Annotated in this window: 48 protein-coding genes; 6 read left to right on the top strand and 42 right to left on the bottom strand. The window is 43.4% G+C overall.

Annotation, left to right across the window (positions count from 1 at the left end; translation table 11 throughout):
- Positions 1 to 144 precede the first annotated feature (144 nt).
- The 7 genes from FYJ75_RS05200 to FYJ75_RS05170 form a co-directional block, all read right to left on the bottom strand.
- Positions 145 to 2,262: a YhgE/Pip domain-containing protein gene (locus tag FYJ75_RS05200; RefSeq protein ID WP_328596863.1), complete on the bottom strand. Its 2,118-nt coding sequence runs from the start codon at positions 2,260 to 2,262 to the stop codon at positions 145 to 147.
- On the bottom strand, positions 2,259 to 2,693 hold the full coding sequence (locus FYJ75_RS05195; RefSeq protein WP_154429404.1) for a hypothetical protein: 435 nt from the start codon (positions 2,691 to 2,693) through the stop codon (positions 2,259 to 2,261). Before FYJ75_RS05195 ends, FYJ75_RS05200 begins: the two co-directional genes overlap by 4 nt.
- Positions 2,694 to 2,703: 10 nt before the next feature.
- Positions 2,704 to 5,013: a YhgE/Pip domain-containing protein gene (locus FYJ75_RS05190; RefSeq protein ID WP_154429403.1), complete on the bottom strand. Its 2,310-nt coding sequence runs from the start codon at positions 5,011 to 5,013 to the stop codon at positions 2,704 to 2,706.
- 105 nt (positions 5,014 to 5,118) lie between these two features.
- Positions 5,119 to 6,363 carry a bifunctional folylpolyglutamate synthase/dihydrofolate synthase gene (locus FYJ75_RS05185; RefSeq protein ID WP_154429402.1) on the bottom strand — a complete coding sequence of 415 codons (1,245 nt, stop codon included), beginning with the start codon at positions 6,361 to 6,363 and terminating at the stop codon, positions 5,119 to 5,121.
- Positions 6,364 to 6,482: 119 nt separating this feature from the next.
- A complete protein-coding gene (locus tag FYJ75_RS05180) occupies positions 6,483 to 7,322 on the bottom strand; it encodes a DegV family protein (protein WP_154429401.1) in 840 nt (279 codons plus the stop codon).
- Positions 7,323 to 7,525: 203 nt separating this feature from the next.
- Positions 7,526 to 9,793, bottom strand: coding sequence for an alpha-amylase family glycosyl hydrolase (locus FYJ75_RS05175; RefSeq protein ID WP_154429400.1), 2,268 nt, complete (start codon positions 9,791 to 9,793; stop codon positions 7,526 to 7,528).
- Between the two features lie 205 nt (positions 9,794 to 9,998).
- The gene (locus tag FYJ75_RS05170) at positions 9,999 to 11,285 is read right to left on the bottom strand and encodes a M18 family aminopeptidase (RefSeq protein ID WP_154429399.1); all 1,287 of its coding nucleotides are present in this window, start codon (positions 11,283 to 11,285) and stop codon (positions 9,999 to 10,001) included.
- 107 nt (positions 11,286 to 11,392) lie between these two features.
- On the opposite strand from FYJ75_RS05170, the gene FYJ75_RS05165 reads away from it, so the two are divergent.
- Positions 11,393 to 11,899, top strand: a complete 507-nt coding sequence (locus FYJ75_RS05165; RefSeq protein WP_154429398.1) for a DUF5721 family protein — start codon at positions 11,393 to 11,395, stop codon at positions 11,897 to 11,899.
- Positions 11,899 to 12,354, top strand: a complete 456-nt coding sequence (gene lspA, locus FYJ75_RS05160; protein WP_154429397.1) for a signal peptidase II — start codon at positions 11,899 to 11,901, stop codon at positions 12,352 to 12,354. The genes FYJ75_RS05165 and lspA overlap by 1 nt, the downstream gene beginning before the upstream one ends.
- Before the next feature lie 165 nt (positions 12,355 to 12,519).
- Here lspA and FYJ75_RS05155 read toward each other — a convergent pair whose 3' ends face one another.
- The 13 genes from FYJ75_RS05155 to FYJ75_RS05095 all read right to left on the bottom strand — a co-directional run bounded on the left by FYJ75_RS05155 (position 12,520) and on the right by FYJ75_RS05095 (position 27,020).
- On the bottom strand, positions 12,520 to 12,723 hold the full coding sequence (locus FYJ75_RS05155) for a cold-shock protein (protein ID WP_154429396.1): 204 nt from the start codon (positions 12,721 to 12,723) through the stop codon (positions 12,520 to 12,522).
- A gap of 126 nt (positions 12,724 to 12,849) precedes the next feature.
- The gene (locus FYJ75_RS05150; protein WP_154429395.1) at positions 12,850 to 13,614 is read right to left on the bottom strand and encodes a TIGR03915 family putative DNA repair protein; all 765 of its coding nucleotides are present in this window, start codon (positions 13,612 to 13,614) and stop codon (positions 12,850 to 12,852) included.
- Between the two features lie 39 nt (positions 13,615 to 13,653).
- A complete protein-coding gene (locus tag FYJ75_RS05145) occupies positions 13,654 to 15,210 on the bottom strand; it encodes a putative DNA modification/repair radical SAM protein (protein ID WP_154429394.1) in 1,557 nt (518 codons plus the stop codon).
- A 74-nt stretch (positions 15,211 to 15,284) separates the two neighbouring features.
- The gene (locus FYJ75_RS05140; protein WP_154429393.1) at positions 15,285 to 15,629 is read right to left on the bottom strand and encodes a hydrogenase maturation nickel metallochaperone HypA; all 345 of its coding nucleotides are present in this window, start codon (positions 15,627 to 15,629) and stop codon (positions 15,285 to 15,287) included.
- Positions 15,630 to 15,646: 17 nt separating this feature from the next.
- Positions 15,647 to 18,409 (bottom strand): FAD-dependent oxidoreductase, encoded by a 2,763-nt coding sequence (locus FYJ75_RS05135; RefSeq protein ID WP_154429392.1) that lies wholly within the window; start codon positions 18,407 to 18,409, stop codon positions 15,647 to 15,649.
- Positions 18,410 to 18,437: 28 nt separating this feature from the next.
- Entirely contained in the window at positions 18,438 to 19,112 is a 675-nt protein-coding gene (gene hypB, locus FYJ75_RS05130) for a hydrogenase nickel incorporation protein HypB (protein WP_154429391.1), read from the bottom strand.
- A gap of 277 nt (positions 19,113 to 19,389) precedes the next feature.
- Complete coding sequence (locus tag FYJ75_RS05125) at positions 19,390 to 20,844, bottom strand: 4Fe-4S dicluster domain-containing protein (protein WP_154429390.1); 1,455 nt, start codon at positions 20,842 to 20,844, stop codon at positions 19,390 to 19,392.
- Positions 20,845 to 21,060: 216 nt separating this feature from the next.
- Positions 21,061 to 22,314 (bottom strand): ABC transporter permease, encoded by a 1,254-nt coding sequence (locus FYJ75_RS05120; protein WP_154429389.1) that lies wholly within the window; start codon positions 22,312 to 22,314, stop codon positions 21,061 to 21,063.
- A 17-nt stretch (positions 22,315 to 22,331) separates the two neighbouring features.
- On the bottom strand, positions 22,332 to 23,939 hold the full coding sequence (locus FYJ75_RS05115) for a biotin/lipoyl-binding protein (RefSeq protein WP_154429388.1): 1,608 nt from the start codon (positions 23,937 to 23,939) through the stop codon (positions 22,332 to 22,334).
- Entirely contained in the window at positions 23,936 to 24,634 is a 699-nt protein-coding gene (locus tag FYJ75_RS05110; protein WP_154429387.1) for an ABC transporter ATP-binding protein, read from the bottom strand. The genes FYJ75_RS05115 and FYJ75_RS05110 overlap by 4 nt, the downstream gene beginning before the upstream one ends.
- Positions 24,631 to 25,995, bottom strand: coding sequence for an efflux RND transporter periplasmic adaptor subunit (locus FYJ75_RS05105; RefSeq protein ID WP_154429386.1), 1,365 nt, complete (start codon positions 25,993 to 25,995; stop codon positions 24,631 to 24,633). The genes FYJ75_RS05110 and FYJ75_RS05105 overlap by 4 nt, the downstream gene beginning before the upstream one ends.
- A gap of 133 nt (positions 25,996 to 26,128) precedes the next feature.
- Positions 26,129 to 26,596, bottom strand: a complete 468-nt coding sequence (locus FYJ75_RS05100; RefSeq protein WP_235907012.1) for an HD domain-containing protein — start codon at positions 26,594 to 26,596, stop codon at positions 26,129 to 26,131.
- A 13-nt stretch (positions 26,597 to 26,609) separates the two neighbouring features.
- Positions 26,610 to 27,020 (bottom strand): peptide deformylase, encoded by a 411-nt coding sequence (locus tag FYJ75_RS05095; protein ID WP_154429384.1) that lies wholly within the window; start codon positions 27,018 to 27,020, stop codon positions 26,610 to 26,612.
- Between the two features lie 239 nt (positions 27,021 to 27,259).
- Between FYJ75_RS05095 and FYJ75_RS05090 the strand changes: the two genes are divergently transcribed.
- Positions 27,260 to 29,116, top strand: coding sequence for a S8 family peptidase (locus FYJ75_RS05090; RefSeq protein ID WP_154429383.1), 1,857 nt, complete (start codon positions 27,260 to 27,262; stop codon positions 29,114 to 29,116).
- Here the strand turns inward: FYJ75_RS05090 and FYJ75_RS05085 are convergent.
- Genes FYJ75_RS05085 through FYJ75_RS05060 form a run of 6 tightly spaced genes read right to left on the bottom strand, consistent with a single transcriptional unit; the run spans position 29,108 to position 34,456 of the window.
- Positions 29,108 to 30,271, bottom strand: coding sequence for a MalY/PatB family protein (locus tag FYJ75_RS05085; protein WP_154429382.1), 1,164 nt, complete (start codon positions 30,269 to 30,271; stop codon positions 29,108 to 29,110). The two genes, FYJ75_RS05090 and FYJ75_RS05085, sit on opposite strands and share 9 nt — an antisense overlap.
- A gap of 11 nt (positions 30,272 to 30,282) precedes the next feature.
- Positions 30,283 to 31,122 carry a DUF3737 family protein gene (locus FYJ75_RS05080; protein WP_154429381.1) on the bottom strand — a complete coding sequence of 280 codons (840 nt, stop codon included), beginning with the start codon at positions 31,120 to 31,122 and terminating at the stop codon, positions 30,283 to 30,285.
- Positions 31,123 to 31,127: 5 nt separating this feature from the next.
- The gene (locus FYJ75_RS05075; protein ID WP_154429380.1) at positions 31,128 to 31,481 is read right to left on the bottom strand and encodes a hypothetical protein; all 354 of its coding nucleotides are present in this window, start codon (positions 31,479 to 31,481) and stop codon (positions 31,128 to 31,130) included.
- 16 nt (positions 31,482 to 31,497) lie between these two features.
- Entirely contained in the window at positions 31,498 to 32,424 is a 927-nt protein-coding gene (locus FYJ75_RS05070) for an alpha/beta hydrolase (RefSeq protein WP_154429379.1), read from the bottom strand.
- Positions 32,421 to 33,086 (bottom strand): DUF6320 domain-containing protein, encoded by a 666-nt coding sequence (locus FYJ75_RS05065; protein ID WP_154429378.1) that lies wholly within the window; start codon positions 33,084 to 33,086, stop codon positions 32,421 to 32,423. Before FYJ75_RS05065 ends, FYJ75_RS05070 begins: the two co-directional genes overlap by 4 nt.
- Before the next feature lie 2 nt (positions 33,087 to 33,088).
- Positions 33,089 to 34,456: a hypothetical protein gene (locus FYJ75_RS05060; protein ID WP_154429377.1), complete on the bottom strand. Its 1,368-nt coding sequence runs from the start codon at positions 34,454 to 34,456 to the stop codon at positions 33,089 to 33,091.
- A 436-nt stretch (positions 34,457 to 34,892) separates the two neighbouring features.
- Here FYJ75_RS05060 and FYJ75_RS05055 point away from each other — a divergent pair, with 436 nt between their 5' ends.
- Positions 34,893 to 35,594, top strand: a complete 702-nt coding sequence (locus FYJ75_RS05055; protein WP_154429376.1) for a FadR/GntR family transcriptional regulator — start codon at positions 34,893 to 34,895, stop codon at positions 35,592 to 35,594.
- On the opposite strand, the gene hflX is transcribed toward FYJ75_RS05055, so the two are convergent.
- From hflX to FYJ75_RS04985, 14 genes are all read right to left on the bottom strand, one after another.
- Positions 35,591 to 36,838, bottom strand: coding sequence for a GTPase HflX (hflX, locus tag FYJ75_RS05050; protein WP_154429375.1), 1,248 nt, complete (start codon positions 36,836 to 36,838; stop codon positions 35,591 to 35,593). The genes FYJ75_RS05055 and hflX overlap by 4 nt on opposite strands.
- Before the next feature lie 8 nt (positions 36,839 to 36,846).
- On the bottom strand, positions 36,847 to 37,809 hold the full coding sequence (locus FYJ75_RS05045) for a tetratricopeptide repeat protein (RefSeq protein WP_154429374.1): 963 nt from the start codon (positions 37,807 to 37,809) through the stop codon (positions 36,847 to 36,849).
- Positions 37,810 to 37,904: 95 nt separating this feature from the next.
- A complete protein-coding gene (gene panD, locus FYJ75_RS05040; RefSeq protein ID WP_154429373.1) occupies positions 37,905 to 38,300 on the bottom strand; it encodes an aspartate 1-decarboxylase in 396 nt (131 codons plus the stop codon).
- Between the two features lie 14 nt (positions 38,301 to 38,314).
- Entirely contained in the window at positions 38,315 to 39,160 is an 846-nt protein-coding gene (panC, locus tag FYJ75_RS05035) for a pantoate--beta-alanine ligase (RefSeq protein ID WP_154429372.1), read from the bottom strand.
- Between the two features lie 238 nt (positions 39,161 to 39,398).
- Positions 39,399 to 40,226 (bottom strand): 3-methyl-2-oxobutanoate hydroxymethyltransferase, encoded by an 828-nt coding sequence (gene panB / locus FYJ75_RS05030; protein ID WP_154429371.1) that lies wholly within the window; start codon positions 40,224 to 40,226, stop codon positions 39,399 to 39,401.
- A gap of 2 nt (positions 40,227 to 40,228) precedes the next feature.
- Positions 40,229 to 41,131: a Rossmann-like and DUF2520 domain-containing protein gene (locus FYJ75_RS05025; protein WP_235907011.1), complete on the bottom strand. Its 903-nt coding sequence runs from the start codon at positions 41,129 to 41,131 to the stop codon at positions 40,229 to 40,231.
- Positions 41,132 to 41,251: 120 nt separating this feature from the next.
- The gene (locus FYJ75_RS05020) at positions 41,252 to 41,872 is read right to left on the bottom strand and encodes an ATP-binding cassette domain-containing protein (protein WP_154429369.1); all 621 of its coding nucleotides are present in this window, start codon (positions 41,870 to 41,872) and stop codon (positions 41,252 to 41,254) included.
- Positions 41,869 to 42,645: an ABC transporter permease gene (locus tag FYJ75_RS05015; RefSeq protein ID WP_154429368.1), complete on the bottom strand. Its 777-nt coding sequence runs from the start codon at positions 42,643 to 42,645 to the stop codon at positions 41,869 to 41,871. Before FYJ75_RS05015 ends, FYJ75_RS05020 begins: the two co-directional genes overlap by 4 nt.
- The gene (locus tag FYJ75_RS05010; protein WP_154429367.1) at positions 42,635 to 43,681 is read right to left on the bottom strand and encodes an ABC transporter substrate-binding protein; all 1,047 of its coding nucleotides are present in this window, start codon (positions 43,679 to 43,681) and stop codon (positions 42,635 to 42,637) included. The genes FYJ75_RS05015 and FYJ75_RS05010 overlap by 11 nt, the downstream gene beginning before the upstream one ends.
- A gap of 5 nt (positions 43,682 to 43,686) precedes the next feature.
- On the bottom strand, positions 43,687 to 44,355 hold the full coding sequence (locus FYJ75_RS05005) for a Crp/Fnr family transcriptional regulator (protein ID WP_154429366.1): 669 nt from the start codon (positions 44,353 to 44,355) through the stop codon (positions 43,687 to 43,689).
- Positions 44,356 to 44,433: 78 nt separating this feature from the next.
- A complete protein-coding gene (locus FYJ75_RS05000) occupies positions 44,434 to 46,548 on the bottom strand; it encodes an ATP-binding protein (RefSeq protein ID WP_154429365.1) in 2,115 nt (704 codons plus the stop codon).
- The gene (locus tag FYJ75_RS04995; RefSeq protein ID WP_235907010.1) at positions 46,545 to 47,711 is read right to left on the bottom strand and encodes a metallophosphoesterase family protein; all 1,167 of its coding nucleotides are present in this window, start codon (positions 47,709 to 47,711) and stop codon (positions 46,545 to 46,547) included. Before FYJ75_RS04995 ends, FYJ75_RS05000 begins: the two co-directional genes overlap by 4 nt.
- Before the next feature lie 12 nt (positions 47,712 to 47,723).
- Complete coding sequence (clpX, locus tag FYJ75_RS04990; protein WP_154429364.1) at positions 47,724 to 49,145, bottom strand: ATP-dependent Clp protease ATP-binding subunit ClpX; 1,422 nt, start codon at positions 49,143 to 49,145, stop codon at positions 47,724 to 47,726.
- Between the two features lie 154 nt (positions 49,146 to 49,299).
- Positions 49,300 to 51,753 carry a homocysteine S-methyltransferase family protein gene (locus FYJ75_RS04985; protein ID WP_154429363.1) on the bottom strand — a complete coding sequence of 818 codons (2,454 nt, stop codon included), beginning with the start codon at positions 51,751 to 51,753 and terminating at the stop codon, positions 49,300 to 49,302.
- Between the two features lie 110 nt (positions 51,754 to 51,863).
- Here FYJ75_RS04985 and FYJ75_RS04980 point away from each other — a divergent pair, with 110 nt between their 5' ends.
- Positions 51,864 to 52,706, top strand: a complete 843-nt coding sequence (locus tag FYJ75_RS04980; RefSeq protein ID WP_154429362.1) for a Cof-type HAD-IIB family hydrolase — start codon at positions 51,864 to 51,866, stop codon at positions 52,704 to 52,706.
- Positions 52,707 to 52,722: 16 nt separating this feature from the next.
- Here FYJ75_RS04980 and FYJ75_RS04975 read toward each other — a convergent pair whose 3' ends face one another.
- Positions 52,723 to 53,877 carry a cysteine desulfurase family protein gene (locus tag FYJ75_RS04975; protein WP_154429361.1) on the bottom strand — a complete coding sequence of 385 codons (1,155 nt, stop codon included), beginning with the start codon at positions 53,875 to 53,877 and terminating at the stop codon, positions 52,723 to 52,725.
- Positions 53,878 to 53,932: 55 nt separating this feature from the next.
- Here FYJ75_RS04975 and FYJ75_RS04970 point away from each other — a divergent pair, with 55 nt between their 5' ends.
- Positions 53,933 to 55,234: a polysaccharide biosynthesis protein gene (locus FYJ75_RS04970; RefSeq protein ID WP_154429360.1), complete on the top strand. Its 1,302-nt coding sequence runs from the start codon at positions 53,933 to 53,935 to the stop codon at positions 55,232 to 55,234.
- Here the strand turns inward: FYJ75_RS04970 and FYJ75_RS04965 are convergent.
- A complete protein-coding gene (locus tag FYJ75_RS04965; protein ID WP_154429359.1) occupies positions 55,214 to 57,307 on the bottom strand; it encodes a PTS transporter subunit IIABC in 2,094 nt (697 codons plus the stop codon). The two genes, FYJ75_RS04970 and FYJ75_RS04965, sit on opposite strands and share 21 nt — an antisense overlap.
- Positions 57,308 to 57,671: the final 364 nt, after the last annotated feature.

The following is a 57,671-nucleotide window of genomic DNA, read 5'->3' as shown; positions in this document are numbered from 1 at the left end:
CTTTCCAAATCCAGTTTCTTTCCATAACTTATTATTATCATTCGCTGGGTTTATTATTAATTGAGATAATTCTAGTACAATAAGTTTCATTTGTCTAGATTGAATATCTATTTTTTCTATTGAAATAAATTATATATTCCATAACTACAGCATTACTTTTGAACGTTCCTTACTCTCTTCAATCTTTTTATTCATTCCACGGAACGGAATTGCCACTACGAGACCGATAAATAATGAGATCAGAACATACACACACAGTATCGCGATATCTTTGAGATATTCCATCTGATACATGCCACCAATGCAGGCTCTCATCGCATTCAGGCAGTACGTAAACGGAAGGAATTTATAAATTGCCTGATATACTTCCGGAAGCACCTCAATCGGGAATGTTCCTCCAGCCCCGGCAACCTGGATAACCATTACAACAACCGCAAGTGCTTCACCCACATTACCAAATGCAACTGTAAGAGAATACATAAACAGAGAAAATACAAAACTGCTGCATGCTGCTGCCAGCCAGAATAAAAACGGATGCACACACTGGATCTGTACAAAAAACAGATTACCAAGTACCGTAATTGCCGCCTGAATCTGTGAGATCAGGAAAAATACAATATATCTTCCAAAATAAGCCTGATATGGTTTGACATCTGCCAGATCATCTTCTCTTTCCACTTTCACATGAACGAGTGCGACCAGGATAAGTCCACCTACCCAGAGTGCTAAAACGGTATAAAACGGTGCCATTGCCGAACCATAATTCTTAATCTTATACACGGCTTCTGTATCCAGGGAAACCGGCGATGATACAAATGATGCGATCATTTCCGGATCATTCTGGAACATCTGGAGAATATCCTGATACTGCTCATCTCCATTCAAAGCAGAGAGTGCATCTGTAACCGTTTCCAGTTTCTGACGGATATCCGCAATATAGTTCTTTGTTGCTGTTATACTGTCTGTTCCTGAATTTAAAGTATCCTGATAGGACTGTAATGCAGAATCTACATCGGAAAAGCTTCCGTCAATTCCGGTCAGCAGTGCATTGGTCTTGATCAATGCACTCTGCACATCATCGACACTCTGATCCAGATTTGGCACAATATTATTATCAAACGTAATCTTAAGCTGTGACATTGCATCCAGACATGTCTGGATCTGGGATGTGATCGTATCTTTCAATCCCTGAAGCTGCTCCTGTGATGCATTCTGATCCTGCTGTAATTTATCAATGCTGTCTTTTAATGCCTGATAACTGTTCAGACCGCCGAGATACTCATCACTCTGTTCTCCGATCTGCGCTTTCAAAATTCCTAATACATAATCGGTAAGCTGTTCTGTACTTGCAAGCTGCTCTGCAATTTTCGCAATATCATCTGCGTTCTGAAGTGTTTCCACCTGTTTATTCAGGTTTTCCAGACCATTTGTAATGGTATCCATACTGATATCCACCATGTTTGCAACAGTCCGGGCAGTTTCTCCACCGGATAATGCAGAATACTGCAAATTATTCACTGTATCCTGTCCACTTTCCACCATATTGTTCAGATTCGGCAGAATCGATTGTGTCGATCCAACCAGATCCGAAGTGGAACCTGTTACGAGCGCAAATGTTCCAAGTATATTTTCATATGTTTCCAGAGTCGAATCCATATCTTTCATCTTGGTGATTGTCGTATCCAGAACCGATCCATGTTCTGTCTCAATACCGGTCAGCGCATCACTCGCAGATACGGTTACTTCCGCCAGTGTACTGACAAAGGTCGTATTGACCTGCTGCTGCACTGTCTTTTTTACTTTTGAAGTAATCTTGGTCGCAATTGCGTTTTTCTTACTGTTCTCATAATAACCGATTTTCGGATGCTCAAGATCACCTCCGATAAAGCTGATCATGTCATTCGTAAAATTCTCTGGTATGATCAATGCAGCATAATAGTCTCCACTATACACACCTTCCAGAGCTTCTTCTTTGCTGTCTGTAAATACCCATCCGATTGCGCTGTTCTCTTTTAAACCACTGATTACGGAATCACCGATATTCACTGATAATCCTTCATATTCAAATCCCGCATCCTCCGAATAAACGGAAATATGCATACGCGAAGTTGCATCCTCTCCATACGGGTCCCAGTTGGACAGAATGTTAAACCATGCATAGAGGGCAGGAATAATGGAAAGACCCATGACAATTACAATTGCCACCACATTAGAGCTCAGTCTTTTTACGTCTGAAAGAAATACAAGTCCGATTTTTTTCACTCCTGCTCACCTCCAATACTGTCCAGCTTTTCTACAACTTCTGTCACTTTATTTTCCACCGGTTCCGGAAGATCGATCAGCGTATCAATCTTCGTCTCACTCTCGTCACCCTTTATCTCATGCATCTTTTCCTGTAAATTATAATCAATATATTCTACATAGATCAGATATACCGCGATCACAAACAGGCTGACGATCCAGAGCACCAGAAAGATTACCTTGGAGCTGCCTGTTGCAAACATAAGAAACAGGAACACTGCAGGAATGATATAGATACATCGCAATCCATTTTTGATTCGTTTCTGATTCTGCTGATGGATCATTTCTTCATAATCCATGACCATATCATACATTTTCTGAAGCTGTTTCTGGTCGATCTTCTTTTCTTTTTTCTGCTCTTTTTTCTGCGTTTCTTTTTTCTTTTCTTTCATTTAAAATCTCCTACAGCATCTTAGTGTCTTCCATACGTTTTTCAATGTAATGGTTGATCTTGATAAACGGAATACGAATTACAAGTCCGATCAAAAGTCCCGCCACTGCAAATACCAGAAGTTCCACAAGACAAAGTGAATAGGTATTCTGGTACATGCCTCCGATACACTCTCTCATCGCATTGATTGCATATGGGAACGGGAAGAAGATATATACCGCTTTGAAGAAAGTCGGCAACGCCTCAATCGGATAAGTTCCGCCTGAGCCGGCGATCTGTATTACCATAACAACAACTGCAAGCGCTTTACCAATATCCCCAAAAGCAATTGTAAGTGCATAAATCAACATGGAAAACGTAAAGGATGCCACTGCCGAAGCAATCCAGAATTCCAACGGATGCAGGCACTGGATCTTAAGCAGATAAAGATCTCCCAGTACAATTATGAGCGTCTGCACCTGTGATAGCAGGAAGAATAACAGGTATCTTCCGAAAAACAGTTCATGCGGTTTTACCTGGACAAGTCCCTCTTTATCCGCGTGTACTTTAACAAGTGACACAAGAAGTGTCATTCCGACCCATATTGCAAGTGTGCTGTAGAACGGTGCCACCCCGGAACCATAGTTTGCGACCTCATAAATATAATTGTCTTCCACCTCTACCGGTTGTGAGAAGAACTCACTGTAGGTATCCGGATCACCGGCAAGCAGCTGCATGATAATTTCCATCTGCTCACTCTCCGATGCTCCCTCCAGGCGGTCCAGAACATCAGTCAATTTATCACTTGTTTTGTTGATCATGCCCTGAAGCTGTGACATACTCGTATTCAAAGTTCCAAGTGTTGTATCCACACCATTAAAGATGTCCTTCATACCATCCATGGTGCTGCTTAAATTCGTCAACAGACTTTCCACATTCTGAAGTGTATCGGAAAGATTGCTGATCATGGTATTAACCTGAGGAACCACACGGTTATTGTACAGCTCATTCATCTGTTTCACGGTATCTGCATAAGTGGAAAGAGAATTCTGCACTGCCTGCACGCCTTTTCCAACACCATCTGATACTGCCTTTGCGGTATCTCCGTCAACCGCATCCTGAGCCTTCTGTCCGATTTCGTCCACCTTGTCTTTGACACCATCCAGTTCTTTGTTCACAGCATCCTGATTCTGATCATTCAGATCGTTCACCTTATCCTCCAGATCTTTTTTCTGCTGTTCAATACTCTCCTGGATGCTGTCAATATCAAGCGACCCACTCTGCTGTAATCCATCCGCTTTATTCTTAAGATCTTCCAGCTGGTTCAGCACATCCTGTACATTTTGCTCTGTCTGCTCCTTCTGTGTATCCTGAAGTTCCTTTTGCAGCGACTGAATCTCATCAGATAAAGCTTTTGCATTATCCATAATGTCTTTCATATCGTTTGTCAGTGTCTCGGCATTCTGTTCCAGTTGTGCCTGACTGATCTGATTGGATATGGTATTGATTGAATTCTGAATCTGATTCATGGAATTCGTAACATTCGTGCTGAAATTCTGGAAAGATGCCTGTGTGGAATCCAGTCCCTTCTGTCCTTCTTCCAGCTTTCCTATTCCATCTCCGATCAGGCTCTGTCCCTGACTCAGGCTGTTGTTCGCATCATTTGTCACATCTCCAATCGAAACATTTCCTGCCACAAAGGAATCAATCATGGAACTGTAACCTTTTAAGTTCTCATTCACTGCGTCGATCTTCTGGATAAATGTATTTACAGCATCCGTATCGGACAGTTCATCCGAGATTCCGTTTGTCGTCTGGAATACTGTCTCTGTTACTGCTTTGATAAACTGCTCATTAATACTGGTCTGTAACGTAGAAACTGCAGTATCCGTAATCTTACTTGCTACTGCATTCTTTTTCTGATTCTCATAATATGTGATCTTCGGATTGGTGAAATTATCTGCAATTGCATTATACATGCTGTAGGTAAAATCCTCATCAATCACAACTGCCGCATAATAATCACCAGAATAGACTCCATCGAGTGCCTCTTTTTCCGTATCCAGGAAAACCCATCCAATGCTATCCGATTCTTTCAGGTTGTCAATCACATTCTGCCCCATATTGAGTTCTTCGCCATCTTTGTTGGTCCAGCCTTTATCAAGACTTGCAACTGCAATCCTGATATTCCCGGTATTCGCATATGGATCCCAGTTCGCATAGATATTGAACCATGCGTAAAGTGCCGGCAATGCACACAGTCCAAGTGCAATGACCAGTGCAAAAAAGTTCTTGAGCAGACCTTTCACATCTGCCTTAAAAATGCGGAAAATATTCTTCATTTTATACTCCTAAATATGTGTTCATCCATTAACTCATACATTTTCTGGAAAAAATGCATTCCATATTATAGCATCCCAATCTTTAAAAAGAAACCCTTCCACCGTCTACAATTTCCCGATTTTGTCGTTCATCGCTTCAATCTCACCAATGAAATACAAGGAACCAAACGCGACTGTCTTCTTTATTTTATCCACGTTAGTTTCCTTCTTTGCGCGTTCCTTCCACAATTTCAATGCATCTTCTACACATGTAGCGCACTCCGTGTGGATACCTTTTCCCCTGATAAAAGACGCCAGACGCTCTGCCTGCAGCGCACGTTCACTCTCCGGCGTCACCGTCACAAAATCCTCTGCCAGTGGAAGAAGTTCCGATACCATATTCTCATAGTCCTTGTCTGCCATAACACCCATGATAAAATGAAATTTCTCACCTGGATAAAGCACTAAGAGACTTTCCTTTAATGCTGCCACTCCATGTCCGTTATGCGCTCCGTCGACCATAAGAAATGGCTCTTTTGACAAAATCTCCATTCTTCCCGGCCATTTTGCCTGTGCAATTCCTTCCTGGATTACCTGCTTTCTGTCACTTCTGTCTTTTAAAAGAAATTCTGCCGCTTTGATCGCTGCTGCTGCATTTTCCCACTGATGTACTCCGAGAAGTTTCATCTCAAGTTCTGATGCGGATTTCACATCCATTTCATTCAGTTCATAATATTGGCAGTCCCGGGCCGCCTTCTTTATCACAGCCTCTGCTTCCGGCTCCTGTCTTTCTGATATAATATAAGAACCTTTTTTTATGATTCCAGCCTTTTCTGCCGCAATTTCAGACAGTGTATTGCCGAGAATTGCCATATGGTCATATCCGATCCTGGTGATAATTGCGACATCCGGTATTCCGAGTGCATTGGTTGAATCCAGCTTTCCTCCAAGTCCCGTCTCCATCACTGCAATATCGCATTGCTGTTCCTTAAAATACAATACTGCCATTGCCATACAATAATCAAACATCGTCGGGGAAACTCCAAAATCTTCCTCTAAAAGACGATTTCCGATTCTTGTGACTGTCTCCTTCGGAATCATCTCACCGTTTACAGTAATACGTTCTCTGAAATCAACAAGATGCGGTGATGTAAAAACGCCAACCTTATAACCTGCCTCTTTTAAAGTGCTGCTTAAAAATGCACAGACCGAACCTTTCCCATTCGTTCCTGCAATGTGGACATATGGCATTCCCTTCTGTGGTTCTCCAAGTCCATGCAGCATTGCGCGGCTGACCTCCACACCTGGCAGGTTGCCAAATCTTCTCGCATTCTCTATTTTGTCAAGTACTTCTTCATATAAATATGTCATTCCAAAACTTCCTTAAAATTTTTAATGTTCCTTTCTTACATACAAATAAAAGGGAAGAAACATAACTGTTTCTTCCCTTTTATTGTACTTTCCTGTAAGTGTTGTTTCAAGTGTATTTTCTATAAAGCAAGAATAATGCCGCCATCGTTTGCGTACATGCTGGAAACCCCTGCAGTATCTACTATGACAATCTTTTTAAATTTGGCAAGTTTTTCAACCTGTTCCTTCACGAACTGTGCACGTTCCGGACAATTGCAGTGTGCGATTGCAAGAACACGTTTTTCACAGTCTTTTGTGCACTTGATTGCATCCTGTACCATCTGAACCATCGCCTTTTTCATTCCACGTGCCTGACCAAGCTGCTGAATTGTGCCTTCCTTGGTTGATCCCATTACCGGCTTGATATTTAAAGTATTTGCGATCATCGCTTTCAGATTGCTTAAACGACCGGCTTTTCTCAATGTTTCCAATGTCTCCAGTACAAAGAATGTATTCATGGATGCGATATGATCTTCCACCTTTGCAACAACCTCTTCAAAAGGAAGTCCAGCCTCTTCAAATTCCTGAATCTTAAGACCAATGATCGTCTCGCCAATGGATGCAGATTTGGAATTAAATACATGGATATTTTTATGTTCTTCATGTTCGTCTTCGTAAAGACTTGCTGCTAAAACTGCACTGTTATAAGATCCGCTCAATTTGGAAGACAATGTGACAACATAAACATTCTCCTCCGGACCTTCATATGCGCTCATAAAGCTTTCCGGTGACGGGCATGCTGATTTTGGTCCTTTGATGCTTTCTTTGACTCTTCTTAAGAAATCCTTCTGATCAAAACTCTCATCATCGCGGATCATATATCCGTCAACTTCCAGTTCTAAAGGTACATTGCTGAAATGACCATCTGCTTTCAGTTCTTCTGATAATTCACCACAGCTATCAATAATGATCTTATACATAATTCTCATACCCTTTCTTTGCAGTGTCCTGCGGTACCAATTCCCGTCTGATACTATTATAAGCAGCAAACAGGTTTTTATTATTATTTCAAATGTTATTTTTTACTTTCTTATGTAGTTTTAATTACTACGTAATAGTACCATGAAAACTTCCATTTGAAAAGGGTATTTTGAATTATTTATATTTTTTTCACAAATGCTGGTTATTCATATGTATAAGTTCCAACACTATATTTGCTTCCATTGTTGCCAGAAATGTAGAATCCTGCATTTTCCTGAATATTACTTGTAATATCTACTGTCTGTGAACCACAGCCGTTACTGAAGATCAGTCCCATGCAGTCAGACGCAACCTTAATGGTGTATACCGCCTGGTTATATTCATTCTGGCCAACATAGGTCATTTTTTCTCCCGGCCACTGTGTGCTCTTTCCGGAATCATCCCAGCTGTATGCATATACATTGCTCCAGTTGTAGTTGTCTGTAAAGTATACATCAACTTCTGTATCATAGTCCCCACCCGATGTATTGTCATAAATATCGGTTGTGACATCAGACCAATTGCCATCGGATGTATAGCGGTTGTATGCGCTATTTAATGTAATCGTTTTTTCATTATAATATTTACCACTTGGAAGCATACGTACAATTGTTGCAGATGTTGCATCCTTTGGTACAGCTGCTGTATAAACGGTCTTGTTCGTATCTGTTGCAGTAATTGTAGTCATTTTTGTAAAATCACTGTCAAGATTCGTTTTGATTGCTGCAACTGCTGAATCACTTCCAAACCATGAACAATTATTCACATCCAAATAGATGTCACGTGTCAGTACCGGTGGCTGATCCGTCTTTATATAAGTATAATCTTTGGTAACATTCCCAAAATCATTCTCCGCATATAACGTTACCGTTGTTGTGTCTTCAAATGTCTTTTTGACAGATCCGGAAAAGCTTTCTGTTTCTCCGTTCACAGTAATCGTAGACTTTGATGCGTTGTTTGCGGTAAAGGTAACCTCAATACTGTCAGTAAAAGTGGTTCCACTCTCTTTGTCTGCTGAAACAGATGCCTTTTGGTCTGCATGATAAAATACTGCAATTCCCGTAGATCCGACTACGCCGGTGATTTCATCTTCGGTAACTTCAAACTTGTTTCCGGTAATCTCATCATAATAAGTTCCAGGCGTTGTAAGCTTTCCTCCATTTGCAATGGTAACCTTACGATTGCCATCGCTTCCTAATACAATGCAGGCTCCGCTTTTTCTTGTAATTGCAGCTGCCGACATATCGGATGCTGTTGTATAATAATCTTTCTCACCAATGCAGGCATTATGAAAATGATTTACTGCTGCTACTTCGGCACTTGTAAAATGTGTGCTTCCTTTTTGTCCAACCATGATGTTCTGCTTGTCTGTCTGATATGGTCTGGAAAAATACAGAGCGCTTGCACCGTCACGGCTGGCAGCAATTGCATATGCACGGTCGATTTTATTCTGATCTACATATTTTGACTCGCCACCATCATTGGCATAAGTGTCATGACTCTCTGCCCAATATACCAGATTATGCTCGTCCAGACCGGAAACAACCCATGATCCATACCCGCTTGGTACTCTTCCACTTTTAATCGCATTTAAAATATCACTGCCATAACAGCTGTCTGTTACAGACATAAAGGACGTGTATTCTTTCATCTTACTGATGTTGTCCTGTGTACGGCTGTCTACATCATGCTGATCAATTGCCCCGACAAGGATTTCTCCATAGTTATACATACTCTTGTCAATAACTGCATTCCAGAAATTGCATCCTTCCGAAGGAAGTCCGATATGTTTTGCAGCATCCCAGCGAATACCATCAACCCCATCATTTTTCAACTGCTGTACATAATTTTTTACCTTCTGCTGTACGAAAGAATGCTCGGAATTTAAATCCGGCATGCCGATATCACAATGTGTGATCTGCCAGCGATTGGTGTAATTGATATTGCTTCCCGCATTATGCCAGTACTGTGAATCCTTTAAATCCCCATCAATGTTGCTATGGTCACCTGCCAGATGGTTTGCAACTACATCGACAATAACTTTCACCCCATACTTGTCTGCTTCTTTACAGAGTCTCTTTAAATCCTCCTCAGAACCCAGACCGGAATCTGCAACATAAAATCCGTTTGGCTGATACAAATAATACCAGATGCTGTTTCCTTTTACCGCAACCTGTGCAGGTGATGTCTGAACCGAAGAAAATCCAGCAGCTGCAATGTTTGGAAGCTCATCGATGATCTGCTGATATGTCCAGTCAAAACAATGTAAAATAACGCCATCCTGAATATTTTCTGCAAGCTGATTTTCAGAATCAGCTACAGTAGTCTCCTGTGCATAAGTAACCTGTGGTGTGGAAACAAAAACTCCACCTGTAATTACCGATGCAGACAATACGAGACTTAAAAGAGCACTATACAATCTCTTTTTCATGGTTCCCTCCAAAGATAATTTTTCATTATATTTTTACTACCTTCAAAAGTATGGCCATAACCTTTTGCAATTTTATTGTATCGAATCTCTTTTGTCTTCTCAATATTGATTTTCGATAAATTTCGAAAACTATTTTTGGTTATTTTTACACAAAAAATGGTTGTTTTAGTGCTATTTTCCTACATTTTATATTAAACCGTACACATTACAGGGAAAAGAATGCGCATACTGCATCTTTTAATGCATCCATATCCTTTGTTCCCATCAGTTCTCTTGCCGAATGCATAGCAAGAAGTGGAATGCCGATATCTACTGTCTTGACCGGGAATAATGTAGAGGCTACAGAACCGAGTGTTCCGCCTCCGCGAAGGTCTGAACGGTTTACAAAACGCTGATATGGAATCTTCTTCTGATCACAGATCTGGCAGAGGATCGCAACTGCCTGTGCATCCGTTGCATAGGACTGGGAGCATGCTTCCTTAATACAGAAACCATTTCCAAGTACCGGATGATTTGTGATATCCATCTTATTTTGTTTATTCGGGTGCAGTCCATGCGCAACATCAACGGACAGAAGCATGGCATCATACATTGTGCGTGCCACTTCTTCCCCGTTTGCACCAAGTTTTTCCAAAATACGTTCTGCCATATCGTGAAGCAGAATTGAAGCAGCTCCCTGCTTACTTGTATTGCCGATCTCCTCATGATCAAATAACGCAATCAGATTGATTCCATTGTCACGTGTTCCATCAATAATTGCTGATACAAGTGCAGACACCGACGTCTGATTATCCAGGCGTGGACTTGAAATCAAAGTCTCTTTCGGTCCGATATAACAAGGTTCCTCCATACAGAAAAGGCTCAGTTCAAAATCCAGAATATCTTCTTTTGCCACATTCAGCTCTTCTGCCAGAAAACGTAAGAAATAATCCGTCTCCTTCTGCTCTTTCGGAATCATGTCAAGTACCGGCATCAGATCGATCTGGCGGTTTAATTCCACACCGCTGTTCACATCGCGGTTCATATGGATTGCAAGGTTTGGAATTGTAAGCACCGGTTTGTCTGACCGGTAAAAACGCATATCCGGCTCAAACGGATTATCGCTTCGCACTGCAACTCTTCCTGCAATTCCAAGCGGCCGGTCCAGCCATGTATTTAAAATTGGACCGCCATACACCTCGACATTGACCTGTGCATAAGCATCCGTCTGAAAATCTGCATTCGGTTTAATCCGGAAACACGGATAATCCGTATGTGCAGCTGCCATACGCAGCATGTCATTTGTCTGATAATTTTCTCCAATCGTAAAAGCAAAAAGTGCAGTATCATGATGATTCATCACATATTTTCCACCCTTTTTAAGCTTCCATTCCTCTGAATAGCTGATCTCTTCAAATCCTGCATCAATCAGTCTCCTGAGACTCTCCTTTACACATCCAAATGGGGTAACCCCCTGTTTTAACATTTCAAATAAATTCTTCTGTTCTTTCATGTTCTTTTCCTCCAACAATCTTTTCACATTATAGCAAGAATCCCTCTATATTCCAATAGAGGATTATGGTATACTAAAGGCAGTTTATACAGAAACGGAGACTATGCATGCTTGCACTGAAATTAACGGATATCAAGGATTTTATGAACAAACTGCTTCGCAGTGATATATTTGACCATTTTCTGCTTCAGGAAGCAGATATTCTGACCGGTGCTTCTTTCGTCATCGATGGTCATATCAACAAAGATTTTTATTCCTCTGAGGAACTGGAGGCTCTCGGTCTTGCGGATCATAAAGCACTTCCATTTTCCATGTTACGGACACAGTGTTTTGATCTGATCAAAGGAAAAAAGACACCTTCTTCCTTTAAGTTCATTTTCCTGTTGTCTCCGGATAACCTGAGCCGGACGCTTGCTTCTGTCCAGAGCGGTTATACTGTTTCTGATATCTCAGGAATGTTCTTAAATCTCAGATATCAGAACCAGCTGCTCCTGCTTACGACCGGCGTCTCCTACACAATCTTTTCCACAGATAAAAGTCTTGAGGCTGAATGGGATAAACTTGTACGTCGTTTTCTGACCCAGCATGAAATTGCTTTTGAGGAGGCTGTCTGATGATTTTTATTTTTCTTGCAATCGCTCTGTTTGGACTCGATTGTGGTGTCAAATATTATGTTGACAAAACCTATCCTTTGGATGAAGTCCATCCAATCTTAAACGGTCATATCATGATCCAGAAATTTTACAATAATGGTGCAGCCTATGGTTTTATGCAAAAGCATCCTCATGAAATGAGACAGCTTCATCGTCTTGCTGTTCTTCTTCTGCTGATCCTATTTGGCTGGTTTTTAGTCCGCAATCATCCGAAAGATCGTATGACAACTACAGGACTCGCACTTTTTGCTGCCGGCGGACTAAACAATCTTTTCGACCGTGAGCGTAAAGGACATGTCGTCGATTATTTCTGGTTTCCCCACAGGAAAAAGAAGAAACGCCGGATCATTTATAACCTGTCGGATCTGTTCATTTTCCTTGGTGCCATTCTCACTACGCTCGGTGCCAGAAAATAATTTTTTAATATAACTATTCAGACAAAAAAAGAGACAACCAGTTACCAGATACGGTAATGATTGTCTCTTTTTTAATCATTGTGAATCTTATATCTTATTCAATCGCTCTAATAAAGAAATGAAAAAGGTACATAGAAACTTGCTGATTAGTCAGGCGGTTATTTATTAGCCAATAACTTTAACGCCAGTTGCCTGAGGGCCTTTAGCACCATCAGTGATCTCGAATTCTACTTCAGCACCTTCTTCAAGGGATTTGAATCCTTCCATATCAAGTCCTGAGTAGTGTACGAATACATCATGTCCATCTTCTGCTGTGATGAATCCGTAGCCTTTCTGGTTGTTGAACCATTTAACTGTACCTTTGTTCATCGAAAGTACCTCCAATTAATAATATGCTGCAATTACAGCTAGGCTAAGCATAGCATAACAATTTCGAAAAGTAAAGTGTTAAAACGTCAATTTATCAGATATTTCTGATAAAATATGACGATAAGACTATTGAAATTCCAACATTTCCTTTCGATACCATTTTGGAAGAAGGTTTCCCTGGCAGGCCTCATTATGTCTGTCTTTGATCTCCATTGTAACAAAATAGCGTTTCCATAATTCTTCAAATTCATCCCGCTCGCCAGCATCTATGTCCGGCATTTCTTCCTCCTGCACGAAAAAGGATGCCTTGTATGCCGGATGTACCAATGCATATTTCCTTTTCTTATCATAGATCAGAAAGTTCTCATTGGGATAACGATCTTCAAAATGCTCCATGATAACCGGAATTGCATTGCATTTTGGTTCAAACTCCGCATAAAGCAGCTGATCAAGCTGACGGAATCTCAAAAATCCATAAAGTTTCTGACACTCGTTCGATACTTTCCTTGACAGTTCCATCACACGCATAACATATGAATCAGCCAGATGTTCATCTATTCTTATCCCAAACCGGAATGCACGTACCAGATATCCAAATACAACGCTTGCCCGTTCTTCCTCATAATGACAAAGTGCATAAAATACTCTCTGATATACGTACTGTCCCAGCCTGGTACGAATTGCATATACTGTTTTCGCAGCTTTCTGTGAATCAGTTTCAACTGTAATCTCTTTTGCAAAAAGCTGTAGATTTCCTTCCTCTCCGACAGCGATCCGGATCTGATCTTCGTACGGCTGACTTTCCCGGTTCTTGTATACAAAGCCATCAAAAATTGCAGTAAATATACCATCTAATGTATCCTCGCAGCGAAGGATCAACTGTTCTTTCATACGGTTGCCTGTCCTTTCTTTGTGTTTCTTCTTTTCTCATTACGATAATGGAATCCAGTCCGCAAGGGACATCTGTTCATAGGTCTGTGTCTGGCCGTTACCGAGGAGCAGTTCGGCAGGTTTCTCATTATAGATCAGATGATTGGTGATATAGCGTTCATCAAGCTTCGTCTGATACATCATTCTTCCTTTACAGGTGATAAAATATAATGCCCGCTTCAAAACAACTCCCATCTTCTTAATATCAGGAAAGTCCAGTCTCGCATGACGTCTGGCCGCCAGTATACGCTTTGCGCTCTTTGTTCCAATCCCCGGAACACGAAGCAGCGTATAATAATCGGCGCTGTTAATCTCTACCGGAAACTGTTCCAGATGATGCACTGCCCAGTCACACTTCGGATCGATCCGTTCGTTAAAGTTCGGATGCTTGTCGGACAAAAGTTCATCTGCTTTAAACCCATAAAAACGCAGCAAAAAATCTGCCTGATATAAACGGTGTTCCCGAAGCAGTGGCGGTCCATTGAAAGAAGCCGGAAGCTCTGCATCCTGATTCACATTGATAAATGCGGAGTAAAACACACGCTTCATATCAAATCGGTTGTATAATGCTTCGGAAACGGACATAATCTGATAATCCGATTCTCCGGTTGCTCCGATGATCATCTGGGTGCTCTGCCCGGCCGGGACAAAATAACGGTCCGCATGTGCCAGCGTTCCACCACTGGTATTCTGTAATTCTCCAAATTTCCAGTCTCTTTCTGCCACACGCTGTGCTGCTGTCTGTATCTTTCCGGTTCCATAAGATACGTCCGACAGGATACCTGTTGTCCTGTGATAATCCGACAGCTTTGCATGGCTGTCCGCAATCTCTGCCATCTGATTATAATAAGTCTTCTCATCTATACTGACCCGGCTCTTCATACTCGTTATGCCATGATACGCACGGCTCTCTTTTATTCCACTTTGTATCTGTCTCATTGGTCTAAGGATATTCTTACGGACTTTATTGGGTGCAAGCGTACGAAGACCTTCTGCTGTCGGCAGTTCCAGATTCACACTCATACGGTCCGCCAGATATCCAACCTGCTCCACAACTTCCGCAGAAGCTCCAGGAATCCCCTTAATATGAACATATCCATGAAAATGATACTTGTTGCGCAGCAAAAAAAGAGTCTCATACAATAAGCCCATCGTATAATCCGGACTATGCACAATCCCTGAACTTAAAAACAGACCCTCGATATAATTTCTACGATAAAACTCGATTGTAAGTCTGCACACCTCTTCGGGCGTAAAACGCTCTCTTCTCACATCATTTGATACACGGTTCACACAATAACGACAATCATAAATACATTCATTTGTAAACAAAATTTTAAGAAGTGAAATACATCTGCCATCTCCGGTAAATGTATGACAGATTCCGCATCCGGAGGTATTTCCAAGATGCTTTCCATCGCCTTTACGTTCCACACCACTGGAAGTACATGCAACATCATACTTTGCAGCATCCGATAAAATCGTAAGCTTCTCCATCAGGTCTGTATCTTTCTGTATGATCTGGTTCACTTTCTTACCACGCCCTTTCGCAAACATATGTTCTTCCCTTATTATACAATACGAACATTTGTTCTGCAATGGTAAATTTCACACAAAAAGGAGCCCTGTTTTCAGGCTCCTTCTATCTCCTTGATGCTAAATCCATTTCCCTGGACAAGATGTGTTGCATAACTCTCGCAGTATGGACATTGTTTTGCATATTTTACAGTGGAATACGTTTTCCCGCAATCCTCGCAGACGGTCACGCCCGGAAGGATCTCGATCTTAAGTTCTGAATCTTTCAGAAGCTCTGATTTACGGCGTGCATACTGCCAGCAGTCGGTAAGGTATTCCGGCACAACGCCGCTTACCTCACCGATCTCGCAGGTTACCGATCTGACTTCTGTCAGATGATTTTCCTCACCGACCTCTTCCACCGTACGTATTACATGAACGATGATTCCAAGTTCGTGCATATTCTCTCCTCTATGATCTATTTACCGGAGAACTTGATCTTAATGGACTGTTTCAGTGCATTTGGAAGAATATATTTCAGTTTGTCTTCACTTGGCACCATCTTAGAACATCCCGGAAGTTCTCTGTTTAATTTAATTGCATCAAATTCACATTTTGTTGTACAAATACCGCAACCGATACATTTATTCGGATCAACTACGGATGCGCCACAGCCAAGACATCTTGCAGTCTCTGCTTTCACCTGTTCCTCTGTAAATGTAAGTTTGGCGTCGCGGAAAGACTTTTTGGCATCGATGGATTGATTCGTGCCTGGAATCTGACGGCTGGAGTTATCATAATTTTCCACTTTGATATCATTCTTATCCAGCTCGATAAAATCATTTCTGTTACGTCCGATCGTAAGACTTGAATGTGGCTGTACAAAACGATGGATGGAGATTGCTCCCTGTTTGCCGGCTGCGATCGCATCGATTGCAAATCTCGGTCCGGTATAAACATCACCACCGACAAAAATATCCGGCTCTGCAGTCTGATATGTAAGCGCATCTGCAACAGCGCCGTTACCACGTCCAATTTCTACCTTGCTTCCTTCTAACAGGCTGCCCCATTCAATGCTCTGTCCAACAGACAAAAATACATGCTTACATGGAACTGTAATTGTATCGTTTTCATCGTATTTCGGATTGAATCTTCCATCTGCATCTTTTACAGAAAGACATTTCTTCAGCACGATTCCAGTAACTTTTCCATTCTCGGATAAGATCTCTTTTGGTCCCCATCCGCAGTTCATTACTACGCCTTCTTCTTCTGCCTCTTCGATCTCTTCATTGGATGCAGGCATTGTGTCTCTGGATTCCAGACAGAACATATTTACGTTCGGTGCTCCGCAGCGGCTGCTTGTACGTGCCACATCAATTGCAACGTTACCTCCACCGATTACAACAACATCTCCCTCGATCGGATAAGATTCATTTGCTCCTGCTTCACGAAGAAGTTCTACAGCGGTAGCTACACCCTGGGCATCTTCTCCCGGAACACCAGCTTTTCTTCCGCCCTGGCATCCGATTGCAATGTAAAATGCTTTATATCCCTGAGCGCGAAGTTCATCTAATGTGATATCTTTTCCGACTTCTACTCCGGTTTTGATATCTACACCCATTTCCCTGATTACATCGATCTCAGCCTGAACGACATCTTTCTCCAGTTTGAAAGAAGGAATTCCGTATACAAGCATACCACCGGCACGTTCATTCTTCTCGAAGATCGTCGGTTTATATCCTTTTTCAGCAAGATAGAATGCGCAGGAAAGGCCGGCCGGACCACCACCGATTATGGCAATCTTCTCGTCAAAGTATCCTTTCACTGCAGGAACCACTTTCTTTGGAATGTAGCGAGTCTCGGCATTCAGATCCTGTGCTGCGATAAATTTCTTAACTTCATCGATTGCGATTGCTTCATCGATCGTACCACGGGTACATGCATCCTCGCAGCGGCGGTTGCAGATATGTCCGCATACTGCCGGCAATGGATTATTCTTCTTTATCAGCGCAAGTGCATCTGTATATCTTCCCTGTGCAGCCATTTTCAGATATCCCTGAACTGCAATATGTGCAGGGCATGCCGTCTTACATGGAGCTGTACCGGTATCATAACAGTTGATGCGGTTCTTGTCGCGGTAATCCTCATCCCACATTTCCGGTCCCCATTTCTTCTCGGATGGAAGAACATGTTTCGGATAAGTTACCTCACTTCCGTCTTTTTTGCATAATTTCTGTCCAAGCTTCACTGCTCCTGCCGGGCAGAATTCCACACAGCGTCCACATGCCACACAATCCTGTGGGTTGACCTTTGCAACATATGCAGATCTCGAAAGGTTCGGTGTATTGAAAAGCTGGGAAGTACGAAGTGCATAACATACATTTACGTTACAGTTACAGATTGCAAAAATCTTATCTTCTCCATCAATATTGGTAATCTGATGAACAAAACCATTGTCCTCAGCCTGCTTGAAGATCTCAAGAGCCTCTTCTCTTGTGATATAACGTCCACCTTTATTTGTCTCAACAACATAATCAGCCATATCACCGACTGCAATACACCAGCTCTCCGGATCATCAGCACAGCCCTCTTCGTATGCAGTACGGGAACGTCTGCAGGAACATGGGCTCGCTGCATATTTTCCATCGTATTTGTCCAGCCAGTGTGAAATATGCTCGATCGAAATCGACTGATTCTCCATCTCGATTGCCTTCTCTACCGGAATAACATGCATACCGATACCAGCTCCACCTTCCGGAACCATCGGTGTGATCTTCTCAAGCGGAAGACGGCTCATACGCTCGAAGAAACGTCCCATCTCCGGATGCTCTTCAAAAATCTTCGCGTTCATATTACTGAACTCTGCACTTCCCGGAACAAACATCGGAAGCACATACTGTTTTACATGCTCCGGGTTTTCCCAGTTATATTCTACAACTCCGGCATAAGCCAGCTGTTCTAAAATCTCTTCTACATACTTTGGATCTTTTCCTGTAATCTTCACCATCTGATCCAGAGTCTTTGGTTTTCTGACACCGCCGAGTTTTAACGCCATCTCTGCCATCTCATCTGTGCAGAGTGCTGCAAGTCCCCAGTATTCCGGGTCATACTTTGTAAGTTTCTTCATTCCAAGCTTCTGCGGCACACGGTCTGTGACCATTTTTGCCAGTTTCATGATTACTTCACGTTCCGTCTGATTCTCAATATATTCCGGAACAAAATTTCCAATTGGATCTGCCATGTTATACTCCTCCTCTTATCTGACTTCCCTAGTCCTGCTGGTAGCTCTGTACCTCTGTACGAATCCAGTCTGCCCAGTCCTCAAATCCCTCACCGGTCTTGGCAGACACAAAGAAGATCTTTGCATACGGATTCAATTTTAAAATACGTTCTTTCACTGCTTCTTTGCTGAAATCATCAAATACACCAAGTGTATCGCATTTGTTGATCAGCACGACATCACAGATGGAAAACATAAGTGGATACTTTAATGGTTTGTCATCCCCTTCCGGCACTGACAAAATCATTGCGTTCTTGGTACTTCCTGTATCAAACTCCGCCGGGCACACCAGATTACCAACATTCTCAAGAACAACAAAATCCAGATCTTTTGTTCCGAATTCACGGATTCCCTGTCTTGTCATATCAGCATCCAGATGACACATTCCGCCGGTATGGATCTGAATTGCACGGACACCGGTTGCTGCGATTGCTTCCGCGTCTACATCCGAGTCGATATCTGCCTCCATAACACCGATCTTCATTTCATCTTTCAACATGGAAATCGTCCGTTTCAGAGTTGTTGTCTTGCCGGCGCCCGGCGATGACATCAGATTCAGAAGAAAAGTCCCCTCTGACTTTAATTCTGCTCTCAGATTATCCGCATCTGCATTGTTATCTTCAAAAATACTTCTCTTTACTTCAATTACCTTAAAGTCTTTCATATGTTCTCCTTTTGAGATATTTTATCATTGCGTTTCCTGGCTGCCTTTTTGCCATCTGGTTCAACCAGCATCTGTCGTCCAAGGCATCCCTTCTCTTATAAGATACATCCTCAGTCCACTACTGTCAACGGTTTTGCCATATTTTGTTAAATTTTCCACAAAGTATTTTCTCTGGTATGTCCAGAGTATACCCCGGTGCAATACAACAAAAATGACTGCTCTCGCAAGGAGAACAGCCACTCTGTTATAGTTTCTTATTTGATTATTGCAAAACGGATTACTCTCTGTGCATTGAGAATGAATCCATATCATAATTCTCAAGGTTCTGATGGATACCACGGTCATCTGCCTGTGACAGAAGTGCTTCTCTTGGTTTCTTTGCAAGAAGCTGATCCTGATGAGAGCTTGGTCCGCCAACACATCCACCGTCACAAACCATTCCTTCAATAAAGTCTTCCGGAAGTCTTCCAGCTTTCATAAGAAGCAGCGCTTTCTTACATTCTGCTGCACCATTTGCCTTACATACCTTTGCATCGATCTCATCCTCAGATTCTTTTAAGCTCTGAAGCACTGCGGCTGTTACTCCACCGGAAGCTGCAAAACGTTTACCGTAGATGGATGATTCCTGATATGTATATTCTTCATCCGGCATCAGAGTGATATTCTTTGCCTTCATGATCGCATGAATCTCACTGTAAGTCAGTACATAATCTGCATTGCCTTCGATTGCCTGATCCTTTACTTCGGATTTCTTTGCAAGGCAAGGTCCGATGAAAACAGTGACTGCATCCGGATCTTTTGCTTTAATCATACGGGATACTGCACACATCGGAGAAATCGTTGTAGATACGCAGTCTGCAAGCTCCGGATAATGTTTACGTACCATATTTACAAATGCAGGACAGCAGGAAGTTACTTTCTTCTTGCCTTCCTTATAAGCTTCTGCCCATTCCTCAGCCTCATAGGCAGCGGTCATATCTCCGCCAAGTCCAACCTCGATAAAGCCCTTAAAGCCGAGATCTTTCATTGCCTTTTTCCAGCTGTTCATTGTGATCTGCTCTCCAAACTGACCTTCTGTTGCCGGTGCAGCCATTGCGTATACGTTCTTTCCCTCGTCTTTTAATGCATTGATTACATCAACAATATAAGTCTTGGATGCAATTGCGCCAAATGGGCAGCTGTGGATACATTTTCCGCAACGGATGCATTTTGACTCATCAATTACTGTAATTCCATTCTCGTCGTAAGTAATTGCATTGACCGGGCAGCTGGACTTACATGGTCTTTTCAGATGTGCGATGGCATTATACGGACATGCCTGTGCACAACGTCCACATTCTTTACATTTCGTCGAATCAATGTGTGAACGGTCACGTCCTGGTTCAATTGCTCCAAATTTGCAGGCGTTGATACAAGCTTTTCCCATACAGTTCTGGCAGTTTTCTGTTACAACAAAACTTGAAATCGGGCAGTCTGCACATGCAGAGCTGATAACCTGGATCACGTTGCCATCATCGATTGGTCCCGGAGCTTTTCCCTCAGCCAGGCGGATACGCTGTCTGATGATCTCTCTTTCTTTGTAAATACAGCAACGGAACTGTGGTTTTGGTCCAGGAACCAGTTCAAAAGCAATCTGGTCCTTTTTCTCATCAAGCTCTCCTGCAAAAGCGAGTTTTGCAACTTCATATAACACGTCGTGTTTGATTTTGATTACGTTTTCGTCCGCGTACATAGATTCTCCTTTTTCTAAATAAACATTTGTAAATCAGTTTTATTTCATTTGTTAAATCTTTAACATTATTCTGTGCTTTCATTCTACCTTATAAATGAGAATTTTTCTACATTTGTTTGCACGAAAATGCACCTGGTATTGTACTTTTCATCATACAATCCAGATGCATTTCAAAAATCCGTTTCATGTGAGACGGTTTCTTATATTTTCGTATTTTTACTCTCTTCTAAGTGCCTCAATTGGATCCAGATTTGCTGCCTTATAAGATGGCAGAAGTCCAAAGATGATTCCAATCAGCATAGAAAATGCAACCGCAAGAATCGCTGCCGGAACACTGATCGATACCGGCGTTGCATTCAGTTTTGAAATAATCTCAGCAAGAACAATTCCGACGATTACTCCGATCAGGCCTCCAAGACTGGTAAGTACCACTGCCTCTGTCAGAAACTGTCCAAGAATCATCCCCTTCCTTGCTCCGATTGCTTTCTTTAATCCGATTTCACGGGTACGCTCTGTTACTGATACCAGCATAATATTCATAACACCGATACCTCCGACAAGAAGTGAAATTCCTGCGATCCAGATCAGCATCGTATTGGTTGACTGGCTCAGCTGCTGAATCTGTTTTGCCTGCTCTAAAAGATCCTGTGATTTGTACTTTACATTATCTTCCGATACATTCAGATTGCCGTTTAACAGATCGGCTGTCTTCTTTCCTGCATTTGTCATATCCTCTGTACTCTTCGCCTTTAATACCACCTGCTGCGGTTCATCATACTGATAGATAACCGGCCATACGCGATCCGGCACATAAACACATCCGCTGGTATCCTGTGCATAAGTATAGTAATCATCCAGTGAATTAATTACCGGTTCGAATTTTTCCAGTTGTGTCACAATTCCAATGACAACAAACGGCTCTCCTTTTACTTCGATCGTCTTGCCCATAGGATCTGTTCCCTGGAACAGAGACTGTGCGGAATTCTCATCCAGAATTGCAACCTTTCTGGAATTGTTGTAATCGTCCTCGGTAAATCCTCTTCCCGATTTCATCACATATCCACATGTATCAAAATAATTCTCATCAATTCCGTTTACATATCCGCCGGAAATCGAATTGTTCAGATAATAGACGCCGTCATAATCCTGTCTGCTCAGATAAAGAGAAGCATCTTCAACTTCCGGCAATGCTTTGATCTGATCCAATGTATCCTGCGTGACAGTCGGAATTCCATCTGGTACGGACTCATACGAAAAATCAAATGTCCAGTCTCCATTGTAGAGCTGTACTTTCACATTGTTGCTTCCAGAACCGATCAGGTTCTGTTCAATCTGTTTGTTTGTTCCCTGAATTGTGGAAACAATTGCAATAATTGCTGCGATACCAATGATAATGCCAAGCATTGTCAAAAAGGAACGCATTTTGTGTGACCATATCCCCTGAAAGGATAATCGAATATTTTCTAACATCTGATGCGCCTCCTTTTCTAATACATCATGCCATCGGAAGGCTGTGTTTTCACGCCCTCCTGCGCGGTCTTACCATATGGAAAAGCAATGGAGTCATCCTCAGAGAGCCCTGATGTAATCTCAATTCCGGATCCACCGGATATGATTTTTCCAGTTGTCACATACTGTTTTTTCAGAACACCATCCTCATCCTTCATAACGTAATATCTGCCATCTTCCTGTCTTACATAGGCTGTTTCCAGATAAATACCGGAGGATGCCATTTCCTCGTCTGACGTATCTATCGTCAGACTCAGATATTCTCCATTGGTAAGTCCGGTTGGATCGTCGATATATGCCATGTATGCATAATAGGAAGCATTCGGATTGCCATCCCCATAATAGGAATTACTGTCATCCGGATAGGTATCGATCTCCGTGATCTGTGCGGTAAATGTCATCCCGGACTGCCAGCTTGTCGCCGTAACAGTCTGACCAACTTTCACTTTATCTAACATCAGTTCGCTGATATCCCCCTTGACGTAAAGGCCTTCCGAGCCACTGACTGTCAGAAATGCACTTCCATCATTTGGAAGATTCTTAGGATCTCCTACCTTTTTCACAACACCGTTGATCTTTGCATGGACAACACCGTCTGTTGCACTCTCTTCCAGATCTTTCAGTTCCAGCTCTGCTTTTCTCTTATCGAGATCCAGTTTCTTTAATTCCCTCTCCTTATCCTGAATTGCCTTATCAAGTTCTTCTTTGGTATAGACAGTTTCACTGGCATTATTCTGAGTCTGTTCCGGCTGAACATCCGGCTGAATCTGCGTTTCTTCATTCTGGATCTGCTGTTTTGTCATAATATCCCATCTGGTGTTCTCCTCGCAGCCTGCAAGTGTGGAAGGACTCATCGTCCAGGACGACATCAGTTCTCCGTCTTTTGAATTACCTTCACGGATTTCCAGAACAACCCAGATATCCCCATCCGCTGAATCCAGCGGCAGTTCGCCGTTTACAAGCGCATTAATAAAACTTCCAGTCACATATCCATTCTCTTCGCACAGATAGCGGTACGGGTTTGCTGCACTGCCTAATGCCGCCCCATTCTGTGCCGCATCCGATGCGTTATATGGAAGTGCTTCCGGTGAAATATAATTATATGCATCATTGTTTTGTGTCAGCTGTGGCAGTGTAAACGCAGGTTCTTCCGGCTGAGTCACCTGATTTTGTGTGTTTTCACTGACCGGTGTTGTCTTTTTCAGACGTTCCAGTTCTTTATTCGTTACTGCAAGTTTGTCATTTGCCGATTGAACTGCAAGTTTTTTCACTTCCAGAGAAAGCTGAAGACTTGTGACATCATATGCCATCAACGGATCTCCTTCTTTCACTTCCTGTCCTTCTTCCACATACACCTCTTTAATAATCTGATTTGACTCCGGGTAGACATTCTGGGACGCATCATTTGTCACCATTCCTTCGCTCTCCATGGAATCGCCCCAGTAACCCCAGTTCAGAGACGATACACTCATGACATCTGCAACCAGTTTATTTTTCTGATAGTGTTTTATTCCAAAAACAGCACCTGTCACTGCTCCACCTGCAAGAATGCAGACAAGGACAATCGTTATGATTCGTTTTTTCATGCGTCTTCCTCCTTCTCCTGCACCTTGCCATTCTCCGATATTTCTCCGTCGATAATATGAAGGATACGCTTTGCCTGACGTGCAACATTGATATCATGCGTGATCATTACGATCGTGACCCCTTCTTCATTTAATTTCTGAAAAAGCTCCATAATCGCATGTCCGGACTTGGAATCCAATGCACCGGTAGGCTCATCCGCAAGCAGAATCTTCGGATTGTTGACCATTGCTCTTGCTATTGCCACTCTCTGCTTCTGTCCACCGGATAACTGTGTCGGTTTAAATGTCGCACGATCTGCCAGTCCGACACGTTCCAGTGCATTCATCGCCATTTCACGCCGTTCTTTTTTCTTGATTCCCGCATAAATAAGCGGAAGGCAGACATTATCCAATGCACTTTCCCTCGGCATAAGCTGGAAATTCTGAAACACAAATCCAATACTGTTCAGACGGACTTTGGACAATTCTTTATCTTTTAAATGAAGAACATCTGCATCATTTAATTCGTAGGTTCCTGACGTTGGTCTGTCCAGACAGCCGATAATATTCATAAGCGTTGTCTTTCCGGAGCCGGAAGGTCCCATGATTGCAACATATTCCCCTTCTTCGACCTGAAGTCCAACGTCCTTTAAGACCGGAACGACCAGTTTATCCTGGTTGTAGTCTTTATATATATGGTTCAGATTAAGAATCATTCGGCCACCTCCGGATCTGCTGTTTGTTCTGTATCAATCAGCCCTTCTCCATCGGCAGGCATCTGATCATCGATCATGCCGCCCTCGGTATCGTAAATTGCATCGCCATCTTCCAAAAAGTCATCCATATCCATGGCGTCTGTGCTCTCCATGTTGTAAAGTGGTGAAGAATAATCGACTTCATTTTCATCGGTTACGGTTGTTACGCCCTCGTAAAGTCCGGTCATCGGCCAGGTAATATAATCATCTTCCGTAAGACCGGATACGATCTCATACTTGAATAAAGTATCATCGTATTCACCAAGTTCTACCTTACGTTTTTCCAGTTTATTTCTGTCATTTGCTGCCCATACATACGGATCACCGTCATCCTGCACGATATAGCTTTCATCCAGCCAGATTCCTTCTTTCACTTCGGTCTGTCCGTAATCCGGCTCAATGAATACATGCTGTCCAAGAATCAGTCCGTCTGTCGAATCCAATGTCACATAAAAAGGATATTTGGTAGCACTCTCCGAGCTACTGTCTGAACTATCCATATAGCTCACAGAACCATTGGAATTATTGTCTGCTGTTGTCTCGGTATCGATCGCAGTGATTGTTCCTTTCCAGGTCTCATTCTCGTCCACTCTTGAGCGCACGATTACCTCCTGTCCCACAGTCAGATATGACACATTCTGCTCATCGATTTTACCTTTTACACGATAATCTCCCGTTGCAAGAACTGTCATATAGGCAGTCGTATTACCGGATGCATCTGTTCCATCTTCATTGATTGATTTGATAACTCCGGCGATCTTACTTGTCACAGTTGCATTATCGATTGTCTGCTGATACTTATCGATCTCTGCCTGTTTGCTCTTCTGGTCATACTCAGACTGCTTGATATTTGTCTGTAAGGTCTGAATCTGTGTTGTATATTCAAACTGCTGATCTTCCGGTGCATTCTTCTTCTCTTTCTGAAGTTCATCAATCTGCGAATTATAATTGGAAATATCATTACTGATACTCTCAATCTCCAGTTTCGTCTGGGCAATCTGATTCTCCGCCTCTTTCGTATCATACGTAAACAACGGAGTACCAACGTCCACTGTATCTCCGACTGCCACCAGCACTTCTTTCACCTGACGCTCCGCGTCCTTGTTGACATCCCATGTCTCCTGGGACTCCACAATTCCGGAATAGCTGCTGTTCACTCCGGTATTCCACTGATCAATTTCCGATACTTTCTGCACAAATACTTTGTCTGCAGATTTGCTGCTGCCGGAATTTCCTTTTCCAAAATACCAGATTCCCCCGATTACAGCTGCCACAGCAATCACTCCGACTGCCACGATCACTCCTATTTTTTTTCTGCTCATTCTTATCCTCCCTGTTATTCACAATTGTCCGCCCTTTCATGCGCCGAGACCACACACATGTTAAGCCTGATGTCACTATAACAGATAAAAATTGAGAAATATGGATGGAGATTCTTAAAGTTTTCTTAATGTGTTATTTTCTTTTTAAAGTCTCCTCTGACGCACATATTTTGTCCGCAATACACACGATCCAGGCCTCTTTGCTCTTCGGCGGAATCACGGTAAGTGGAAACATATGATGCTTTATAATATCCTCCTCAATCTCTGTCAGTGCCACATCCCTTTTTGCATTCTCATATGCCTTTCCAGGATAAAAAAATCCGTGGAGCCTGTGCGATGAATCTTTCTTATGCCAGTCATAAAGAAAATAATCATGCAGCAGCGCCCCACGGATCAAAATCGTATAATCCACGTCCAGCCTCATTTTCCATGCAATATCACAGCTTTTCTCTGCCACACGGATGCAATGCTCGTATACTGACATTTTTCCATGCTGCAGATACTGCTTCGTCTCCAGAAATCTTGTATTACGTTCCAGCTGCAGGATTGTATCATCCAGCAGCTTTCTGATATCGTGTCTGTTTTTTATTTGTTTGTTCAATGTTACATCTTCCTTATCCGACTGGTTCCCCTTCACATCTGTCGATCTCATTCTGGATCAGATGTGCCAGCCATCCTGTAAAAGTCTGTTTCTTCTTATTGAAGTCCATATCCTCATATTCCACTTCAATCACATCATATCTGGTGATCGTCCTGTCTTCCGCAGATCTTTGGATCTTACGCACCTCATACGGCGTCGTCTTGTTTAAAATCCGTGGATTCAGCATTGGCATATCTACAATTCCTGCATTAATCGCTATGATTCTTTTGTTCACGCCGATCATGTTCGCAGACATTCCCATGCAGTAGTTCTCATTTGCCCGAAGCGTATCTAACAGGTCCTGTGCTACGGCAACATCTTCTGTAGTTGCCGGTTCTGCTTTCTGCCCCTGGGAAAAAACACCCTTCCTGACATTCTTCACCATACCACACCCCATCCTTTCCTTCTCTGATTCTGTGTCAATCACAAACACAGATACACTCTTCCAGTTTCTGACAAACAATAAAAAACCGTAACCCCCGATATATATAAATTTTAGCACATTCATGTACTAAAATCTATACAATCCAATATATTTGTTACACCTTTTAACTATGTAGTCAGATTCATAACAATATATTCCGTCTCATATATTAGTATGAAAAATTTTCTCTGTGGGAATCTATGTCCATCCAAAATCAAAAAATTGAAAATATTCTGAATCTGGCTCTCGAAGTTACTCCGTCAGAACGTTCCAGGTCAGTCAACCTTGAGACCGGTTACCTTCCAGCACAAAACAGCTGGAAAGTCATTGTAAAATACAGTGGCCGCCTTCTGGATTTAAACCAGCAATTTCCGGATGTTAAGATCACGATTCTTTCCAATCAATATGCAATTCTTCAAATTCCGGAAAATCAGATTGATCCCGTGTCCGACACCCCATATATTACTTTTATGGAAAAGCCCAAACGGCTCTTTTTTGCGACTTTTGCTGCAAGGCAGGCTTCGTGTATCACTTCCGTCCAGGGATCTTCCACATCCCGAAGTCCGGTCTCCGGCATTCCCGGACTTCAAAGCGGTTTAAGCGGCAAAGATATACTGGTCGGTGTCATTGATTCCGGAATCGACTATACGCATCCGGATTTCCGAAATCCGGATGGAACCACACGCATTCTTTCTCTCTGGGATCAGACGATTGCTTCCACAGCAGATACTTCCGATGATGTCTACGGATACCGGCAGGGAAGCTTTTATTCCTCACAGACCATAAACCAGGCTCTTATGTCTGAAACAGAGACCGAACGTCTGGCTATCTGTCCAAGCCGTGATCTGTCCGGACACGGAACTCACGTTGCCGGAATTGCTGCCGGAAACGGCCGAGCCTCCGATGGTGTTTACCGTGGTGTTGCTTACGAATCCGATCTTGTCATTGTAAAACTCGGTGTTTCTGATCCAGGTGGTTTTCCAAGCACTGTCGAACTCATGGAGGCTGTTGATTACTGTGTTCGTTTTGCAGAATCCATGCAAAAACCGCTTGCGCTTAATCTGAGTTTTGGTAATAACTACGGTTCCCATTCCGGCACATCACTTCTCGAAACCTTTTTAAATGATATCACAGGAATCGGCAGAGTATCCATCTGCGTTGGAACCGGAAATGAAGGAAGCTCCGCCGGGCATACAGGCGGAATCCTTACCACAGTCAATTCCTCCCCTTCTGCTCCCGGTTCACTGGGATATAACGGCTCCATCCAGCGCGTGGAATTTGTACTCAGTGACTATGAAACTTCTTTCAGTCTGCAGCTTTGGAAAAATTATTCGGATCGTTTTACCATTCAGATCACAGACCCTTCTGGTACACGTTCCATTGCCATTGACCCTGTCCCGGGTACAGGCAGATACCGGATTGGAAGCTGTGATCTGCTTGTTTTCTATGGGGAACCTGCTCCATACAGCCGTTATCAGGAAATCTACTTTGATTTTCTTGCCGTGGACAGTTATCTTCCTTCCGGCATCTGGACAGTCACACTTACTGCACAGGATATCGTCTCCGGCATCTGGGACATGTGGATGCCATCGGTATCTGTCCGTAACATGGCAACACGCTTTTTAAACAGTACTCCGGAAAACACCCTTACCATACCATCTACTGCCACAAAAGTGATCTCTGTGGCTGCCTATGATTCCAGTTTTCACACACTTGCAGCTTTTTCCGGACGCGGTTATACATGGGAAACCGAACAGATCAAGCCCGATCTTGCTGCTCCGGGCGTTGATATCACCTCCTGTGCACCGGGCGGAGGCTACCAGACGCAAAGCGGCACTTCCATGGCCACGCCTTTTGTGACCGGAAGTGCCGCACTTCTGATGCAATATGGAATTGTAAATGGGAATGATCCCTTTCTGTATGGGGAAAAAATAAAAGCCTATCTTCTGCGCGGTGCAAAACGGATCAGCGCAGAAGCCGATTACCCTAACCGTGAGCTTGGCTGGGGAACGCTCTGTCTGCGTGACAGTTTTCCCACTACACCTTCTCTAAGCTGAAAATAACCGGATGCCTTTTTCCAGCCTGCGAAGTCCTTCTTCGATCTGGCTTTTCGGGCAGGCTGTATTCATACGCACAAACGCTGCACCATTTCCTCGATAATGGCTTCCTGCGGAAAGATATAATCCTGCTTCCTTTCGCAGATACTCACAAAGTTCATCTGTCTGACCGGTGATCGCGCTGCAGTCAATCCATAAAAGATAGGTTGCCTGCGAATCTATGACATGAATCTGAGGGAGGTTCTGACTGATAAACTCACGCACAATCTGTTTATTGCGATAAATGTACGCATTCAGCTCATTCAGCCATTCCTCTCCTTCACAGAATGCAGCAATGATTGCCTGGATTGCAAAGGAATTCGGCTCTGCAATCTCATCTGTATTTAATCCACGCACAATCTTATTGCGAAGTCCCTCATTCGGAGTAAATACGGCTGCAGTCTGCAGACCTGCGATATTGAAAGCCTTCGATGCCGATATTGCTGTAATACTGATATCTGCGCATATTTCCGATGCCGAAGCAAACGGCACATATTCCTGTCCAGGATCACAGAGATCACAGTGGATCTCGTCAGAGAAAACCATAACGTGATGTTTCCGGCAAAGTTCACCGATCTTTGCCAGTTCCTCCTTAGACCATATTTTTCCGACCGGGTTATGTGGATTACAGAGAATCATCATCGTCGTAAGCGGATGACTGAGTTTCTCTTCAAGATCCACATAATCCACGTGATACTGTCCTTCTTCGTAAACGAGCGGACTTTCCAGTACATGTCTTCCGGTATTTTCAATCGAATGAAAGAAGATATCATAAACTGGTGTCTGCACCAGAACCTGATCTCCATGATTGGTCATGCGTTTCACTGCACAGGTAATTGCAGGTACCACACCTGTACAAAATGTCAGCCATTCCTTTCGGATTTCAAGATGATGTCTTCTTTTCCACCATCCCTGAATGGCTTCGTACCATTCATCCGGAACAATATTATAGCCAAAACTTCCAACCTCCACACGGGCTTTCAGCGCCTCGATTACAGCAGGTGCTGTCTGAAAATCCATATCTGCTACCCACATCGGAAGTTCGTTCTCAGGAATATCCCATTTATAGGAATTACTATGTCTTCTGTCATGTACCCTGTCAAAATCGTATGCCATATGCACTCCTTTTATTGTTCTGTTATAATCTCAGTTTTGGTTTTGTCGATCTGATCATCGTCAAAAATAATTTCATCAATATGTTCTGCTTTGATTGATCCGGAGATTGGATTTTTCACACTCACGATATTGCTTTTAATCTCTGCATCTACAGTAGAATACTCAAAAGACAGATCCGTATTCATCAGCTTGCAGTTTTTCATAACAATATTGTCCATGTAACACATTCCCTGAAGACTTTCCACAGTACAGTTGACCAGTGTTACATTCTTTGCATTCCATCCAAAATACTCACCGGAAATGAAGGAATCATATACTGTCACATTCTCACAGTTCCAGAATGCATCCTTGGAAAGCATTTTTGCATTGCGGATTGTAAGGTTTCTGCAGCCATCAAAGGAATAGTTGCCAACCAGTGTAAATCCATCAATCTCCATATTTTCACAATTCATTGCAAAATAATCACCTTTTGCAGTAATATTTTTCATTTTGATATTGCGACAGTTCCAAAGTGTCTCCTGTGCATTGACCATGGAAACATTTTCCAGTACAACATCATCACAACGGCGGAAACCTTTTGGTGCTTCATAAGTAATATTTTTCATGGAAATGTGATTGGTATACCAGATTCCTGCTCTTGCCATCTCAAACATCGTGGAATCTTCCACCTCAACATTATCACAATACCAGAGCGGATATTTCCACTGGAACAGACTGTTTGTAATTTTTAAATTCCGGCTTTCTTTTAATGGTGATTCTCCATCTGCAAATGTACAGAAATCCAGTTCCAGATCTCTGCTCATGAATAAAGCGCGTTCGCCTGTAAATCGTTGTTGTTCATATCTTTTCATTTCATTTACCTCTCTTCTTCCAGTAATTTCCAAAACTGCTCCCGTTTGCTCATAAGCCTTCCGTAAGCTTCCTGTACACCTGCTTCCTGCCCTGCACGAAGCGGTTCCACAATTGCCTCGATCTCCTGATACATCGGTGTCAGTCCTACTGTGGCAATAATGCCTTTTAACATATGTGAATATTCAAATCCTGCCTCTTTGTCATGTTCCTGTATCGCGCTCCCCAACGCTTCAAACGCTGGATCTTCGAGCAGTTTTCGAAAGCACTGCTCAAAAAAATCCGCATCATTTAAGAACCGGTTCCATGCCGCATTCATGTCACACCCCATACCTGCAAGCTTCTCCATTAATGGTGTCATTTATATTTTCTCCAGTTCAACCTTCTTCTTTCATCAGTATTTCTATAAATTTTCCGACCTCTGCCCATGCTTTTTTGGACTCCGGTATATTCAGATACGCCATCTGAAAAACATGAAACATTCCTTCATATATACTCAGCCGGACCTTTACGCCCTGCTGCCTCGCCTTTGCAGCAACTTCGACTGAATCGCTCAGAAGCATCTCGATCGAGCCAACCTGTATCAGCATCGGCGGAAACTGTCTGAAATCTCCAAACAGCGGTGACACATAAGGGTCCATCGGATCGGCATCTCCGACATAATAATTATTGTAGATCATGCTGTCCCGTGTATTTCCAAACAGCGGATCTTTCTCAAAGTTGGTATCATACGATTCTCCACTTGCCGTCAGATCTGTCCATGGAGACATGGCAACAATCCCACACGGCATCGGCATATGATGTTCTTTTAAGTACATACATAATGCCAGGGCAAGTCCTCCCCCCGCCGAATCTCCTGCCAGAATGATATCATCACCAAAAAATCCCTGATCTAAAAGCCAGCGATACGATGCCAGCGCATCCTCGAGTGCAGCCGGAAAAGGATGCTCCGGAGCGACCCGGTAATCCGGAGTCAGAACACTTAAGCCATGACTCACTTCATTATAAAGTCCCGCAAACACATAATATGCATTGCGCACTGCACCAATATAACCGCCTCCATGAAGCTGGAGGATTACCTTATCCGTATTTGGATTCTCTTTCGATGCCAGAAATTTCATGGAAAACCCCGGCATATCAATATGTGTCATCGTAAAACAGGATGGCACCTTCCACGGTGGTTCCTGCAGACGTTTCCGCAGTTCTCCGGATTTGATCTTCTTTCCGATCATCAGATCATTCGTCAGATGCGACAACAGTTCCCGAATAACCTTTCCCTGAATACTTGTTTCTTTTTCCATCATAAATGAAATCTCCGCTTTAGCTCTGTTCTTGCTCTCTGATCACCAATGATCACGGTTCCAAGGAATATAAAAAACGATACCCCAAATGCTGCCACAGCAAAATACGGGAAATCAATTACCCCCACTGCAACCAGGATCAATGAAATCAATCCCAATAATATCATAAAAATCTGTAGCATCATATAACTCTGCCAGTTCCTGCGATTTACTGCCATCAGAACCAGGATTCCAATATCAACAAGAATAATTCCCGCAGGGAAAATATAATTGACCGACCAGCCTTTGTATCCGGTAAGGAAATCAATTCCCACAAGAAGCACAACTGCAATAAATGTAAGACTTATGATCTTAAACTGATAACCGGACCGTCCCATAATGGCAAGACGCAGTGTCACATTGACGTAGATCAGAATCAGCCCTACAATAAAGCTCCACCAGAAATGGGAATCTGCAAGATAATTGATATACAGCATAATCGTCTCTGCAACGATCGACACAAATAACAGGCAATCGGAAGCCAGACGGAATCTTCTTGTCGCAATCCGGACATTCGGATACATATTGTGCTGTGCCACTCCATCCTTCTCCAGCACCTGATGGCAGAGCGGACATTTATCCGTTTCATCCAGCACTTCAATATTACATTTTTTACATCTGCTCATAATTAATATACTCCATTTGTCTCAATTGAAACATCCACCCCGTCTGCTGCTATTTTTCGGAAAAATGCTTTCTGGATCGATGCATCATAAAAAATCGAACTAAAAGAAAATACCAGTGTGTCTCCATAAGAACAGATCGTTCCCTTTATCGACTGTCCCTTTGACATTGCAATAAATGAATGGAACTTCGAAATATATGGACGATAAATATCCTCAACCTGAATATTTCCGATATTTGTTACCGTAGTGGTATTTGCCAGCGCCGACTTTGTATACACCATCTTCATGAATAAATTTTTAAAAATGAGTGGAACCGGACGGGCAAATTTATTCAACTGTCCTGCCACACTGTAAGAAAACAGATGTTCCAGATGCTCCTTATTGATCTGTGATCTTAAGCTTGTCTGGATAATGGAAAAAACCTCTTCAAATGTGTATTCTTCCTTTGTCGGATGGAATTCTGCCGATACCATGATAAAAAAGTTTTTGGTTGTCACAGAGTCAAAATACGGTCTTAAATTGACCGGAACTGCTACGCGTATCGGCTTATCAGACGGCATTTTGTGAAGACATTCTACATACGTGCTCCATACAAATGCTGCAACCAGATATTCGTTGATCGACCCGCCATACCGATGTGCAACTTCTTTCAGCTGGGAAACTTGCATGCTGCCATGCATAACCCCAAATTCTCCCGATGGAAGTTTGTCCAGACGTATCATATAAGCTTTCTTCTTCTGATATCCACTTGGACTTTTTTTCTTGTAATTTTTTACAAAGCTGTCTTCTCTGTTCAGCGATGTTCCATCACTGAGCGTATCCCCTGTGATCTCCCGAAGTTCCGGATGCACCAGTCTCAGATACTGGTAAGTCAGTTCCCGGATAAAATTAAGTCCGCCCATTCCATCTGTCAGGACATGAAATACCTCAAGATTAATCCTGCAATCGTAATAAGTCACCCTAAACATATAGCTATGATTCTGATTCTGTTCAATATACCTGCATGGAAACGTATGCTCCTCCACAACCTTGGGTGCACTCTTTCCATTCTCTTCAAAATAATACCAGAACACCCCCTGTCTCAGCCGGACATTAAATCCATCGAATTTCGGGAGTACCATATCGAGTGCCTCCTGGAGGATCTGTTTATTGATCTTCTCGTTTAATGTTACACTGATCCGATATACATTGGTCATGCTCTCTCCGGCAATAACCGGAAACAAATGTGCAGTATTATCCAGTTTATCCCAACGGATGGGATGTGTTTTACGATATAATATATCTTCTCTGCGAAGCTGCCTGTCCTTAAGTTTTCTTTTCTTCTCAGCAGCGCGCTCTGCATCTTTTTGTTGTTTCTGCTGTTTACTCATTCTATAACTATCCCATTTTTCTGAAAAATCATACCTTACTCATGCAAACCTTTTGTCCCAGTCTGCTACAGTTTCAATTATAATGTATATTCATCACAATCGCAACGTCAAACCGGCAGATGACCCCTCAATCATCTGCCGGTTCCAAAGAATATGAAAAATACTCCCTCCTGTTATATCTGCGAGATCCGTTTTTAGTTGTCCAGGTAATCCCTGTTCTGGTACAACCAGCCGCACAAATAACATTAGGTCTTAAACATAGCACAATTATTGTGCTATGTCAATCGTTGATAAAAATTGTCGTTTTCTCCATATTTTCGCGAATAATATATTGTTTTTCCAATTAGAATATTGTAGTATTGTTGTAGTTATCAACTTAAAGTATCGAATTAAATGACTTGGTATCTGGTATGACCAAGTATTTTGGAGAATAGAAATGAACTTTCAGAAATTAGCAACTCCTTCTCTTAAGGAATTATTTATTACAGAGCTTGAAACAAAAATCTTATCCGGTGAACTTCCGATTGGAACGAAACTTCCAAGCGAACGTGAACTCGCTGCATCTATGCAGGTAAGCCGGGCTGTTGTAAATTCCGGCATCTCTGAGATGGAAAAAAAGGGATTTCTCGTTGTAAAACCAAGAGTCGGAACATTTGTTGAAGACTACCGTAGAAACGGAACGCTTGATACCCTTGTTTCCATTATGCATTTCCATGGAGGTAACATCGGTCGGAAAGAAGTCCGTTCGATCCTTGAGCTCCGGATCGTACTGGTTAATCTTGCAGCTTCCCTTTCCGTTGACCAGGCAAGCGATGAAGAACTGCAAAGTCTTGTTCCGCTGCTTCATAACATTCAAAACAGTACAACCAATGACGAAGTTGTAGAAAATACATTCCGGTTATATCACGAACTTTCCTACATCAGCGGGAATATGCTTCTTCCGTTATTCTTTATGTCTTTCCGCGAACTTGTCTGTCCTCTGTGGACCCGCTTTGTCATAAATTACGGACGTGATGCTCTGGTTCAGCGCAGCGAGAAATTTATGGAGCTTCTGCTCGCACGCAAAAAAGAAGAGCTTCTGGAGCACATCTCCCAAAGCTCTAAAGATAGTATTGACGGGGCAATGCCAATTTATTAAGGAAGCTTTCCATATACCTCCATCGGTACGTAAGCTTTGACTGCAATGCCATCTGCCTCATATTCTTCTGATATCAGTTCTCCCTGTTTGCGGATCATCTGGATCATTCCTGCATCCGCATACGGGATTACACGTTCAATATAGATTTTATTTTCTCTTAAAATCTCAGATAGTAATTCTTTGATCTCTTCTAAACCTTCATTCTTTGCCGCAGAGATCGCTAATGTATGATCTGCACGAAAATCATGCATTGGTTCATCATCGGTTCGAAGATCCTGTTTATTAAACAGTGTTACCACCGTTTTATCCTTTACCCCAAGCTGATCAAGCGTCTCATACACAATGTGCATCTGTTTATCCCTCTGTGGGTTGGATGCATCCACTACATGAAAGATATAGTCTGCATATTTTGCCTCTTCAAGCGTACTTTTAAATGCTTCGATCAGGTGATGTGGGAGCTTGCGGATAAATCCGACCGTATCCGTCAAAAGCACCTGCTGTCTTCCCGGAAGTTCCAGAAGACGTGTTGTCGGATCCAGCGTTGCAAATAATTTATCTTCCTCAAGAACACCTGCATCCGTCAGATGATTTAACAGTGTGGATTTTCCGGCATTCGTATAACCTACGATTGCCACAACCGGGATCTGATTCCGGGTACGCTGTGCTCTGGCAACATCTCTGTGCTTCTGCACTTCTTTCAGTTCACGGTTCAGCTGGGCAATGCGGTCCTTGATCAGTCTTCGGTCAATCTCAAGCTTTTTCTCTCCAGGACCTCTTGTTCCGATTCCACCTCCAAGACGGGACATGGATCTTCCAAGTCCTGTCAGACGGCTCATCCGGTATTTCAACTGTGCAAGTTCGACCTGGATCTTACCCTCACTGGTTGTCGCACGGTCAGCAAAAATATCAAGAATGATCAGCGTACGATCCATTACCTTTGTCTGAAGCTGGTCCTCCAGATTCTTAAGCTGTGCCGGAGAAAGTTCATCATCACAGACTATGCCTGTTGCACCGGTCTGTTCAATCAGTTCTGCAATCTCTGCCACCTTACCGGTTCCCACATAAGTTCCCGGATGGATCAGTTCACGCTTCTGGATCAATGTTCCAACCACCTGTGCTCCCGCTGTCCTGACAAGTTCTGCAAGCTCAACAAGAGAATCTTCCGCATCGTCTCCCTCCTGCTCGCTGACTCCTACCAGTATTACTTTTTCCTGTAATTCTTCCAACTCAAATGCTTCTGCCATAATGCTCCTTATCTTGTCTGCAGAAAAACATATTCCCTGGCTGCATCTTGGTCATCCGGGTATGCTTCCACGTATTCCGCCATCATCTTTTTGGCTGATTCAAAATCGTTTTTATATTCATATGCCGCAATGCATTTTTTCATCAATGCCTGTTTGTTCGGAACTTCCTCCATTGCAAGACCTGCCTCAAAGTAAGTCACTGCATGATCGTAATCCCCTTTGTCCATCTGCTGCTTTCCGATCTCATACATATCCTCGGAATCAACGTTTCCACTGTCAAGGTAAGCCTGCACATACGAATCCGCTGCATCACTGTCTCCGGTTGCTTCACTTACCTGTGCCAGATAGAAATTGGCATCTGTGTTCCCTGCATCCAATGCCTTTTGCAGACATGTCTTTGCATTATCATAATCATTTAAGAGCAGATATATTCGGCCTTTCTGCAGATTGTCGTTTTCTTTGTCGCCTTTCAGCTTTAAAGCCTCGTTTAAATAGGTTTCTCCATCCGACTCCTGTCCATTTGCTGCAAGAGACTCATAAATTCCGATGTAAAGCTCATAATTATCCTTATCTGCACTGACTGCTTTCTGATAATCATCTGCTGCTTTCTCTCCATCTCCGAGCGCATAATAAAGATTTCCTCTCAGATAATACGCATCTGCCGCATTCTTGTCATATGAAATAATCGAATTGTAAGTGTCCAGTGCTGCGTCACTGTCTCCGGAACGATACTGTGCTTCTGCTTTGTAATAGCAGATGTCCAGTTCCTTCTTTCCGATCTTTCCATTGGACTGATCGAGTGCTTTCTGAAAAGCCTTTAATGCTCCATCATAGTCCTCCTGCTCCATACAATTGATTCCATACTGGCGGTAGGCTTCCATGTTCTTTTCTTTTTCATTTTCGCATCCGCTCAAAAGCAGGACTGCAGTGAGTCCTGCCAGAATTGGTGTTAACCATTTATTTCTTTTCATCGATCTTTTCCTCATATATCAAAATACATAGTTAATTTAAGTATAGCAAAAGATCAACTTTCTGTATAGAGCGGATTTTATCCAAACGGACTGTGTTACATAAAATCTTCCGTCAGCTTACCGTGTTTTTCATAGTTTGTCACACGTGCGATCTGGTTCTTATCATCCACAAATACGACCTTTGGATGATGGTTCGCAGCTTCCTCCGGTGTCATCTGTGCATAACACATAAGGATGACATGATCACCGACCGCCACCTGTCTTGCAGCAGCACCGTTCAAACAGATCATTCCAGATCCCGGTTCACCTGCGATCGTGTAAGTTTCAAAACGGTTGCCATTCTCAACGTCCACGATCTGTACCATCTCATATTCTAAAATTCCGGCTGCTTCAAGCAGTTCGGTATCCACCGTAATACTTCCGACATAATTCAGATCCGCCTGTTTTACAATCGCGCGATGGATTTTTCCTTTTAACATTGTATAATTCATTTTTTCTCTCCCGATTACTTTTCAACGATAAAATTATCAATAAGACGTGTTTTTCCAATATAAACCGCAATTGCCACGAGTACGGATCCGGTGAGTTTTTGTACCGGTGTGATGGTATCAAAATCAACGACATCCACATAATCAATTTTTGCAAGTGGCTCTTTTTCAAGCTCCGTTGTAATCGCTGCACGGATAACAGAAGCGTCCGTCTCTCCCTGATCTACCAGATTCTTTCCTGTTTTTAAGCTGCGGCTTAATACCAGAGCCGCCTGTCTTTCTTCCGGACTCAGATATGTATTTCTCGAACTCTTTGCAAGACCGTCTGCTTCACGCACGATCGGGCAGCCGATAATTTTGGTGTCAACATTCAGATCTTTTACCATACGACGGATCACAGCCAGCTGCTGTGCATCTTTCTGACCAAAATATGCACGGTCCGGTGTGACGATATGGAATAATTTCAATACAACGGTCTGAACTCCCCGGAAATGGATCGGACGGGTTTTCCCACAAAGTTCTGTGGTAAGTCCGTTCATGTCCACATAAGAACAGAATCCGTCATCATACATTTCTTCCGGTTCCGGATGAAAAATAATGTCCACTCCTGCATCCTCACAAAGTTTTGCATCATGCTCCATATCTCTTGGATAACTTGCCAGATCCTCGTTTGGTCCAAACTGCATTGGATTTACAAAAATGCTGACAACCACCTTATCATTTTCTCGTCTTGCTGCGTCAATCAGACTTTTGTGTCCTTCATGCAGATATCCCATCGTTGGAACAAATCCGACTGTTTTTCCTTCTCTTTTCCATGCTTTTACTTCTGCTCTTACTTTATCGATTTCTCCGTATATCTTCATTTTCTGCTCCTTTTTCATAATTTAATACCAGGTAATGCGGAACTATTTTAAATTTACACTGGCATGTACTGTGAGTACAAATAATCGCAGGCACGCTCTCGCTGCTCATCGCTGGCAACGGTACATAAGCGACCAAAGTACGGTCGCCAAATACCGGCCGCTCTGAAGCACCTGCGAGTTACCTGTACTCACAGTACATGCCCAATTCAGATTTCAATAGTTTCGCAATTACCTGAATTTAATACAGGCGGTCGAGAATGCTCTCGTCCATCTTAAATGTATGTTCCTCGCCAGGGAATGTTCCATCTGCAACTTCCTTTCGGTATGCTGCGAATGCATTTCTCATTTCTTCGCCGACCTGTGCAAACTGCTTTACAAATTTTGGTTTCATATTGGCATACATGGCAAGCATATCCTGATATACCAGCACCTGTCCGTCACATCCTGCTCCGGCTCCGATTCCGATCGTTGGAATATGTACTGTCTCTGTGATCTTTTCTGCCAGAGCTTTTGGTACACATTCCAGTACAAGAGCAAATGCACCAGCCTCTTCTACGGCACGTGCCTCATCGAGAAGCTTCTGTGCTGCTGCTTCCCCTTTTCCCTGTACCTTAAATCCACCAAATGCGTTGACCGACTGCGGAGTAAGTCCAAGATGTGCACAAACCGGAATGGAAGCATTCACGATTGCGCGGATCTGTGGACATACTTCCTTTCCACCTTCCAGTTTCACTGCCTGCGCACGGCCTTCTTTCACCAGTCTTCCCGCATTGACAACTGCATCATATACCGAAGTCTGGTAAGACATAAACGGCATATCTGTGATCAGCAGTGTATCCTTGATTCCGCGTGCAACTGCTGCACTGTGATGGATCATATCTTCCATCGTGACAGAAAGTGTATCCTCATAACCAAGAACCACCATTCCAAGCGAATCTCCTACCAGAATTGCATTCACGCCTGCTTCATCGATCAGCTTTGCAGTAGAATAGTCGTAGGCTGTCAGCATGGAAAGCTTCTCTCCTTTTTGCTTTGCTTCCTGAAATGTTACAACTGTGTTTTTCATTTTTATTTCCTTTCCATAATCAGTCTCATCTCATCATAATCCTGCCCTGGATGCTTCTTTTCAGCCAGATCAACCAGACGGCTTCCAAGCACACGGTAGAGTCCTGCATCTTCGCTGCTTAAACAGTCCAGATGCTTTTGTACAGTCCCGGTATCCATACGTTCGATTGGTCCGGTCAGAGCCTCTTCGCAGCCTTTCTCCAGGACATTTTCCACATTACGACGCACAAGTTCTGCGGTCGCGCATACTGCTTCTTCCCTCGAAAAACCGCATTCCTCGAGCAGACGGTATCCAGTGTCCAGCACCGCGATCACATGATTGCTCAGTATGCTTGCTGCCGCATGATATTTTGGCTTGCATGCTCCATCAATCCGGCAGACTTCGTTTCCAAATGCCTCCAAAAGGCGCGAAATCACCTCTACAGCGCGAGGCTGTCCCTCCACCGTAAAAAAAGCCTTATTTAATTGTTCGTATGATGAGAATTTGTTACTGAACGGTAACATCGGATGAACCGAACAACATGATACCCCCATGTCGTCGCTTCCAGAAAATGAATCGGATGATAGTGCGCCACTACAATGACATATAATCTGATTCGTAAGAGACAGCTCTTTTATTTCTTCCCAGACCGGAACAATCCATGTATCCGGTGTCGTGATAAACAGAATCTCCGATTCACGCACCAACTGTTCCAGTGTTTCAAAATAGTCTGTCTGTGTAAATTCTGCGGCTTCTTTTGAAGCCTCAGCACTGGCATCATAATATCCCACAAGATGCGCTCCTTTCAGCCGGAAATACTTTCCAAGCGAACAGCCCACGCGCCCTGCTCCTATGATTCCTATTCTCATGCTACCACCTTCTTTCTGACCATCCGGTCGGACCTCATTCGAGTATCTGCCGGACATTATCTCTTCTGTTCGGGTGACAACACATCCTCTGCGATACAGTTTCTTTCGAATACCGTTCGAAAGAGACTATACCATATCCTTCCTGTATTTACAATCAATGTACTCATAAAAATACGCTTATGACATTTGAAAGAGCACTCCGCCCAGCCTCTCTGCATCTTCCTTTTCATGCGTAACGAGAAGCAATGTGCGATCTCCTTTATACCGCCTGATATACTCAATTGCCTTTCGCCGGTTTCTGGCATCCAACCCCTGAAAAGGCTCATCCATAACCAAAATATCGCAATCTGACATCATTGCACGCACGATTGCAACTCTTCGCTTCATACCGCCGGAAAGATTCTTTACCTTCTCTTTGGAGGCTTCTTCCAGCCCGACCAGTTTGAGATGCTCGTCTATGTGTTTTCTCTTTTCGGCTTTCTTCCAGTGTCTGGAATCCTCGCCGTCCAATGGATAGAATCCCCGGTCACACCCCAGAAGAATATTGCTCTCTGCGGAAAACTCCTCCAGAAGGCGGTTCTCCTGAAATACCATACCGATCCTTTTTCCGGAAATTCCCTGGATTTCACCATTCTCGGGCTTCAGTCTTCCGGTCAGAATGCCAAGCAATGTCGTTTTACCGCAGCCGGATTCGCCCATTACACACAGGATCCCGCCATCTGCAATCTCGAGTGACAGATTTGTTATCACTTTCTGATCTTTATAGTTAAAATCCAAATTATGCAGTCTGATACTCATATCCTATACTCCAATCTCTGATATCCCAGTTTCAAAAGCCCGGTTACCGCCTTTTCAAACAATACACTGATAAAAATAACAAGAAGCGTCCACGCAAAAAGCTCCGGTGTTGCAAGATAGATTTTCGCATGATACAGCATTTTTCCGATGGATCTGTCCGGTGTTCCAATAACCTCCGCTGCAATGCCTGCCTTCCATGCCATTCCAATTGCGATCTCAAAGGACGACACGATGTAAGGCCGCAGCTGCGGAAGATCGATCCCGATCAGTCTTTTCCACGGACGGATTCCAAAACACTCTGCAAACTCTTTCATCTGTGGATCAAGGTCGCGTATTCCATTCAAAAGATTCGTATACACAACCGGAACTACAATGAGAAACGATATAAAAACTGATAAGCCGGATGGTGAAAGCCATACCAGGCAAAGAATGATAAAAGACGCCACCGGTGCCGCCTTCACAGCTGCCATATATGGCCATAAAAGAATCTCTATCAGATGTACTTTTGCGCTGATCACCGCACAGATGCTGCCCACAAGCAGTCCAAGTAAAAACCCCTGTGCAATATGAAGAAACGAACCTGCCACTGCCTGATAAAACTCCGGCGTGTGCAAAAGTTCTCCAAAAGCCAGAAGAACATCCCATGGAGATGCAAGAAGAATCTTCTGATCGAGCATACGTGCTGCGATTTCCCACACAACAAGAACGGCAGCGATTGCTGCCGTTCTCTCTATCCATATTGTTTTATGATTTCCAATACGATTATCTTTCATAATAGAAATCGTCCGCCGGAAGTGCACCGCCGATACTTGCCGGGTTCTGCTCATACAGCACCTCAAGATATCCGCCTAACGCATCTTTCATTGAACTTCCCTCCATATATGTAATGTTACACTGTGGAATTGCTTTCTGTGCAATCGGAGCTTTTACAATATCCAGAGCCTCGATCATGGTAGAAACTTCCTCCACATGATTATTTGCAAACTCTGTAGATGCCTGATATGCATCCATAAATTCAGAAACAAGCTGTGGATGCTCTTTTGCAAAATCACTGCGAACTACAACTACACCGGTAACAAGGGAACTTCCATTGTCCAGCGCATTCCACTCATCGTTCAGGTTGACTGCAACATTTAATCCCTCTACCTGGCTCTGTGCTACAGTTACAAACGGCTGTGGAAGCATCGCAACCACTTCATCGGAAGATGCAGCCATCTCAGATACTATTTCTGTCGGCTCGGATTTCCACTCGATCGTAACATCATTTTCCGGATCCAGTCCGTTTTCTTTTAACAGATATTTCAGGGAATATTCCGGAGTTGCCCCCTGTCCGGTTGCATAAATTGTCTTACCTTTCAGATCGGAAAGACTCTTTACCGAATCACCGGTGTCCACAATATACAATACACCAAGTGTATTGACTGCAAGAACCTGCGCTTTTCCCTCTGTCTTATTGTAAAGAACACTTGCAAGATTACTTGGAACAGCCATAATATCAAGATTGCCCTGTACAAAAGCCGGTGTCAGTTCATCCGCAGAAGCAGCCAGTGTAAAATCAATATTGAGATCCGATTCCCCATTGGAAGCATCCTGAATCAGTTTTGCCATTCCCATAGATGTCGGTCCTTTTAATCCTCCAAGGCGGATCTGTGTGTCATCTGTGCTTTCTGTATTTTCTTCTGTCACAGCCTGATCTGCTGCACTCTGCGTATCTGCGCTGTTTTTCTCCTTCGCAGATGTTCCACATCCTGCCAAAGCACCTGCTGCAAGTACTGCAGACAGTGCTAATGCCAATAATTTCTTTTTCATCTTTTTCATTCTCCTTTTCTGATGGCTTCCAGTCCATCTCTGTTTATGATCTGAATCTGATTGTCCTTCGAACAGATCAGATTTCTGGCGGTAAAATCGGCAATCGTCCGAAACAGACTTGCCCTGCTTACATTCAAATATCTTGCAAACTGCTCTTTGGATGTGCCCAAAAGCACGTTCCCTTCCCGATCTGCATTGCGAAGAAGATAACATGCAAACTTTCCCTTGCAGGAATTGATTCCCATTAATTCTATTTTCTGTGCAAGATATAAAATCTTCTGATTGCACAGTGCAAGATAACGTTTCTGGAATTCTTCATCCCTGTGGATCAGCTGCCGGAATTCTTTTTTCGGAATAAACACAACACCACACTGTACCTTGCAGACAAGCTTTGTCGGCATCGCACTGTCCAAAAAGACATTACAGATCCCGAAAATGCTCCCTGCATGCTGTGTTGAAACATTCGGCTGCGTCAGTTCGTCGGATACGGTATACACATCCGCTTCTCCACTGCCAATAATTCCCACACAGGAAACACCATCGACCACATCACAGATTTCCTGTTTTCTCCGGAATTCGCGATAGACAGGATGGAAACAGGACCAGTCAATTCCCTGAAAAATCGGACATATTTCAAATGCATCAGTAATTTTTTGATTTATTTTCTCATCCATGCCTATTTCCTTTTCACAGATATTTTTCCATGTAGCACAAAAAACAGTATCACATGATACTGTTTTTTGCAAGTTTTTCTATGGAACCCGGCTGTTGTGACAGGTAAAATAGATTGTCTGATATTCTTTTCCAAGCTGTTTGAGCAATTCATTTCCCTTTTGTGCCTTTTCCTGATCGAGGTTGACAAACGGATCATCTAATACCAGAAACGGCTTTGTTTCCGGAAACATGGCATCCACAAGTGCAAGCCTCATACAAAATCCGATCAGATCCTGATAGCCGGCGGACAACCAACGGACATCGCGGTACTCTCCCTGCTCCTTCAGCTTCAATTCCATATTGGCATCCACCATCCAGGTCTGCTCCCCTGCAGATGCATTCAAATCATTATAATATCTGGCAAATCCATTGGATATCGGTGCCATATATCTGGAGGTAAACTGCTCCTTTGCGGCCTGAAGATATTCATGTGTTGTTTTCAGCAGCTCATATCTTTTCTGTTCTTTTTCCTGCCGCTTTCGAAGTTCCTCAAGCTCTGCTTCTTTCTCATCCCGAAGATCCATCTTCTCCTGCAGTTCCTCGATCTGCCCTTCATAATCTGAGATTACATTCTGGATCTTCTCTAACTCATCATCAAGGTGAGCGATCTTTTCATTTAATTCTTCCAGGGATTCTTCTGTTTTTTCCACCGGTGTCAGTGTTTCTTCCGGATGTCTTTTCCGGAAGTCCTCTTTCGCATGCGCAGCATCCTCCCAGATTCCATAAGCTGTCCTTACTGCCTCTGATTGTATTAAAAGTGCCGTAAGCTGTCCTGTAATATCTTCTTCCAATGCAATCTGGTATTGCATAAGAAACTCTGTCAGCTGTCTACGGACTTTCTCTTCCATCTCCTTTGCATGCTCATACTGCTGCTTCTTTTGTTCCAGCCGCTGCAGTTCCTGATCGCTGCTTTTTAATTCAAACAAAAGCTTCTGCTCCTGTTGTTTCTTCTCTTCATAAGCGCGTTTTTGTGCTTTCCCGTGGAACAGGAGTCCTATGCCAATGACCACTGCAATTCCACCGGTCAGAGCAAACAAAATGCCATTGCCGCGAAATACGGTCATTCCAATCAGTAACAGAATGATACCAGCTGCAACTGCTGCGATTCCTCCAGACAGCAGTCCACGGTGATTTTCTTTTGGTTCCGTTGAAACTGTCTGTTTTCCTTCTGCCAACTGTGCTTTTAACTTCTGATAGCGTTTCTCCTCTTCCGGTGTAAATGCAAAGTTCTGACCGGTCGTATGATATTCTTCCAGTTGTCTTGCTTTCTGCTGCATATGGGACAAATCCTCTGCTTGCGGAATCTCCTGCGGAAATACTTTTTTCTTTTCCAGATATGCTTCTTTTTTATTTCTCTCGTCCTCTTCCAGCTTTATATACTGCTGTCGTAAAGTCTCTTTTTTGTCTGCTTCACTGACACTGCGCAGTCTTCCCGCACAGATACGCCTCTGCTTAGATATACGTTCTTTTTCTTTTTGTTTTTCTTCTAACAGCTGCTTTTTCTCCAGATATGCCTTCTCTGCCGCATCCGATCCACGCAGGACTTCTGACAGTTCTGTGATTCTGTTTTTATTTTTCCGGATGGAACCTGATACACGGTCTGGCGTAAGCCGGTTCATTTCCTCTTTGATCCTGCTTTGTGCGGTCTCATAATTATTAATATCGTTCGTGTTTTCCACAAGATTGCCAAGCTTTGCATTGATTGCATCCGTGGAGCCGGAAAGTACCTCGCTTTGTGCGATAAATACACTTCTTCGAAAAGAACCACTGTCGAGTCCGAACAGTTCTTCTCCGATCTTATCCGAATAATCACAGCTTTCCAGATTCGTTGCCAGATCATACAAATGGAACTGGTCTGTTCTCTCTGTTTTTCCAAATGTCCTGCTGATGCGATAACGCTTGCCATTTACTTCAAAATCCAATTCTCCACCATAGGTTCCACCCTGCCATGGCAAGTATAATTTGCGTTCCTTATCCGGTGCATCCTTTGCTTTTTTGGAGTCAAATCCATAAAACATCACTTTAAAGAATGCTGCAAGCGTACTTTTTCCCCAGCCATTCGGTTGGCTGATCGTATTCACTCCATCTGCAAATTCCATCGTAAAGTCATGGAGCTTGCCAAAATTTTCAATATGACACGCTAACAGTCTCATACGAACTCCTCCCCTGACAACGCCTGAATTCCCATTCGGATCACTTCCGGCTTCATCTTTTCATCCAGATCCGATGCATACACCATACGGATAAATTCTCCTTTGAGTGACTCATCCTTTGCATACTGCTCATAATCCAGACGAAGTGTTGTCTCATCCTCTACTTTTTCAAAATAAAACAGATCCGAAAACTGTTGTGCGAGATACTCGGTATTCCGCTCTGACTCAATATCCACCGCACCGGACAATACAAATTTCACCATACTTTTTGCCGGATACTGGTTCTGTTCTATCACTTTTCGAATGCATTCCGCTGCCTCCTGCGAGGTCATGCACTGACTTACATCTACCTGCACCGTATGTAAAACCCTGCTGGAAAACGGCACAAACCGATGCACCATGGAATGCGCTTTCTCATCGATATCTATAACTACAAATCCTTTTTCACCGCACTCATCAAAGCCTCTTCCTTCCAGGCAGCCCGGATAACAATATATCCCTCTTCCGTCCAACGGCGCTTCTTTATAGCTGTGGATATGTCCGAGTGCCAGATAATCAATATTCCGGTTTTTCAGTTCATTTAATGCAATGACTTCCGTCTTGTCTTTCGTCTGATAAGTGCTGTCCTGACCGTGCAGCATTACAATATTGTAATCATCATGATCAAGTACCAGAGAATTGTATGCAGTTACCTGATTGACTGCATTCAGTTCCAGACCTGAAATCACGATCCTGCCATAACGATAGGACTTCCAGTTTTCATCAAAAAGCTTCAGATTCGCCGGAATTTCATCCAGTTTGGACAAAAAATTGTCATTGTCATGATTGCCTTTCAGATAAAGAAATGTAATGCCCGGATGCATCACAATCGCATCGCGGACCGCGTTTCTTGCTGTTGCCGATACATTTCTTGTATCAAACAGGTCTCCCGCAATCAGAATCAGCTCCACATCATGATCATTTGCATAATCAACCATTCTCATAAATGTGTTTAAGATCTCTGCCCTGCGTTCTTTTGCCTGCTCTGTCGACAAATTTGCCGTCATTTTTGAATCCAGATGCAGATCCGCACAATGAATCAGTTTCATATCCTCACCCTTTCCCAAATCAAAAATACAGGAACTTTGGATGTTCTCTCCTGCAGTTCCTGTATTCGTATCCATACTGTCTGTTATTTATGCTTCTGCTTTATCTTCGATTTCTGCGCAGCCTCTCATCGTAATGAGCGGTCCGCCTTTCTTTTCGATAAAATCTTTTGTAATTGTTACACTGCCGATATTATCATCCTTCGGAATCTCATACATAATGTCCAGCATAAAATCTTCTATGATCGCACGAAGCGCACGCGCTCCTACTTTCTTCTCTTTTGCACGCTTTGCAATTGTGTGAAGTGCTTCATCATCAAATTCCAGTTTTACCTCGTCCATAGCCAGTAACTTCTGATACTGCTTGATGATCGCGTTCTTCGGCTCACGCAGGATGCGCACAAGCATATCTTCCGTCAATGCCTCCAGCGAGAATAAAATTGGAAGTCTTCCCAAAAACTCCGGTATCATTCCAAAATTCCGCACATCTTCTACGGTAACCTGTTCCAGGAGATTCTCTTCTTCGTCATATTTATCCTTCAGGTCAGCTTTAAATCCGATGGATGCCTCTTTATTCAGACGTTCCTTGATGATCTCTTCCAGATCCGGAAAAGCTCCGCCACAGATAAACAAGATGTCTTTGGTATCCACTGTTGTCATCGGAACCATGGCATTTTTGCTGCTTGCTCCTACCGGGACTTCCACTTCTGCTCCTTCTAAGAGCTTTAACATTCCCTGCTGTACCGATTCTCCGCTGACATCACGCTGATTGGTATTCTTCTTCTTTGCGATCTTATCGATCTCATCGATAAAGATAATACCATGCTCTGCGCGTTCCACATCATTATCTGCTGCTGCAAGAAGCTTACTTACAACACTTTCAATGTCATCACCGATATATCCTGCCTCTGTCAGGGAGGTCGCATCCGTGATTGCAAGTGGCACATCCAGTAATTTTGCTAATGTTTTCACAAGATATGTTTTTCCGGAACCGGTTGGTCCGATCATCAGCATATTGGATTTTTCAATTTCCACACCATCATCTGTGTTCTCCATGATACGTTTGTAATGGTTATATACAGCAACCGACATGACCTTCTTGGCATGCTCCTGCCCAACTACATATTCATCAAGACTTGCTTTGATCTTATGCGGTGCCGGGATAGAATGAATATCAAGTACCGGTGCCTTTTTCGGTTCTTTCTTTTCCTTTTTCTTTTTGAGTTTCTGACTGTTCGGAATTGAATTCTGAAGATCCGAAAGATTGATCATGCTGATATTCGGCATGGAACCTAAGTTCATATTCATCATATCATTCATATTGATTCCTGAACTGTTCATGGAATCAAATGTTTTCTGCATACAATCCCTGCAAATGCAGATATTGTTCGGAATATGTATCATTTTACCTGCTACATGCTCCGGTCTGCGGCAGATATAGCAGACATCTTCGTATTCATTATCATCGTTATTCTGGTTAGAATCTATATCCATTAATTTATCATCTGACATACAAAAAACCGCCTTTTCTTATTTTGTATAACTGTATACCTGTATCCACATACAAGCTGGTTATGCAAAGCCCTCTGACCAGGCTGAGACTATAAGCAATTATACGTCAGCCCTCTCCGAAACTCAACTAAAATTCGTAGATTTAATACTTTCTTTACGAATCTGATTCCTCAAGCAGGCGTTCCACAAGTCTTACACACTCTGCCGCATCTTTGGAATATCCATCTGCACCGATCTCATCTGCAAAATTCTGTGTAATGCATGCCCCACCAATGATCACCTTGCTCTCGCAGTGCTTTTCTTTGCACATTTCAACTACATCCTTCATGCGCATCATCGTTGTAGTCATCAGTGCTGACAAACCGATAATCGCCGCATGCTCCTTTATTGCTGTTTCAATGATGTCTTCTGCCGGAACATCTTTTCCCATATCGATGACATTATACCCGTAATTCTTCAGCATCAGAACGACCAGGTTCTTTCCGATATCATGTATATCCCCTTCAACCGTGGCAATCACAAGCGTTGGCATATCTGCTCCGCTGTCTTTCCGCTCTAGCATCGGCTCTAAATAATCAATCGCCAGTTTCATCGTATTGGCACTTCCGATCAGCTGAGGCAGGAAATACTTTTTCTTGTCAAACAGCACTCCGACTTCATTGATTGCAGGAATCAGATCATCATTAATGATGTCTTCCGGCTTCTTCCCGGAAGACAGTTCTTTTTTCACTTCATCCAGGATTGTTCCTTTATTTCCCTTTAATACTGCCTGAAAAACCGCGCTTCCCTTACTCCCGGAATCACTGCTTCCCGAAACATCCGCATTCTCTTTCTTTACCACAACCGTTTCAAATCTGGCTTTTTCCTCTGCCAGACGGTTCATCCGCTCAATATAGCGAATATCACTGTCCGGTCTATGTAAAAGAAGATCCGATGAAAAAGCTCCATTCATCAGAATTTCCTGGGATGGATTGGCGATTGCCATCGTAAGCCCTTTACAGATTGCCATTGTAAGAAATGCCGTATTTACATAAATTCGCTCCGGCAGTCCAAAGGATATATTGGAAAGTCCGCAGATGGTAGGAAGTTTTTTCTCATCCTTACAATATGCGATTGTGTCAAAACATTCCCTTGCGGCCTCCGGATTTGCTCCAATCGTTGCAACTAATCCGTCTACGACGATATCTTCATGCGCAAGCCCCTCCTGCAATGCACGGTCATAAACTGCATTGATAATGGCCTTTTTCTCTTCTCCGTCTTTCGGCAGTCCCTCATCAGAAACCGGAAGCAGGATAAACATCGCGCCATACTTCTTTGCAACCGGAAGAAGTGCTTCAAGCTTTGCAGATTCCATACTAATGGAATTGATCAGTGCTCGTCCCGGGTAAATCCGAAGTGCAGCTTCAATTACTTCGACATAGCTCGAATCAATACATAACGGACAATCTACGGTAGAAGAAACCTCATAAATGACTTTCTGCATCATCTCTTTTTCATCAATACCATTCATTCCCATATTGATATCAAGTATCCGTGCTCCATTCTCTTCCTGCTGTCTGGCCATTTCACGTACAAGATCTAATTTTCCTTCGCGAAGTTCTGCCTGAAGCTTCTTTTTACCAGTCGGGTTGATTCGCTCACCAACCACCATAAAGTTGCCATCCAGGCTGACTTCCACACTTTTCCTTTCGGAGGTCAAAATACTTCTGTGATGTGCAAGCGGTGTATGCACTTCCATTCCTTTCACCTGCTTGGCCAGTGCCCTGATATGTGCCGGTGTTGTTCCACAGCATCCTCCAACGATCGCCGCACCAGCTTCAACCAGCGAAACTCCCGCCTGTGCAAACTCCTCCGGGGTTGTCCGGTAGATCGTCTTTCCATCAATCAGCTCCGGGAATCCGTTATTTGGTTTTGCAAGGATCGGAATCGTTGCATACTCTGCCATTTTTGCAACAAGTGGTGCCATCTCTGCCGGGCCTGTGGAACAGTTCACTCCGATCACATCGGCTCCCAGTGACTGTAATACTACCACAGCAACTTCCGGCGTCGTTCCAAACAGCGTCCTTCCATCTTCGTTGTAAGTCAGTGAAACCATGATCGGAAGATCCGAAACTTCACGGATTGCAATGACTGCCGCACGACTCTCCTGAAGGCTCATCATCGTCTCTACTACAAACAGATCCACGCCTTCATCATCCAGGATACGGGCCTGTTCTTTATATACATCTACCAGTTCCTCAAACATAAGGTCTCCCAGTGGAAACAGCTGTTTACCGGTCATCGTCATATCTCCGGCAACATATGCCTTCCCACCGGCAGCCTCTTTACTGATTTTTACAAGATCACGGTTCATCTGCTCAAGTCTGTCCGAAAGATCATATTCTTCCAGTTTGATGCGGTTTGCAGTAAATGTCGGTGCATAGAGAATCTGTGTTCCTGCCTCTACATACCGTTTCTGAAGATCGATCATAATCTCTTTATTATCTAAAATCCATGCCTCCGGACAGACGCCCATTGGCATTCCTTTTTCCATCAGATTGGTTCCTGTGGCACCGTCTAAGATTACCGGTCCGTCTGCGATCAGCGCATTCAATTCTTCTCTTGTCATCTATTCTATCCTCGCTATCTGCTTTCTCTGCAAGTTCTATCTTCACATTTTATAAAATTCGTCTATAATAATTAATGCTAACAGATATAATGTATAAGAAAGGATTCTTTATGTCAAATATTAAATTAATCGCCCTGGATCTCGATGGAACACTTTTTACCACCCAGGGAACGATTTCATCTCATACAATTGACGTTTTAAACCGTGCGAAAGATGCGGGGATCGAAGTGATCATTTCAACCGGCCGGCCTTTCTGCGGTCTTCCATTTGAACAGATCAGCCAGACCAGCATCCGATATGCCATCACGGCAAACGGAGCTGCCGTCTATGAAATCGCCGAAAAGAACTGCCTCTTTGAAAATCCAATGAATCCGGAAATGACCATTCCAATCCTGAACTATCTGCTGTCCAAAGACATTCACATGGATGCCTTTATCCACGGAGATGGTTTCTCCCCTTCGGACAGGCTTTCCATTGCCCAGGAACTGATCATTCCGGATTCACTGAAAAAATATATTATCAACACCAGAACCCGTGTGGATGATTTTGCAGGATTCATACAGAAGAACCGGCTTCCAATCCAGAAAATGACCTTAAATTTCTCTGCGCTGCCAGACGGCACCTTAAAAGACCGCGAGGATGTGAAAAAATACCTGTTATCCACCAGAATACTGACGGTCGTAAGCGGCGGCTACCACAACCTTGAATTTACAAAAGCAGGCGTCACAAAAGGCACAGCCTTAACACAGCTTGCCGAAAAACTCCAGATTCCAATCGCACAGACCATGGCGGTTGGAGATACCGAGAATGACCTTTCTATTCTAAAAGCAGCCGGTCTTGGCGTCGCCATGGGCAATGCACCTGCAGATATCAAAGCTGCTGCAGATGCTGTCACATGCTCCAACGATGAGGATGGCGTTGCTTTTGCCATCGAAAAATATGCACTTTCCTAAAACAGAGAAGACGAGGCTAGATTGCTTCGTCTTCTCTTAAAATGGTCAGATTTTTCTTCAGTGACCGGATCGTCTGATCCACTTCCTGTCTTGTATTTTCCCTTCCAAGTGTAAAACGGATCGTTCCAACTGCATATTCGTCCGGTACACGGATTGCCTCTATCACATGTGAGATCCTCGTCTGTCCGGTACTGCACGCCGACCCTGCGGATGCACAGATCCCATCTTCCTGAAGCAGCGTCAAAAGCGATGTTGCATCCACACCACCAAAGCTGATATTAATATTTCCCGGAAGCCTCTGATACGGATGTCCATTAATCCTCACCTGTTCAAATTCGCGCAGGAGACGATCCATAAAGTAATTACGAAGCCGTATCTCCCTCGCCCGGTTCCGTTTCATCTGAAGCACTGCAATCCGTAATGCTTCTGCCATTCCCACAATTCCAGGTACATTTTCCGTTCCTGCCCTTTTTCCTTTTTCCTGCGCTCCGCCATGGATAAAAGACGGAATTTTCACGCCTTCATGCACATACAAAAAGCCAACCCCTTTCGGTCCATGAAACTTATGCGCGCTGGCACTCATCAGGTCGATCGGTTCTCTTCTTACAGAGATTGGAATCTGTCCGACTGCCTGCACAGCATCGGTATGAAACGGAATCTTCCGGTATCTTGCAATTCTGCCGATCTCATGCACCGGTTCAATCGTTCCGATTTCGTTATTTCCATACATCACTGTTATCAGCGTTGTTTCCGGCGTAATGGCCTGCTCCAGTTCTTCCATGCTCACCAGTCCCTTTTCATCCACTTCAAGATACGTGACCTCATAGCCGAGCTGCTCCAGATAAGCACAGGAATTCAGCACGGCATGATGCTCAATTGCAGATGTGATGATATGTTTTCCCTCTGATTTATATTCACCGGCAATACTTTTTATTGCCCAGTTATCTGATTCACTGCCTCCCGAAGTAAAAAAAATCTCCTCCGGTCTGGCATCGATACAGTGTGCGATCACCTCCCTGGCATGCGACACTGCAGATCTTGCCTCTTCTCCAAGTTCATATGCGGTAGACATATTTCCGTATTTTTCTGTGAGATATGGCTGCATAGCCTCTCTTACTTCCGGTAGTACACTCGTTGTCGCCGCATGATCGAAATAAATCTGTTTACTCATACGCAGCCCCTTTATATCATATATTTAAATTAAATGCACCATATGGAGTTCTTCCATGACTTTCATCCAGAAACTGAAAAATCCTCTGATCACAGGAACCCTTTTTTTAACTGCCGCAGGTGTTTTAAGCCGTATCATCGGCTTCTTCTATAGAATATTCCTCTCACGCACAATTGGTGCAGAAGGACTGGGGATCTATCAACTCGTATTTCCTGTCATGGCCCTTTGCCTTTCCCTGACCGGTGCAGGTATCCAGACCTCTCTTTCCCGCTTTGTCGCTGAAGAAACTGCAAAAGCAAACGAAGCAGGAGCCCGTCTGTATCTGATGATCGGGCTCCTGCTCTCCTGTGGTCTCTCTGTTTTGGTCTCATTTGTCATCTGCCGGAATGCAGCACTTATCGCATGCAGACTTTTAGAAGAACCGCGCTGCGAAAGCCTGCTTTGCGCCATGACTTTCTGTCTCGTTCCTGCAAGCGTGCATGCCTGCATCAACGGTTATTATTATGGGAAGCAAAAAGCACTGATTCCCTCCGTCAGCCAGCTGGCAGAACAGGTTGCACGCGTTGCCGGTGTCTATCTGATCTACAATATTGCTTCCGATCATGGTTCCACGCTCCGTCCGATCGATGCGATCTGGGGAATCGTCATCGGAGAATTTTTTGGAATGCTCATCTCTGTAACTGCTGTCGGTTTCCATCACTTTTCCGGAAGTCTGAAACAAAGCACACGGGCACTCATCATTATGGCTGTTCCACTGACCGCCAACCGCGTCCTGATCAACCTTTGTTCGAGTGTGGAAAATCTGCTGATTCCAAGACAGCTGCGCCTGTTTGGCTATGATTCTGCCAATGCCCTGAGTGTCTACGGAATTCTCACCGGAATGTCGCTTTCGATCATTCTGTTTCCCACCGTACTGACCAATTCCGTATCCGTTCTTCTGCTTCCTGTCATATCCGAAGCAAAAACGAAAAAAAATACTGCTGCGATCCACCATGCCATCACCAGCGCCATCTATTACGGCTTACTGCTCGGCTTTGCTTTTACGCTGCTGTTTCTTTTCACCGCAGATTTTATCGGTAACCGGATTTTCTGCAATACTCTGGTCGGAACTTATATCAAGATCTTAAGCTGGATCTGCCCGTTCATGTATCTGAATGCCCTGTTAAGCAGCATTCTGCATGGACTTGGCTATCCAAAAATTCCGTTTTACATTAATCTTCTCGGATGTGCGATCCGAATTGTCATAATCTGGGTGTTTATCCCTCTATACGGAATCCGCGCCAGTCTTTCCGGCATGCTGATCAGTCAGATTGTTATGGCTCTGCTTTGTATTTTCTCACTTCGGAAGCTCGCCTGATTCAATGGCAAACAACGGATCGAGCGCTTTCACTTTTCCACTGGAAAGCAGACGCACAGACTCTCCATCCACAAGTTCCGTGCAAAGGATCGGTGAACACAGCGAAGGGGCATGGGTTTTGATATATTCCAGATCCAGTTTTAACATTTTCTGCCCTTTTTTCACCTTCTGTCCATCCTTTACAAACACCTCAAATCCGTTTCCATTCAATTTTACCGTATCGATTCCTACATGGATGAGAAGCGCCGTTCCATCTGAGGTTGTAAATCCTATGGCATGCTTCGTTTCAAATACAAACGTTACTTCACCATCCTCCGGTGCAACAACGTATTCCTCTGTTGGTGTTACGACCACACCATCTCCCATCATTTTCCCTGCAAAGCCTTCATCCGGGGCTGTCGAAAGTTCTGCTGCGATTCCGGTGATCGGACTGGCGATGACTTTTACTTTCTTCTCGACTTCTTCTGGTTCTTCCACATGGTCCGATACATTTTCCAGATAATCTTCAAAGTTGGACTTGATAACCGTTACTCTCGGTCCGTAAATGATCTGTACACCATTGCCTTTATGCACCACACCGGATGCTCCGGTTGCCTTTAATATATTGTCATCCACAAGTTCTGCCCGGTAAACCGTACAACGCAGTCTGGTCGCACAGCAGTCCACATCCGAGATGTTATCTTTTCCTCCTAGTCCTTTTAAAATTCCTGCTGAAATCTTATCCTGGGAATCCGTTTTTTCTTCCTGTCCCTTTCTTTGATCAACATCCGCCCTGGTATATAATTTCACTTCATCCGAATTCTCCCGTCCAGGTGTTTTCAGATCCATTTTCCGGATCAAATAAGAAAAAAGGAAATAATACACGAAGAAATACACAGCTCCGACAACCAGGATCCAAAGCCAGCTTGTCTTTCTGTTTCCCTGTAGGATTCCAAACAAAAACAGATCTATGAATCCTCCGGAAAATGTCATTCCTACTCCGACCTGAAATACATGCATAAGCATATAGGCAAATCCGGCAAGTACACAATGGATTCCATATAATAACGGAGCTACAAATAAAAAGGTAAACTCAAGCGGCTCCGTAATACCCGTAATCATCGAAGTCAACGCAGCCGATAAGAGCAGTCCGGAAACTGCTTTTTTCTTCTCCGTTGCCGCAGTGCGGTACATTGCAAGCGCTGCACCCGGAAGTCCGAAGATCATAAGTGGAAATTTTCCGGACATAAATCTTGTAGCAGAAACGGTAAAATGTGTTACTGACGGATCCGACAGCTGTGCGAAGAAAATATTCTGAGCTCCCTCGATCGTCTGTCCGCCTACTTCAAATGTTCCGCCTACAGCAGTCTGCCAGAATGGCAGATAAAACACATGATGCAGTCCAAATGGAATCAGCAGACGTTCCATAAATCCATACACCCACGTTCCCACATATCCGGATCTTAATACCAGATCCCCAATTGCATAAATTCCGGACTGGATCGCCGGCCAGATAAAATACATCAGAATGCCAACACCCACATACACAATCCCGGAAATGATCGGCACAAATCTGGTGCCTCCAAAAAAGGATAATACCTGTGGAAGCTCGATCCGGTAAAACCGATTGTGAAGTGCAGCCACACCAAGTCCGACCAGAATTCCCCCAAATACCCCCATCTGAAGGGATTCAATCCCGCAGACATCAGTTACCGCACCGGAAAGCATTGTTTCCTTTCCACCGTTCGACAGAATGAGTGCTGCAATCGAAGCATGCATGATAAAAAAAGAAATGACCGCCGCCAGTGCAGCAACCTCTTTCTCCTTTTTCGCCATTCCAATTGCAACACCCATTGCAAAAATAACCGGAAGATTGGTAAAAACAATATTTCCTGCAGCATTCATTACCTGAAGAATCTGATTAAGTATCGTACCAGGCCCCATGAATCTAAGCAGTCCGTATGTTTTTAACATCGTTTCATTGGTAAATGATCCTCCGAGTCCCAAAAACAGTCCTGCTACCGGAAGAATCGCGATTGGAAGCATAAACGATCTTCCAACACGCTGTAAAATTCCAAAAATCTTGTCTTTCATATTGCACCTCGTTTGATAAATTCATATATAGTGTATCCAATTTTCGGAATTCATATAACTATGCTATAACGTAAAAAAGGGGCTGTGAAAAAAGAATAGTCCCGCATAAAAAAGAAAGACCAAGAGTTTTGCAATGAACTCAAGGTCTTTCTTTGTGTTATAATTAACTTACCATGAAAATTAATAACATAATCTATTCTAACCCAAAACAGGCAGTTTTGCCAATACTAATTCAAGATTATCTGGACATTTGTGATCCGGTGCTGACATTTGACAGATTTATGGGAGAAATCGAACTGGAGAAATATCTGAAAAATATTCCGCAACATCATACAGGAAGACTCAGATATGACCCGGTCAGCAT

The sequence above is a fragment of the Roseburia porci genome (genome assembly GCF_009695765.1).
GTDB classification, from domain to species: Bacteria; Bacillota; Clostridia; order Lachnospirales; family Lachnospiraceae; genus Roseburia; species Roseburia porci.
The sequence above is the reverse complement of the archived record's forward strand: the minus strand, read 5'-3'. Positions and strand labels throughout refer to the sequence as shown.

Excerpts from the sequence above, each read along its gene's own strand:
- FYJ75_RS05195 (WP_154429404.1), bottom strand. The coding sequence starts at position 2,693 with ATGAAAGAAAAGAAAAAAGAAACGCAGAAAAAAGAGCAGAAAAAAGAA.
- FYJ75_RS05190 (WP_154429403.1), bottom strand. The coding sequence starts at position 5,013 with ATGAAGAATATTTTCCGCATTTTTAAGGCAGATGTGAAAGGTCTGCTC.
- FYJ75_RS05185 (WP_154429402.1), bottom strand. The coding sequence starts at position 6,363 with ATGACATATTTATATGAAGAAGTACTTGACAAAATAGAGAATGCGAGA.
- FYJ75_RS05180 (WP_154429401.1), bottom strand. The coding sequence starts at position 7,322 with ATGTATAAGATCATTATTGATAGCTGTGGTGAATTATCAGAAGAACTG.
- FYJ75_RS05175 (WP_154429400.1), bottom strand. The coding sequence starts at position 9,793 with ATGAAAAAGAGATTGTATAGTGCTCTTTTAAGTCTCGTATTGTCTGCA.
- FYJ75_RS05170 (WP_154429399.1), bottom strand. The coding sequence starts at position 11,285 with ATGAAAGAACAGAAGAATTTATTTGAAATGTTAAAACAGGGGGTTACC.
- FYJ75_RS05165 (WP_154429398.1), top strand. The coding sequence starts at position 11,393 with ATGCTTGCACTGAAATTAACGGATATCAAGGATTTTATGAACAAACTG.
- lspA (WP_154429397.1), top strand. The coding sequence starts at position 11,899 with ATGATTTTTATTTTTCTTGCAATCGCTCTGTTTGGACTCGATTGTGGT.
- FYJ75_RS05155 (WP_154429396.1), bottom strand. The coding sequence starts at position 12,723 with ATGAACAAAGGTACAGTTAAATGGTTCAACAACCAGAAAGGCTACGGA.
- FYJ75_RS05150 (WP_154429395.1), bottom strand. The coding sequence starts at position 13,614 with ATGAAAGAACAGTTGATCCTTCGCTGCGAGGATACATTAGATGGTATA.
- FYJ75_RS05145 (WP_154429394.1), bottom strand. The coding sequence starts at position 15,210 with ATGTTTGCGAAAGGGCGTGGTAAGAAAGTGAACCAGATCATACAGAAA.
- FYJ75_RS05140 (WP_154429393.1), bottom strand. The coding sequence starts at position 15,629 with ATGCACGAACTTGGAATCATCGTTCATGTAATACGTACGGTGGAAGAG.
- FYJ75_RS05135 (WP_154429392.1), bottom strand. The coding sequence starts at position 18,409 with ATGGCAGATCCAATTGGAAATTTTGTTCCGGAATATATTGAGAATCAG.
- hypB (WP_154429391.1), bottom strand. The coding sequence starts at position 19,112 with ATGAAAGACTTTAAGGTAATTGAAGTAAAGAGAAGTATTTTTGAAGAT.
- FYJ75_RS05125 (WP_154429390.1), bottom strand. The coding sequence starts at position 20,844 with ATGTACGCGGACGAAAACGTAATCAAAATCAAACACGACGTGTTATAT.
- FYJ75_RS05120 (WP_154429389.1), bottom strand. The coding sequence starts at position 22,314 with ATGTTAGAAAATATTCGATTATCCTTTCAGGGGATATGGTCACACAAA.
- FYJ75_RS05115 (WP_154429388.1), bottom strand. The coding sequence starts at position 23,939 with ATGAAAAAACGAATCATAACGATTGTCCTTGTCTGCATTCTTGCAGGT.
- FYJ75_RS05110 (WP_154429387.1), bottom strand. The coding sequence starts at position 24,634 with ATGATTCTTAATCTGAACCATATATATAAAGACTACAACCAGGATAAA.
- FYJ75_RS05105 (WP_154429386.1), bottom strand. The coding sequence starts at position 25,995 with ATGAGCAGAAAAAAAATAGGAGTGATCGTGGCAGTCGGAGTGATTGCT.
- FYJ75_RS05095 (WP_154429384.1), bottom strand. The coding sequence starts at position 27,020 with ATGGTGAAGAATGTCAGGAAGGGTGTTTTTTCCCAGGGGCAGAAAGCA.
- FYJ75_RS05090 (WP_154429383.1), top strand. The coding sequence starts at position 27,260 with ATGTCCATCCAAAATCAAAAAATTGAAAATATTCTGAATCTGGCTCTC.
- FYJ75_RS05085 (WP_154429382.1), bottom strand. The coding sequence starts at position 30,271 with ATGGCATACGATTTTGACAGGGTACATGACAGAAGACATAGTAATTCC.
- FYJ75_RS05080 (WP_154429381.1), bottom strand. The coding sequence starts at position 31,122 with ATGAAAAGATATGAACAACAACGATTTACAGGCGAACGCGCTTTATTC.
- FYJ75_RS05075 (WP_154429380.1), bottom strand. The coding sequence starts at position 31,481 with ATGACACCATTAATGGAGAAGCTTGCAGGTATGGGGTGTGACATGAAT.
- FYJ75_RS05070 (WP_154429379.1), bottom strand. The coding sequence starts at position 32,424 with ATGATGGAAAAAGAAACAAGTATTCAGGGAAAGGTTATTCGGGAACTG.
- FYJ75_RS05065 (WP_154429378.1), bottom strand. The coding sequence starts at position 33,086 with ATGAGCAGATGTAAAAAATGTAATATTGAAGTGCTGGATGAAACGGAT.
- FYJ75_RS05060 (WP_154429377.1), bottom strand. The coding sequence starts at position 34,456 with ATGAGTAAACAGCAGAAACAACAAAAAGATGCAGAGCGCGCTGCTGAG.
- FYJ75_RS05055 (WP_154429376.1), top strand. The coding sequence starts at position 34,893 with ATGAACTTTCAGAAATTAGCAACTCCTTCTCTTAAGGAATTATTTATT.
- hflX (WP_154429375.1), bottom strand. The coding sequence starts at position 36,838 with ATGGCAGAAGCATTTGAGTTGGAAGAATTACAGGAAAAAGTAATACTG.
- FYJ75_RS05045 (WP_154429374.1), bottom strand. The coding sequence starts at position 37,809 with ATGAAAAGAAATAAATGGTTAACACCAATTCTGGCAGGACTCACTGCA.
- panD (WP_154429373.1), bottom strand. The coding sequence starts at position 38,300 with ATGAATTATACAATGTTAAAAGGAAAAATCCATCGCGCGATTGTAAAA.
- panC (WP_154429372.1), bottom strand. The coding sequence starts at position 39,160 with ATGAAGATATACGGAGAAATCGATAAAGTAAGAGCAGAAGTAAAAGCA.
- panB (WP_154429371.1), bottom strand. The coding sequence starts at position 40,226 with ATGAAAAACACAGTTGTAACATTTCAGGAAGCAAAGCAAAAAGGAGAG.
- FYJ75_RS05025 (WP_235907011.1), bottom strand. The coding sequence starts at position 41,131 with ATGTCCGGCAGATACTCGAATGAGGTCCGACCGGATGGTCAGAAAGAA.
- FYJ75_RS05020 (WP_154429369.1), bottom strand. The coding sequence starts at position 41,872 with ATGAGTATCAGACTGCATAATTTGGATTTTAACTATAAAGATCAGAAA.
- FYJ75_RS05015 (WP_154429368.1), bottom strand. The coding sequence starts at position 42,645 with ATGAAAGATAATCGTATTGGAAATCATAAAACAATATGGATAGAGAGA.
- FYJ75_RS05010 (WP_154429367.1), bottom strand. The coding sequence starts at position 43,681 with ATGAAAAAGAAATTATTGGCATTAGCACTGTCTGCAGTACTTGCAGCA.
- FYJ75_RS05005 (WP_154429366.1), bottom strand. The coding sequence starts at position 44,355 with ATGGATGAGAAAATAAATCAAAAAATTACTGATGCATTTGAAATATGT.
- FYJ75_RS05000 (WP_154429365.1), bottom strand. The coding sequence starts at position 46,548 with ATGAGACTGTTAGCGTGTCATATTGAAAATTTTGGCAAGCTCCATGAC.
- FYJ75_RS04995 (WP_235907010.1), bottom strand. The coding sequence starts at position 47,711 with ATGGATACGAATACAGGAACTGCAGGAGAGAACATCCAAAGTTCCTGT.
- clpX (WP_154429364.1), bottom strand. The coding sequence starts at position 49,145 with ATGTCAGATGATAAATTAATGGATATAGATTCTAACCAGAATAACGAT.
- FYJ75_RS04985 (WP_154429363.1), bottom strand. The coding sequence starts at position 51,753 with ATGACAAGAGAAGAATTGAATGCGCTGATCGCAGACGGACCGGTAATC.
- FYJ75_RS04980 (WP_154429362.1), top strand. The coding sequence starts at position 51,864 with ATGTCAAATATTAAATTAATCGCCCTGGATCTCGATGGAACACTTTTT.
- FYJ75_RS04975 (WP_154429361.1), bottom strand. The coding sequence starts at position 53,877 with ATGAGTAAACAGATTTATTTCGATCATGCGGCGACAACGAGTGTACTA.
- FYJ75_RS04970 (WP_154429360.1), top strand. The coding sequence starts at position 53,933 with ATGACTTTCATCCAGAAACTGAAAAATCCTCTGATCACAGGAACCCTT.
- FYJ75_RS04965 (WP_154429359.1), bottom strand. The coding sequence starts at position 57,307 with ATGAAAGACAAGATTTTTGGAATTTTACAGCGTGTTGGAAGATCGTTT.